The 57,671-nt window shown below is 31.3% G+C and carries 55 protein-coding genes and 1 pseudogene (1 of these 56 running past the window's edge); 15 read left to right on the top strand and 41 right to left on the bottom strand.

Features of this window, described 5'->3' with window-relative positions:
- From IEW41_RS09150 to IEW41_RS09130, 5 genes are all read right to left on the bottom strand, one after another.
- Positions 1-170, bottom strand: the 5' portion of a protein-coding gene (locus IEW41_RS09150; RefSeq protein WP_188606055.1) for a mechanosensitive ion channel family protein. 718 nt of this gene lie to the left of the window's left edge; 170 of the gene's 888 nt are visible here — the first part of the coding sequence; it begins with the start codon at positions 168-170; its stop codon lies off the left edge, out of view.
- Between the two features lie 9 nt (positions 171-179).
- Positions 180-1,493, bottom strand: coding sequence for an ABC transporter permease (locus IEW41_RS09145; RefSeq protein ID WP_188606054.1), 1,314 nt, complete (start codon positions 1,491-1,493; stop codon positions 180-182).
- Position 1,494: 1 nt separating this feature from the next.
- Positions 1,495-2,427 carry an ABC transporter ATP-binding protein gene (locus IEW41_RS09140; protein WP_188606053.1) on the bottom strand — a complete coding sequence of 311 codons (933 nt, stop codon included), beginning with the start codon at positions 2,425-2,427 and terminating at the stop codon, positions 1,495-1,497.
- Positions 2,428-2,664: 237 nt separating this feature from the next.
- On the bottom strand, positions 2,665-3,792 hold the full coding sequence (dnaJ, locus tag IEW41_RS09135; protein WP_188606052.1) for a molecular chaperone DnaJ: 1,128 nt from the start codon (positions 3,790-3,792) through the stop codon (positions 2,665-2,667).
- A 139-nt stretch (positions 3,793-3,931) separates the two neighbouring features.
- Entirely contained in the window at positions 3,932-4,468 is a 537-nt protein-coding gene (locus IEW41_RS09130; RefSeq protein ID WP_188606051.1) for a nucleotide exchange factor GrpE, read from the bottom strand.
- A 208-nt stretch (positions 4,469-4,676) separates the two neighbouring features.
- Between IEW41_RS09130 and IEW41_RS09125 the strand changes: the two genes are divergently transcribed.
- Positions 4,677-5,585, top strand: coding sequence for a restriction endonuclease (locus tag IEW41_RS09125; protein WP_188606050.1), 909 nt, complete (start codon positions 4,677-4,679; stop codon positions 5,583-5,585).
- 144 nt (positions 5,586-5,729) lie between these two features.
- Here IEW41_RS09125 and IEW41_RS09120 read toward each other — a convergent pair whose 3' ends face one another.
- From IEW41_RS09120 to IEW41_RS09110, 3 genes are all read right to left on the bottom strand, one after another.
- Positions 5,730-6,635, bottom strand: a complete 906-nt coding sequence (locus IEW41_RS09120; RefSeq protein ID WP_188606049.1) for a TIGR01777 family oxidoreductase — start codon at positions 6,633-6,635, stop codon at positions 5,730-5,732.
- 234 nt (positions 6,636-6,869) lie between these two features.
- Positions 6,870-7,547: a tRNA (5-methylaminomethyl-2-thiouridine)(34)-methyltransferase MnmC2 gene (mnmC2, locus tag IEW41_RS09115; RefSeq protein WP_188606048.1), complete on the bottom strand. Its 678-nt coding sequence runs from the start codon at positions 7,545-7,547 to the stop codon at positions 6,870-6,872.
- Positions 7,548-7,549: 2 nt separating this feature from the next.
- On the bottom strand, positions 7,550-8,053 hold the full coding sequence (locus IEW41_RS09110) for a DUF4920 domain-containing protein (protein ID WP_188606047.1): 504 nt from the start codon (positions 8,051-8,053) through the stop codon (positions 7,550-7,552).
- Positions 8,054-8,168: 115 nt separating this feature from the next.
- On the opposite strand from IEW41_RS09110, the gene IEW41_RS09105 reads away from it, so the two are divergent.
- Complete coding sequence (locus tag IEW41_RS09105; RefSeq protein WP_188606046.1) at positions 8,169-9,236, top strand: branched-chain amino acid aminotransferase; 1,068 nt, start codon at positions 8,169-8,171, stop codon at positions 9,234-9,236.
- A 41-nt stretch (positions 9,237-9,277) separates the two neighbouring features.
- On the opposite strand, the gene IEW41_RS09100 is transcribed toward IEW41_RS09105, so the two are convergent.
- Positions 9,278-9,664: a pyrophosphohydrolase domain-containing protein gene (locus IEW41_RS09100; protein WP_188606045.1), complete on the bottom strand. Its 387-nt coding sequence runs from the start codon at positions 9,662-9,664 to the stop codon at positions 9,278-9,280.
- 359 nt (positions 9,665-10,023) lie between these two features.
- Here IEW41_RS09100 and IEW41_RS09095 point away from each other — a divergent pair, with 359 nt between their 5' ends.
- Together IEW41_RS09095 and crcB are read left to right on the top strand one after the other, a co-directional pair.
- Entirely contained in the window at positions 10,024-11,070 is a 1,047-nt protein-coding gene (locus tag IEW41_RS09095) for an SRPBCC family protein (RefSeq protein WP_188606044.1), read from the top strand.
- On the top strand, positions 11,067-11,435 hold the full coding sequence (gene crcB, locus IEW41_RS09090) for a fluoride efflux transporter CrcB (protein WP_188606043.1): 369 nt from the start codon (positions 11,067-11,069) through the stop codon (positions 11,433-11,435). Before IEW41_RS09095 ends, crcB begins: the two co-directional genes overlap by 4 nt.
- Here the strand turns inward: crcB and IEW41_RS09085 are convergent.
- Complete coding sequence (locus tag IEW41_RS09085) at positions 11,432-12,034, bottom strand: DUF1684 domain-containing protein (protein ID WP_188606042.1); 603 nt, start codon at positions 12,032-12,034, stop codon at positions 11,432-11,434. The two genes, crcB and IEW41_RS09085, sit on opposite strands and share 4 nt — an antisense overlap.
- A 318-nt stretch (positions 12,035-12,352) precedes the next feature.
- Between IEW41_RS09085 and IEW41_RS09080 the strand changes: the two genes are divergently transcribed.
- Positions 12,353-13,585: an MFS transporter gene (locus IEW41_RS09080; RefSeq protein ID WP_188606041.1), complete on the top strand. Its 1,233-nt coding sequence runs from the start codon at positions 12,353-12,355 to the stop codon at positions 13,583-13,585.
- Between the two features lie 13 nt (positions 13,586-13,598).
- A complete protein-coding gene (locus tag IEW41_RS09075; protein WP_188606040.1) occupies positions 13,599-14,342 on the top strand; it encodes a DJ-1/PfpI family protein in 744 nt (247 codons plus the stop codon).
- Here IEW41_RS09075 and IEW41_RS09070 read toward each other — a convergent pair whose 3' ends face one another.
- A complete protein-coding gene (locus tag IEW41_RS09070; protein WP_188606039.1) occupies positions 14,343-14,786 on the bottom strand; it encodes an Lrp/AsnC family transcriptional regulator in 444 nt (147 codons plus the stop codon).
- Between the two features lie 116 nt (positions 14,787-14,902).
- Between IEW41_RS09070 and IEW41_RS09065 the strand changes: the two genes are divergently transcribed.
- The gene (locus tag IEW41_RS09065; RefSeq protein WP_188606038.1) at positions 14,903-15,298 is read left to right on the top strand and encodes a hypothetical protein; all 396 of its coding nucleotides are present in this window, start codon (positions 14,903-14,905) and stop codon (positions 15,296-15,298) included.
- Positions 15,299-15,303: 5 nt separating this feature from the next.
- Here IEW41_RS09065 and IEW41_RS09060 read toward each other — a convergent pair whose 3' ends face one another.
- The 3 genes from IEW41_RS09060 to IEW41_RS09050 form a co-directional block, all read right to left on the bottom strand.
- A complete protein-coding gene (locus tag IEW41_RS09060) occupies positions 15,304-15,450 on the bottom strand; it encodes a hypothetical protein (RefSeq protein WP_188606037.1) in 147 nt (48 codons plus the stop codon).
- A gap of 250 nt (positions 15,451-15,700) precedes the next feature.
- Entirely contained in the window at positions 15,701-19,111 is a 3,411-nt protein-coding gene (locus IEW41_RS09055; protein ID WP_188606036.1) for a methylmalonyl-CoA mutase family protein, read from the bottom strand.
- 83 nt (positions 19,112-19,194) lie between these two features.
- The gene (locus IEW41_RS09050; protein ID WP_188606035.1) at positions 19,195-20,148 is read right to left on the bottom strand and encodes an MBL fold metallo-hydrolase; all 954 of its coding nucleotides are present in this window, start codon (positions 20,146-20,148) and stop codon (positions 19,195-19,197) included.
- 41 nt (positions 20,149-20,189) lie between these two features.
- Here IEW41_RS09050 and IEW41_RS09045 point away from each other — a divergent pair, with 41 nt between their 5' ends.
- A complete protein-coding gene (locus IEW41_RS09045; protein WP_188606034.1) occupies positions 20,190-20,894 on the top strand; it encodes a DUF4197 domain-containing protein in 705 nt (234 codons plus the stop codon).
- A 1-nt stretch (position 20,895) separates the two neighbouring features.
- Here IEW41_RS09045 and IEW41_RS09040 read toward each other — a convergent pair whose 3' ends face one another.
- A complete protein-coding gene (locus tag IEW41_RS09040; RefSeq protein ID WP_188606033.1) occupies positions 20,896-21,396 on the bottom strand; it encodes a hypothetical protein in 501 nt (166 codons plus the stop codon).
- A 261-nt stretch (positions 21,397-21,657) separates the two neighbouring features.
- Between IEW41_RS09040 and IEW41_RS09035 the strand changes: the two genes are divergently transcribed.
- The gene (locus tag IEW41_RS09035; protein ID WP_188606032.1) at positions 21,658-21,861 is read left to right on the top strand and encodes a Lacal_2735 family protein; all 204 of its coding nucleotides are present in this window, start codon (positions 21,658-21,660) and stop codon (positions 21,859-21,861) included.
- A gap of 32 nt (positions 21,862-21,893) precedes the next feature.
- Here the strand turns inward: IEW41_RS09035 and IEW41_RS09030 are convergent, their stop codons facing one another.
- Genes IEW41_RS09030 through prfA form a run of 3 tightly spaced genes read right to left on the bottom strand, consistent with a single transcriptional unit; the run spans position 21,894 to position 24,655 of the window.
- A complete protein-coding gene (locus IEW41_RS09030) occupies positions 21,894-22,670 on the bottom strand; it encodes an ABC transporter substrate-binding protein (protein ID WP_188606031.1) in 777 nt (258 codons plus the stop codon).
- Positions 22,671-22,727: 57 nt separating this feature from the next.
- Entirely contained in the window at positions 22,728-23,543 is an 816-nt protein-coding gene (gene pyrF / locus IEW41_RS09025) for an orotidine-5'-phosphate decarboxylase (RefSeq protein ID WP_188606030.1), read from the bottom strand.
- Positions 23,544-23,578: 35 nt separating this feature from the next.
- Positions 23,579-24,655, bottom strand: coding sequence for a peptide chain release factor 1 (gene prfA / locus IEW41_RS09020; protein ID WP_188606029.1), 1,077 nt, complete (start codon positions 24,653-24,655; stop codon positions 23,579-23,581).
- Positions 24,656-25,078: 423 nt separating this feature from the next.
- Between prfA and IEW41_RS09015 the strand changes: the two genes are divergently transcribed.
- Positions 25,079-25,741, top strand: coding sequence for an ATP-binding cassette domain-containing protein (locus IEW41_RS09015; RefSeq protein WP_188606028.1), 663 nt, complete (start codon positions 25,079-25,081; stop codon positions 25,739-25,741).
- Here the strand turns inward: IEW41_RS09015 and IEW41_RS09010 are convergent.
- From IEW41_RS09010 to IEW41_RS08990, 5 genes are all read right to left on the bottom strand, one after another.
- Positions 25,738-26,916 carry an AIR synthase related protein gene (locus tag IEW41_RS09010; RefSeq protein WP_188606027.1) on the bottom strand — a complete coding sequence of 393 codons (1,179 nt, stop codon included), beginning with the start codon at positions 26,914-26,916 and terminating at the stop codon, positions 25,738-25,740. The genes IEW41_RS09015 and IEW41_RS09010 overlap by 4 nt on opposite strands.
- 36 nt (positions 26,917-26,952) lie before the next feature.
- The gene (locus tag IEW41_RS09005; RefSeq protein ID WP_188606026.1) at positions 26,953-27,630 is read right to left on the bottom strand and encodes an outer membrane protein; all 678 of its coding nucleotides are present in this window, start codon (positions 27,628-27,630) and stop codon (positions 26,953-26,955) included.
- 247 nt (positions 27,631-27,877) lie between these two features.
- Positions 27,878-28,018, bottom strand: coding sequence for a hypothetical protein (locus IEW41_RS09000; protein ID WP_188606025.1), 141 nt, complete (start codon positions 28,016-28,018; stop codon positions 27,878-27,880).
- Positions 28,019-28,225: 207 nt separating this feature from the next.
- The gene (locus tag IEW41_RS08995; RefSeq protein WP_188606024.1) at positions 28,226-30,412 is read right to left on the bottom strand and encodes a glutamine synthetase III family protein; all 2,187 of its coding nucleotides are present in this window, start codon (positions 30,410-30,412) and stop codon (positions 28,226-28,228) included.
- Between the two features lie 124 nt (positions 30,413-30,536).
- Positions 30,537-31,490 (bottom strand): calcium/sodium antiporter, encoded by a 954-nt coding sequence (locus tag IEW41_RS08990; RefSeq protein WP_188606023.1) that lies wholly within the window; start codon positions 31,488-31,490, stop codon positions 30,537-30,539.
- Between the two features lie 136 nt (positions 31,491-31,626).
- On the opposite strand from IEW41_RS08990, the gene IEW41_RS08985 reads away from it, so the two are divergent.
- Positions 31,627-31,986: a BlaI/MecI/CopY family transcriptional regulator gene (locus tag IEW41_RS08985; protein WP_188606022.1), complete on the top strand. Its 360-nt coding sequence runs from the start codon at positions 31,627-31,629 to the stop codon at positions 31,984-31,986.
- Between the two features lie 2 nt (positions 31,987-31,988).
- A complete protein-coding gene (locus IEW41_RS08980) occupies positions 31,989-33,746 on the top strand; it encodes a M56 family metallopeptidase (protein ID WP_188606021.1) in 1,758 nt (585 codons plus the stop codon).
- A 48-nt stretch (positions 33,747-33,794) separates the two neighbouring features.
- On the opposite strand, the gene IEW41_RS08975 is transcribed toward IEW41_RS08980, so the two are convergent.
- A complete protein-coding gene (locus IEW41_RS08975; protein WP_188606020.1) occupies positions 33,795-35,759 on the bottom strand; it encodes an endonuclease in 1,965 nt (654 codons plus the stop codon).
- 525 nt (positions 35,760-36,284) lie between these two features.
- Here IEW41_RS08975 and IEW41_RS08970 point away from each other — a divergent pair.
- Positions 36,285-36,437: an SsrA-binding protein gene (locus IEW41_RS08970; protein WP_188606019.1), complete on the top strand. Its 153-nt coding sequence runs from the start codon at positions 36,285-36,287 to the stop codon at positions 36,435-36,437.
- A 142-nt stretch (positions 36,438-36,579) separates the two neighbouring features.
- On the opposite strand, the gene IEW41_RS08965 is transcribed toward IEW41_RS08970, so the two are convergent.
- The 15 genes and pseudogenes from IEW41_RS08965 to IEW41_RS08900 form a co-directional block, all read right to left on the bottom strand.
- Positions 36,580-37,113 (bottom strand): LacI family DNA-binding transcriptional regulator, encoded by a 534-nt coding sequence (locus IEW41_RS08965; protein ID WP_188606018.1) that lies wholly within the window; start codon positions 37,111-37,113, stop codon positions 36,580-36,582.
- A complete protein-coding gene (locus IEW41_RS08960) occupies positions 37,113-37,787 on the bottom strand; it encodes a bifunctional 4-hydroxy-2-oxoglutarate aldolase/2-dehydro-3-deoxy-phosphogluconate aldolase (RefSeq protein WP_188606017.1) in 675 nt (224 codons plus the stop codon). Before IEW41_RS08960 ends, IEW41_RS08965 begins: the two co-directional genes overlap by 1 nt.
- Positions 37,788-37,796: 9 nt before the next feature.
- Complete coding sequence (locus IEW41_RS08955) at positions 37,797-38,819, bottom strand: sugar kinase (RefSeq protein WP_188606016.1); 1,023 nt, start codon at positions 38,817-38,819, stop codon at positions 37,797-37,799.
- A 143-nt stretch (positions 38,820-38,962) separates the two neighbouring features.
- Positions 38,963-39,727 carry an SDR family NAD(P)-dependent oxidoreductase gene (locus IEW41_RS08950; protein ID WP_188606015.1) on the bottom strand — a complete coding sequence of 255 codons (765 nt, stop codon included), beginning with the start codon at positions 39,725-39,727 and terminating at the stop codon, positions 38,963-38,965.
- Between the two features lie 28 nt (positions 39,728-39,755).
- Entirely contained in the window at positions 39,756-41,057 is a 1,302-nt protein-coding gene (locus IEW41_RS08945; RefSeq protein ID WP_188606014.1) for an MFS transporter, read from the bottom strand.
- Positions 41,058-41,247: 190 nt separating this feature from the next.
- Positions 41,248-41,949 (bottom strand): FadR/GntR family transcriptional regulator, encoded by a 702-nt coding sequence (locus tag IEW41_RS08940; protein ID WP_188606013.1) that lies wholly within the window; start codon positions 41,947-41,949, stop codon positions 41,248-41,250.
- Between the two features lie 132 nt (positions 41,950-42,081).
- The gene (locus IEW41_RS08935) at positions 42,082-42,939 is read right to left on the bottom strand and encodes a polysaccharide lyase family 7 protein (protein ID WP_188606012.1); all 858 of its coding nucleotides are present in this window, start codon (positions 42,937-42,939) and stop codon (positions 42,082-42,084) included.
- Positions 42,940-42,957: 18 nt separating this feature from the next.
- Positions 42,958-43,974 carry a PKD domain-containing protein gene (locus IEW41_RS08930; RefSeq protein ID WP_188606011.1) on the bottom strand — a complete coding sequence of 339 codons (1,017 nt, stop codon included), beginning with the start codon at positions 43,972-43,974 and terminating at the stop codon, positions 42,958-42,960.
- A 22-nt stretch (positions 43,975-43,996) separates the two neighbouring features.
- Positions 43,997-45,433 carry a RagB/SusD family nutrient uptake outer membrane protein gene (locus IEW41_RS08925; protein WP_188606010.1) on the bottom strand — a complete coding sequence of 479 codons (1,437 nt, stop codon included), beginning with the start codon at positions 45,431-45,433 and terminating at the stop codon, positions 43,997-43,999.
- A gap of 28 nt (positions 45,434-45,461) precedes the next feature.
- Entirely contained in the window at positions 45,462-48,539 is a 3,078-nt protein-coding gene (locus IEW41_RS08920) for a SusC/RagA family TonB-linked outer membrane protein (protein WP_188606009.1), read from the bottom strand.
- A 343-nt stretch (positions 48,540-48,882) separates the two neighbouring features.
- The gene (locus IEW41_RS08915) at positions 48,883-49,230 is read right to left on the bottom strand and encodes a cupin domain-containing protein (protein WP_188606008.1); all 348 of its coding nucleotides are present in this window, start codon (positions 49,228-49,230) and stop codon (positions 48,883-48,885) included.
- Between the two features lie 52 nt (positions 49,231-49,282).
- Positions 49,283-50,272, bottom strand: a complete 990-nt coding sequence (locus IEW41_RS14670; RefSeq protein ID WP_373282959.1) for a polysaccharide lyase family 7 protein — start codon at positions 50,270-50,272, stop codon at positions 49,283-49,285.
- Between the two features lie 633 nt (positions 50,273-50,905).
- Positions 50,906-51,337, bottom strand: a pseudogene (locus tag IEW41_RS14665) (polysaccharide lyase family 7 protein); the annotation flags it as partial.
- 166 nt (positions 51,338-51,503) lie between these two features.
- Positions 51,504-52,592, bottom strand: coding sequence for a T9SS type A sorting domain-containing protein (locus tag IEW41_RS08905; RefSeq protein WP_188606006.1), 1,089 nt, complete (start codon positions 52,590-52,592; stop codon positions 51,504-51,506).
- A 26-nt stretch (positions 52,593-52,618) separates the two neighbouring features.
- Positions 52,619-53,548 (bottom strand): polysaccharide lyase family 7 protein, encoded by a 930-nt coding sequence (locus IEW41_RS08900; protein WP_229660201.1) that lies wholly within the window; start codon positions 53,546-53,548, stop codon positions 52,619-52,621.
- A gap of 85 nt (positions 53,549-53,633) precedes the next feature.
- Between IEW41_RS08900 and IEW41_RS08895 the strand changes: the two genes are divergently transcribed.
- Both IEW41_RS08895 and IEW41_RS08890 read left to right on the top strand, forming a co-directional pair.
- On the top strand, positions 53,634-54,350 hold the full coding sequence (locus IEW41_RS08895; RefSeq protein ID WP_188606005.1) for a ribonuclease activity regulator RraA: 717 nt from the start codon (positions 53,634-53,636) through the stop codon (positions 54,348-54,350).
- Positions 54,351-54,746: 396 nt separating this feature from the next.
- On the top strand, positions 54,747-56,036 hold the full coding sequence (locus IEW41_RS08890) for a tyrosine-type recombinase/integrase (protein ID WP_188606004.1): 1,290 nt from the start codon (positions 54,747-54,749) through the stop codon (positions 56,034-56,036).
- Positions 56,037-56,051: 15 nt separating this feature from the next.
- Here IEW41_RS08890 and IEW41_RS08885 read toward each other — a convergent pair whose 3' ends face one another.
- The gene (locus IEW41_RS08885; RefSeq protein ID WP_188606003.1) at positions 56,052-56,390 is read right to left on the bottom strand and encodes a hypothetical protein; all 339 of its coding nucleotides are present in this window, start codon (positions 56,388-56,390) and stop codon (positions 56,052-56,054) included.
- 16 nt (positions 56,391-56,406) lie between these two features.
- Positions 56,407-56,604, bottom strand: a complete 198-nt coding sequence (locus IEW41_RS14660) for a helix-turn-helix domain-containing protein (protein WP_188606002.1) — start codon at positions 56,602-56,604, stop codon at positions 56,407-56,409.
- Positions 56,605-57,671 lie beyond the last annotated feature (1,067 nt).

Below are 57,671 nucleotides of genomic sequence, written 5' to 3'. Positions count from 1 at the left end.
TTCTTCTTATCGTCATAAGGCAAATTTCTACTAATAAGCTTTCTTAAAACAGTTAGAAATACTGAAGCTATAATAAGTACTGCAGCTAATATTAATCCATCTTTAACACTTATAACTACATCTTCAGAGAATTGGAAGGATAAGTTTAAAAAATCATTTAACTCTTTCATCTTTTATTTTTAATATTTTAACCACTTATACAATTCTTTATAACTTGGTTTTTTGCCATACATTAAAATACCTACTCTATAAATTTTTGCTGCAAACCAAACAGCAAACATAAAGGTACCTATTAATAACAATAATGACACTACTTGTTGCCATATAGGAACTCCAAACGGAATTCGCATGAGCATTACCACTGGAGAGGTAAATGGTATAAATGAAAATATGGTAGAAATAGTACCATGAGGATCTTCAATTACTGTAAACACACCAACATAAACGGCTAAAATTAAAGGCATTAAAATTGGCAACATAAATTGTTGTGTATCTGTCTCGTTATCTACTGCTGCTCCAATAGCTGCATATAGTGAACTATACAATAAATAGCCACCAATAAAGAAAAACATAAACGCTATAACAAGGTTTAAAATTGGTAACTTGAAAAAGGCTACCATAACATTTTGCATCTCGTTTTGTAATTCAGGAGATTGCATTGCCTGTTGCATCATTTCTTGTTGTGGTGTTTGCATTTGAGCCATATCAATTCCAAAAATTGCAGATAGCACAAAAACCATAATACCTCCTAAAATCATCCAGATAACAAACTGTGTAATTCCTGCTAATGAGGTTCCAATAATTTTTCCCATCATTAACTGTATTGGTTTTACTGACGAAATAATTACCTCTATAATTCGGCTTGTTTTCTCTTCAATAACACTACGCATAATCATGTTACCATAAATTATGATAAACATAAATAATAGATATCCTGCTGCTCCACCAAAGGCAAGTTTTAATATGTTATCTACTTTTGATGTTTTTTCTCCTGTAAAACTCTCTTGAGCAATATCAATTCTGGTTTTAGAGGCAGCTATTTTCTCAATATCTACACCATCTTGTTGCAGTTTTAAATCTGATAGCTTTTTTTCTAGTTTGTTTTCTAAACTCGATATAATAGTTAACGAAGGTGAGTCTTCAGAATAAAACTTAATTGCGTTTGTTATTTGTGCTGTATCACTACTTTTTCCAATATAAAGCAATCCGTATTCTTCTTTAACTTTTACTTGTTTTTTGGCTTCGTCAAGTGATATATTACTTAATATAGAATAGGTTGTATTCTCAGTGTTTTTAAACACATCACTAACCAATCCTGTTTCGTCTAAAATTGAAATTGTACGCGCTTTATTATTGTTTATTTGCGACAAATATGCAACAACTGCAATAAGCGCAATCATAATCATCGGACTCAAAAACGTCATTACAATGAACGACTTATTCTTCACTTTTGTAAGATATTCTCTTTTTATGATAAGTGGTAAATGGTTCATGTTAGTTATTTTTTACAGTTTGAATAAATATATCGTTAGCACTTGGTATAACTTCAACAAAGTGATGCACTTCGGCTTTTGAAGTTAAAAAAGACAGCAAATCGTTTGATGTTTCATTAGCTGCAAGCTTAATGTTTAATTTAAGATCGTCGTTTAAGTTTTTAAACGTTGCAGGTTTTACTTCAAATTTTTCACTTATTGCTTTTAAAATGGCTTGTGCATTTTCTCTTTGTGGTTGCATACCAACTTCAAACGTATTGGTTTTATACTGACGCTTAATATCTGTTAGCTTACCATCTAAAACTTTGTTAGATTTATGTATTAACGCAATATGGTCGCATAACTCTTCAACAGATTCCATACGATGTGTAGAAAAAATAACCGTTGCGCCTTCATCGCGTAACTGTAATATTTCGTCTTTAATAAGTGAAGCGTTTATAGGGTCGAAACCAGAAAAAGGCTCATCAAATATTAATAGTTTTGGTCTGTGTAACACAGTAACAATAAATTGTATTTTTTGCGCCTGACCTTTACTTAGCTCTTGTATTTTTTTGTTCCACCAATCACCAATATCGAGTTTATCAAACCAATATTTTAAGCGTTCTTTAGCTTCTTGTTTAGATAAACCTTTTAATTGTGCTAAGTATAATGCTTGCTCACCAACTTTCATCGATTTATACAAACCACGCTCTTCTGGTAAATATCCAATATCAGATATATGCGAAGGTTTTAATGGTGAACCATCAAGTAACACTTTACCTTCGTCTGGCATTGTAATTTGATTGATAATTCTAATTAGTGTAGTTTTTCCTGCTCCATTAGGACCAAGTAATCCAAAAATACTGCCTTTAGGAACAGAAATGGATACATTGTTTAGTGCTTTAAAATCTCCAAAACTTTTAGAAACGGAGTTAGCGACTAATAAATCATTCATAAATTAGTGTTTGTGAGGGTTACAAAATATTTGTGTTGTAAATATATTAAATGTTACAGTTAAGGTAAACTTATAAGCTCATTAATTTACCTAAAAAGCACCAGAAATAGCATAAAAAACAAAACCCACCCTTAAATAAATTAAGGATGGGAAAAAATTGCTATGAAAAAGAAAAATACCACTAAAGTTAATTAGTGATAATTCAAATATAGTGTTTTTTATCAAATTAACACTTGATTAAGAAAACATATCTTTCACTTTTTCAAAAAATGACTTGTCGCTACTTTCAGGTTTTGGCTGAAAATGCTCATCGTTTTTCATGCTTTCAAAAAATTCTTTTTGCTCTTTACTAAGTGTTTTTGGTGTCCAAACATTAACATGAACAAGCAAGTCTCCTCCACCATATCCATTAATACTTGGTATACCTTTGCCTCGTAAACGTAATATTTTACCAGACTGAACACCTTGTTCTATCTTAATTCTTACTTTTCCTGTAACTGTATCAATTTCAGTAGATGTTCCTAAAACTGCATCTGGTAAACTTACATACAAATCGTAATGTAAATTATCACCTTCACGTTTTAGTGTTGGGTGCTCTTCTTCTTCAATAACCACAAGCAAATCACCTGCTATACCATTTCCTGGCGCATCGTTACCTTTTCCTGTTACTTTTAGTTGCATACCATCAACAACACCTGCTGGTATTTTTACAGATACTGTTTCTTCAACAACTTTTAGTCCTTGAGCATCTGCATCAGATGGTTTTTTATCTATCATTTGTCCAGCACCTCCACAAGTTGGGCAAGCTGATGACGTTTGCATACGTCCTAAAATTGTATTTGTAACTCTGGTAACCTGACCATGACCATTACACGTGCTACAAGTTTTGTAAGTAGTGCCTGGAGCTTGTACTTTACGTTTTACTTTTAGTTTTTTCTCAACACCATTTGCAATATCTTCAAGATTTAAAGTTACTCTAATACGTAAATTGCTTCCTTTAACACGACGCTGACCTCCACCAAAGCCGCCACCAAAACCAGAGAAACCACCTCCTCCACCAAAGGCACCACCAAAAATATCACCAAACTGGCTGAATATGTCATCCATATTCATTCCGCCACCACCACCAAAACCACCAGCACCTTCAAATGCTTGGTGACCAAACTGGTCGTAACGTGCCTTTTTATCTGGATCGCTTAACACCTCATAAGCTTCGGCTGCTTTTTTAAACTTTTCTTCAGCAGACTTATCATCAGGGTTTTTATCTGGATGATATTTTAAAGCTTTTTTTCTGTAAGCCTTTTTTATTTCATCTGGTGTTGCGCTTTTTGAAACTCCTAGTATGTCGTAAAAATCTTCTTTCATGTGCTTATTTATATTGTTTTTTAATGGTCACATGTAACATCTTTTAATCATTTTTATAATTGATATAATAAGAATTACAAATGTTTCATTAAAATATATTTTTCGTTTCCGATAGTTCGGTAATCTTAATAATAACTATTTAAAATCCTGTAACCACTTTAGGGAAACGAATTACTTTATCGCCTAATTTATAACCTTTTTCAACCACATCAACAATTTTACCTTTTAGGTCGTCGGTTGGTGCAGCAATTTGGGTAATAGCTTCGTGCTCGTCTGCATTAAACGCATCACCAGCTTTTACCTCAACTTTAGTTAATCCTTTTTGCTCTAACGTAGATAGGAGCTTTTGATAAATAAGCAATACGCCTTTACGTAAATCTTCAGCTTCTTTATCGTCTTCAATATGTGTCAGTGCACGTTCAAAATCGTCTAAAACTGGCAGAATAGATTTCATTAAATCTTCGCTAGCTGTTTTAAATAACTCAATACGCTCTTTGCTTGTTCGTTTTTTATAGTTTTCAAACTCAGCAAACAACCTCATAAACTTGTCTTTTTCTTTGGCAAGGTCTTCTTTTAACTGGTCTTCAACACTAAGTTCTTCTACTTGTGTAGCGTTGTTTACCTCTTCATTAACCTGGCTATCGTTTGCTTTTTCTTTGTTCTCTTTTTTGCTCATAGTTTAAAACACATTTGTATCTCTGATGTGAGTTTGCAAAAGTACTGCCATTATTACTAAAATGTCAAAATGTCACTAACTTTTTTTTATGTAAAAATTACGTAGAACTACGTATAGATTTTTAAGTTTAAAAATGCTAACTTCGTTTAACTATCGATATAGACAATTAAAACAATCTATATCGTTGCATTGTACTTAATTATACGAATTGAAAGATAAACCAGGAATAAAATTTGAAAGACTTGCAGAATCCATTTTCAAGAAACTGGTAAGAAATCCAAATTTTGAAAAAGTTCAGCATAATGTTATGCTTGAAGGAATTGATGGAAAACGGCAAATAGATGTTTTAGTTTCAAGTTCTAGTTTTGGGTTTAATTATATAACTGTAATTGAATGTAAAGATTACAAAAGAAGAGTTTCTATTTCGGATTTTGATGGTTTTCATTCTAAGCTTCAAGATGTGAAAGCCAATAAAGGAGTCTTTATTTCGCGCAAAGGTTTTTCTACAAAAGTAATTTCAAAAGCAAAAAGACTTGGAATTACTCTCTGTATTGCAGATCAAACTGAATCTGATGATTGGGAATCAATAATTGATCTTCCAATCTTATTAGAGGAAATAATACTAACAGACTTTGATGTTAATATTAGACATAGTCCAATTTATAATGAAAGAATTGATAGTAGTGTGATTTCTGAAATTAATGGTTTCGACTTTCTGAAATTATTTAAATCTAAATGGGGAAAGGATGAATTTAATTTAAGCAGTAAAGGTGGAATTCAAGAAATAAGTTTTGATGAAATATCACACCCAATAATGACAAAAACAAAAGATGGTGAAAAATTTGAGCTTTTTAAATTTCAGGTATTAGCTAAAGTAATTGTGAAAAACTATAGAACTTCAACATCAAAATTAAAAAATACTCAAATTTTAGATAATATAACAGAAGGTAAAAAATCAGTATTTATAGATGTAAATTCTTTAAAGGAATTAGATTATAACTTATTCCAAGTCTCAAAAAAAGATATTTCCAATCAAACGGAATTTCCTTGCAGAGTTAGAATATTTCCAAAATTTGATCTTGAAATTTCAAGCTTTAAGATTAACCAAAATAACTAAGTACAACAACGTGTATAACTAATTGCTAGTCTGTGCGTACTCGGAAAATCCTGCGGATTTTCCTCGGGTTCGTTTTTGTTTACTAAATTAGTAACTTAACCACGCAACTATCCTTACACAAACACTTTAAACGAATCTTCAAATTTACTGCAATAAATCTTCGATTGCTGGTTGTAAATGGTGGTAGTTAAAACCAAAGCCTTTATTTTCTATTTTTTTAGCGCTTACGCGTTGGCTTTCAAATAATAATATATGCATATCGCCTAATACAAGTTTCATAACTGTTTTTGGTATGTTTGGTAACCACAATGGCCTGTACATTGTTTTGGCTATTACTTTGGTAAGTTCTGCATTGGTTACTGGGTTTGGTGCTGCAGCATTGTAAACACCTTCTAAATTATACTTTAGTACATACACAAAAAACCTCGCTAAATCTGTAATATGTATCCACGATTGCCATTGGTCGCCAGAGCCAAAAGCAGCTCCCATACCAAAACCAATTGGTTTTACAATTTGTGGTAAAGCGCCTTCGGTTTCATCTAAAACTAGCCCAATTCGTACTTTGGCTACGTTTATATTTAGGCTTGTAAATGCGTTGGCTGCAGCTTCCCATTGGCTAACCACTTGCCCTAAAAATGTTGAGGATACTTCTGTACTATTCTCATCGTAATAATTAGTTAGCGAGTCTGGATAAATACCTATTGCACTTGCCGAAATAAGTTGTTTTACGCTATGATTTTGCTTGCCAAGTGCTTCTTTTAATACGTTTAACGATTGTAGTCTGCTATTAAGAATGGCTTTTTTATAGCTTGGAGTCCAACGTTTTGAGATGGTTGCTCCTGCTAAATTGATAATGGCATCGACACCTTCAAAACAACCAGTATCAATTTTATTCTCACTCGGATTCCAATAAAACCCTTTATAATTTTCTTGTGTGGTAAGCTTGCTTTTTGACGTTGTTAAATAATGAACAGCGATATCTTTTTTGTGGCATTGTTTTACAATGGCTTTCCCTACCAATCCTGTCGCTCCTGTTATTAAAACCCTCATGTTTTCTTTTTATGTAAAGTTACTAAATGCTAATGCCATTGATTGTGACTTTAATGCGGATTTAACAGATTTAACTAAACTTTAAAGGTTTTGTTTCTTTCTAGCACGAAGCATTTGGCTCTCAAGTTCGCCGAATGCTACATGCCTTTTTTCAAAAAAACATTTGGTTCTCAAGTTCGCCGAATGCTAAATGCCTTTTCTCAAAAAACATTTGGCTCTCAAGTTCGCCGAATGCTACGTGCCTTTTCTAGCACGAAGCATTTCTCTCTTACCAGGAGGTCCAGGTAGTTTTTCGACCAAAAAGCCAACTGCTATCATAGCTCGCCTTACGCTTCCTTTTGCTGAATAGGTTACTAAAACGCCATCTGGTTTTAAGGCATTGTACATAATTTTAAAGATGTCTTCTGTCCATAATTCTGGTTGCACTTTAGCTCCAAAAGCATCAAAATAAATAAGATTATAAGTGTTTTTATCTTCAATATCATTAAAGAATTTTTTCTGCTTTGTAAGTGTAAACTCAGGTGTAATATTATGGTTTTCTTCCCAAGTACATTCGTGAAGTTTATTAAAAGTATCGTCTTTTTTATTGACCAATAATTGCTCACTATAATTAAGTGCTTCGATTTCTTGATTTGTAATAGGATATGCTTCAACACCTACATAATCTACAGTCACATTAAGTTGTTTGGCATTAAGTAAGGTTAGTAAAGCATTTAAACCTGTACCAAAACCAATTTCGAAAATTTTAATTGGTTGCTGTGTAAATTGTTCAACAAAAAAAAGCAAACCATGCTTTATAAACACATGGTTTGCTTCTTGTATTGCGCCATGAATAGAATGATAATGTTCATCCCACTCTTGTATATGTATAGTTTTTGAACCGTCTGCGGTTGTTATAATGTTGCGTTGCAAACCTATTGTTTAATCAACACACCATCTGCTTCAAACGAAAATGTTTTTTTAGGTGCTGTAATTGCTGCTATTTCTTCAGGAGTTGCTCCACCATCTTCAGCATAATGACGTTGCTCATCAACAGGAACTTCGTTAACAAAAGCTTTTCCGTTAAGTACTACTTCTTTACCTGCTAAATCTTTAGGCATAAAAAAAGCATAATCCTTAAACTTAACCATTACTTGCTCGCCATTTTCTAAATCAACTTTCATCCAGCAACCTTTAGATTGACAAACCTCTTCAACTTTACCAATCATTTTAGAGTTTACAGTATCACCAACTTTCATTGCTTTGTAGTGTTCTGCCATACGAGCTGCAGGAAGTGCGTCTGCGTCATTAATTTCCATACCAACTGATGTATAATTTACTTCTTGCTTTTCAATTTCTTGAGTTTCAGGTTTTTTATCGTTGTCTTTACAAGACACTAATGCTAATGTAATTGCTAATATGCTTACTATTTTCTTCATGATTGTGTTAAATTATTTAAAATTATGTAACTACAAATATACATTTTTTTAAAAACTGTTTTAGGTTTTTTATCCAGCTTAATTTACCTAAATTTGCTGCTGAAAAACAAAAACGATGACAAAAATATCAACCAACGAAATCGATATCGTAAAGTCAGAGAAATCACGAATTAACGATGTAGATTTTGACAACTTAGTTTTTGGAAGAACATTCACTGACCACATGTTTTATTGTGATTATGTAGATGGTGAATGGCAACAACCAAAAATAGTACCATATCAACCTATAACTATTGAACCTTCTGCTAGAGTTTTCCATTACGGACAAGCTGTCTTTGAAGGTATGAAAGGTTATAAAGACGACAATGGAGATGCTTGGCTATTTAGACCAAACGACAATTTTGAGCGTATTAATAAATCGGCCGCAAGGTTAGCAATTCCTGAATTTCCTAAAGAATACTTTTTTGAAGGATTAACCACACTTTTAAACATGGATAAAGCGTGGATAAAAAAAGGAAAAGGAAACTCTTTATACATACGTCCGTTTGTATTTGCTACAGAGCCTGCAATATCGGCTTCACCAGCAAACAACTATAGATTTATGATTATTTGCTCTCCTGCAAAAGCTTATTATACAGCTAAATTGCGTGTTTTATTTGCCGAAAAATACAGTAGATCTGCCAATGGAGGTGTTGGTTTTGCTAAAGCTGCTGGTAACTATGCTGCGCAGTTTTATCCTACTAATTTGGCTAACAAAAAAGGATATCAGCAAATTATATGGACAGATGCTAATACACATGAGTATCTTGAAGAAGCAGGTACTATGAATATTTTCTTTAGAGTAAATGATACTTTAATAACTGCTCCTACGTCTGATAGAATTTTAGATGGTATTACTCGTAAAAGCGTGATACAAGTTGCTGAAGACCATAATTTAAAAGTTGAAGTACGACCTGTAAGCGTTAAAGAAATAAAAGAAGCTGCTGCCAATGGAAGCTTAAAAGAAATTTTTGGTGCTGGTACTGCTGCTGTAATTAGTCCTATTGCTGCTTTTGAGCATGGAGGCGATGTGTTTGAATTACCTGAATTAGATAATTCTTATGCACTACAAATAAAAGACCACATTTTAAATATACAACACAACTTATCGGAAGATAAACACGGTTGGAGATTTAAAGTATAAATTATAAGTCATAAAAAAAGAAGCCAATTGGCTTCTTTTTTTTATTTGTTTAGTATCTCTGCAATGTTAGGTTTAAAGTAATTAGGACCTTTTAAAACCTTACCATCTTCTCTGTAAATTGGTTCGCCATTTTCACCTAGTTTACTCATATTGCTACGTTGTATTTCGTCAAAAACTTCTTCAATTTTGTGTTGTAAGCCATGTTCTATAATTGTACCACAAAGTATGTAAAGCATATCGCCTAAAGCATCAGCAACTTCAACTAAATCGTCGTTGTTTGCCGCTTCAAGATATTCCTCATTTTCCTCACGCATTAGCTTATAACGAAGTGTGTTTTTTTCTAATCCTAAACTAGCTTTTGGAGTTTCTCTGTGACCTATTTTAAATGCTGTATGAAATGCTTTAACAGCTTCTATTTTGTTCTTCATTTTAATTGACTTAATTTAGCGTAAAAATAGCTATATGTTTACAAAAGGTCAATGGGTTTTCGGTATTTTATTTGCAGTTGCTTTTATAACAACATTAATTTACACTTACCGAAAAGATCTTAAACTTCATAAAAAGTACTATAAAGGCAGTGTTTGGGTGCTTGTTGTATTTATTTCGTTTATTTTATTTATTCTTTTTATAAAATCTGTTTTTAAGTAATCCTTTTCTTTCAGATTAAACCATCTAATTATCAGTTATTTAATTATCAATTTTATTGATAACTGTTGGTATTTGTAGGCTTTCGCTAGATAATCATAAATTGATTATCTTTGGGTAATTCTCCAACCCATCTAAGAAAATGAAAGCATTTAAGTACATCCTATTTTTAATTCTAGTTTTAATTATCGGTTTTTCAATTTATGTTGCAGTGCAACCAAACACTTTTACTGTTGAAAGAACTCGAACTATAAAAGCACCTTCTTCTGTGATTTATAATAATGTTATTGATTTTAAAAATTGGGAAAGTTGGTCGTCTTGGGTTGAAATGGATCCTGATTTAAAAATTACGTATCCAGAACAAACTAAAGGTGTAGGTGGCTCATATACTTGGGAAGATAAAGATGGTGTTGGCGTTATGAAAACAATACATGCTAATGAACCGCAAAATATTGAACAAACTATGCAGTTTGCTGATTTTCCTGCTTCAGATGTTTCATGGACTTTTAAACCTAATGGTCATGGAGCGACAGATGTAACATGGAAAATTTCTGGTAAAGATTTGCCTTTTGGCTTTAAAGCCTTTGCCATAATTATGGGTGGAATGGAAAAACAAATCGGACCACATTATGAGCGTAGTTTAGAAAAACTAGATAGTGTTGTTGTAAAAAGTATGAGCGAGTATACTGTAAAAGTAGATGGTATTACAGAATATGGTGGAGGATTTTATATGTTTAAAACCACATCAGCAACATCTAGCAATATTAGCAATACTATGGCTAAACAATATGCTGAAATTATGAATTATATGGGAGAGCATAATATTCCTCAAAGCGGAATGCCTTTTACTATTTACAATGAAATGAGTATTGGAAATGGAAATGTAATTATGAGTAATGCAATTCCTGTAAGAGACAAAGTGATTGTTGCTGATGATAGTAATGTATTATGTGGCTACATGAATAAAACCAGAGTGCTTAAAACGACACTAAAAGGCAATTATACAAACCTTGGTAAAGCTTGGGAAATTGCAATGAAACACTTAAAAGATAATAATTTAGAAGCATCAGAAATGAAGCCTTTTGAAATTTATACTAACGATCCTGGCAGTTATCCTAATCCTTCTGATTGGGTTACTGAAATATATATACCTATTAAAGAACAAGTAACCGAAACAGAGCAGAATTGAAACAACTCCTATTAGTTTTTATTGGTGGTGGATTTGGCAGTGTACTTAGGTTTATAATTGCCAAATACCTCAACAGTTCGGAAAACGGAATTCCGTATGGTACGTTTGCTGCCAATATAATTGGTAGTTTACTTATAGGAATTATTTTAGGTTTGGCTGCAAAAAACAATACTCTAACTGAAAATCAGACTCTTTTACTAGCAACAGGATTTTGTGGTGGTTTTACAACGTTTTCAACCTTTGCTTATGAAAATCATGTGTTTTTAAAAACTGGCGACTTAACAAGTTTTGCGCTTTATACAATAGCTAGTTTTGTAATTGGATTTTTAGCTGTTTTCTTAGGAATGTATTTGGTGAAAGCTTAATGCTTTTTAAAAGCCTTTACTCCTGCTCTTACTTCAGTATCTAAATAGTTTTCTCTTGGTACAATTGGGCAAGAATACTTTTCGTTATAGGCACAATATGGATTATATGCAGAATTAAAATCAACAATTATTGTATCTCCATCAGGAATTCGCATATCTATATAGCGTCCTCCACCATAACTTTCTTCTCCATTTGTATTATCTAAAAAAGGCAAAAACAAGTAGTCTTCAAAGCCTTCTTTTTTAATTAAATCTTGGTTTTGATAGATATTTAATTTGAATGGTTTTCCCTTCAAATCAAAAATCAATTCTCCGTATTTTACATATTCAGGAAGTCTATCAGTAGTTGTCTTCATTTTAAAAGGTTGCTCATCGACAGTCCTCACAAATTTGGCAGTAACCACATAAACAGAATCAAATTTAAAAAAATCTAATCCTTTAAACTTCTCTCTATCCTTTTCCTTTAATGGCGATTTAGAAGCATCTTTATATTCTGAATTTATTTCACGTTGAAATTCAGTTTCACCCAAAATAGGCTGCTTACTTTGTCCGCAACTTAAGGCTGAAATAAATAATAAGAGAATTATAATTTGTTTCATCTGTTAATATTTATTGTTTTTTATGGTCAGATGGAACATCCATATTATCATTTACTATGCATAAAAAAATAGTTATGGATGTTTCATTTTTATTTTTTTTCAATTCAAAAATACAACTTCCAATTATTTTATTTAGCTTTGAGTTTCAAAATACAAAAAACAATGTGTAACAACGTCAGAATTAATAAGGTACAATATACCTCTTACACTAAGAGTTGGACACATTATATATTATGACGATGTAAATATTTAATAATACTATATATAAAAGTCCAACATTGATGTTGGACTTTTTATTTTTATACTAATAAATCAAAAATGAAACTTTTTAATTATTTATACTACAATTTAGGTCATGGCTACATAAATACATTTAGAGGATTATCTAAAGAAGTTTGGTGGCTTGCACTTGTAACACTTATTAACAGAGCTGGCACAATGGTTATCCCATTTTTGTCTCCGTATTTAACTACAAATCTAGAGTTCTCTTTAGATGATGTTGCTTGGATTATGACTGCTTTTGGATTAGGCTCTATAGCAGGCTCATGGATTGGCGGTAAGCTTACAGACATGATTGGCTATTATAAAGTAATGATTTTTAGCCTTTTATTAAGTGGACTTTTATTTATTGGCTTTCAGTTTTTAAACACTTTTACAAGTATTTGTATTGGTATTTTTATACTTATGACAGTTGCAGACATGTTTAGACCTGCTATGTTTGTTGCATTAAGTGCTTATAGTAAACACGAAAATAAAACTCGAAGTGTGACCTTAATTCGTTTAGCTATAAACCTAGGTTTTTCTGCTGGTCCTGCTATTGGAGGATTAATTATTACAACTATGAGTTATGGAGGCCTATTTTGGGTAGATGGCATTACTTGTATGATTGCAGCTATTGTATTGCTTAATGTTTTGCATCCTAAAAAGGTAAAAATATTAGATATGGAGATTAATCCTAATCCTAAATCTGCATATAAAGACAAACCATTTTTGATATTTTTCTTTGCCATGGTAATTTTTGGCGTTGTCTTCTTACAATTTCTATCAACACTTCCTTACTTTTATAAAGAGGGCGTTGGTTTATCAGAATTTGAAATCGGATTATTAATGGCCTTAAATGGTATTCTAATTTTTGTATTTGAGATGCCACTCATAAAGTGGCTGGAACAGAAAGGATATACAAAAGTTGGTTTAATGATTTTTGGTTTATTATTAACTACTGTGAGCTACTTGTTTTTAATGTATAACACATTAATTGTTTTAATAGTAGTTAGTATGATAATTGTCACTTTTGGTGAGATGATTGTATTTCCATTTTCAAATGCATTTTCTTTAAAGCGATCTAAACGAGGGCTTCAAGGAGAATACATGGCCTTATATAGTATTGCATTTTCAATTTCTCATGTATTTGCACATAATCTCGGTTTTCAAATGATTGATAGTCTTGGTTTTGATAATACATGGATTTTAATGGTTATTTTAGGGTGTATTGGATTAGTTTTATTAATCCTTCTTAAAAAATTCATGAAATCTAATAGTGAGGCTCAATAATTAAAAAATGATTATGAAAAATATAATATATATACTATATGCTTTGTTATTTATAAGCTGTAATTCTTTTGAAAAGAAAGACGAAAAAATTGTTGAGTTAAAAACAGAAAAGGTATTGCCAAAGCTAGAACCTAATCGTTATAATGTTGCATTTTTAATTATGGATGGCACATACAACACAGAGTTAACAGCGCCTTTCGATATTTTTCAACATACTATTTTTAGAGATAGTATTAAACCAATGAATGTGTTTACAGTTGCTAATACAGATAATGCAATTACAACTTTTGAAGGTATGCGAATCATTCCAGATTTTAATTATGTAAATGATTCGCTGCCAAAAATTGATATCTTGGTTGTACCAAGTGCCAAACATCATTTAGATACTGATTTAAAAGATGATATAATGCTAAATTTTATTAAAAAAGTAGATAAAGAAGCTCTATTTGTAACTTCGCATTGTGATGGTGCTTTTGTATTAGCTAAAGCTGGTTTACTTAATGATGCAGTATCTACAACTTTTCCAAGTGATATAGATGCTATGCGAGAAATGTTTCCAGATTTAGACATTAGAAAAGATGTTCTTTTTGTACATGATGGAAAATATATTACTTCAGCTGGTGGAGCAAAAAGCTTTGAAGCCGCTTTGTATTTATGTGAATATCTTTATGGGAAAGACATTGCTAAAAGTTTAGCTAGTGGATTGGTTATTGATTGGAACCTTGATAAAGTTAAGCATCTGGTTATAGTAAAGTAATTACTTTACTGGTTTAACTTCATTATACTTTATAACATGAGACAATACAATTTGCGTTTTGGTCTCGCCATAAATAATAAGTTGGTCAATAAAGTTTTCAAGGTGTTTTTGGTTTTTTAAAACTACTTCCATCACAATGTTTTCATTTCCTGTAATACGATAACAGTTTAAAACCTCATCATAGGTTTTAACTTTTTCTAAAAATGGTTTAAGCATACCCATAAAAGCACGCAAAGTAATAAGCGCTTTTAATTGATAACCAGCATCTAAAGGCGATATTGAAGTTTTATATCCTTGAATAATACCAGCATCTTCCATTCTTTTAATACGTTCGGAAACTGCAGGTGAACTTATACCAACTTGCCTTCCAATTTCCGCATTAGATTGCCTAGCATTTTGCTGTAAGCATTTTAAAATCTTCCAATTAAGAGAATCTATATTCATTTTAAACTAAAACTAATCAAAAAACTTAATATTTAAAGCAAATATAACGTTTTACTTTAAAATCAATTGCCTAAAATCATTACTTGTCACTAATTTTGATGAAATTGCTATTAAAAATGTACTACAATATCCCATCTCATCTTTCTGAACTGCCTATATATCAAAAGGCTATGGAAATTATTATATTATCCAGAAGCATCTCCACTTACCTTAATCAAGATTTAGCGTATTTGAGACCAGATGGCACAGAAGATGATAATATTTACTTTTCAGGAGATATCGTACAGCAATCTGTTAATTTAGCACCAGAAATTGTTAATGCTGAATTAGAACGCTACTCAGACAAAAAGCATAAGCATGTGGAAACATTAGAGCGTTTAACTAATATGCTTTATAAAAACTGTAAACGTTTAGAACGCAGTAATAGTAATGGTAGAGATTATTTACCAATTTTACGTAGTGAGTTGAAAAAATTTAAAAAATTGCAACATTCTTGGATGTTGACTTTGTAATAAGTTTAAAGACTCAATTTTAAACCATAACTATCTGAGGTCACAATCTGACTTTGAGCTTCAAAATATTTTTCAGATTTAATTGTGTACAGTAGCCAATCGAAATAATTTTTTGATCTTCTTTGAAAACGATAATTTAAAGTAGCTTCCATATCTATATAATTTTGATTAAACTTCAGTTTGTAAATTGAGGGTAACACAAATTTACGAGCACTTTAAGTCTTCTGCACAACTATTTAGATAAGCGGTAAATTTCAATCTTTAAAAGACAATACAGTACAAAAATTAACGACCAATAGCCTGGCTTTTAACAACAAAAATCCCAACCATATAACACAGTTGGGATTTTTTATAATTTATAAAGTTACCTCATCGCACTTGTGATAAGCAACTTAAGTAAGTTTACATATTTCTTCGATACTGACCTCCAACTTCAAATAAAGCTGATGTAATTTCGCCAAGTGAACATACTTTACAAACATCCATTAGTGCTTCAAAAATGTTTTCGTTATGAATAGCTTTTGTTTGAAGGTTTTTTAATAATGCTTTTGTATCGTTTGCTTTATGAAGATTCTCTAAAGTTTTTATTTGGAAAAGTTTTTCTTCTTCAGTGGCTCTAATAACTTCTTTTGGCTGGATTGTTGGTGAGCCTGAGCTACTTAAAAACGTGTTAACACCTATTATTGGAAATTCACCATTATGCTTTAAAGTTTCATAATACAAGCTTTCTTCTTGTATTTTACTACGTTGATACATAGTTTCCATAGCACCAAGAACACCTCCTCTTTCGGTAATTCTATCAAACTCTGCCAAAACAGCTTCTTCAACTAAATCGGTTAATTCTTCTATAATAAATGACCCTTGAATTGGGTTTTCGTTTTTAGCTAAACCTAATTCTTTATTTATAATTAACTGAATTGCCATTGCTCTTCTAACACTTTCTTCAGTTGGTGTTGTTATAGCTTCGTCATACGCATTGGTATGTAGTGAATTACAGTTATCATAAATTGCATACAAAGCCTGTAGTGTTGTACGAATATCGTTAAAATCAATCTCTTGAGCATGTAAGCTTCTACCTGAAGTTTGAATATGGTATTTTAACATTTGCGCTCTTGCATCTGCTCCATATTTATTCTTCATGGCTTTTGCCCAAATTTTACGAGCTACACGACCAATAACTGCATATTCTGGATCGATACCATTTGAGAAAAAGAACGATAAGTTTGGTCCAAAATCGTTGATATTCATTCCTCTACTTAAGTAGTATTCTACATAAGTAAATCCATTAGATAAAGTTAAGGCAAGTTGTGTAATTGGATTTGCTCCAGCTTCAGCAATATGATATCCAGAGATAGACACACTATAAAAGTTTCTAACATTATTTTCGATAAAATACTCTTGAACATCTCCCATTAAACGCAATGCGAACTCTGTAGAGAAAATACATGTGTTTTGAGCTTGATCTTCTTTTAATATATCAGCTTGAACCGTTCCTCTAACTTGAGCAATGGTATTCTTTTTAATTTCGGCATAAACATTAGCAGGTAATACTTGATCTCCTGTAACACCTAAAAGCATTAGTCCTAATCCGTCGTTACCTTCTGGTAAATCGCCATTATAAGATGGACGTGTTTTTCCCTTATAAATCTTAGTAATTTTAGCTTCTACTTCTTTTTCTAATCCGTTTTCTTTAATGTAGATTTCACATTGCTGATCGATGGCAGCATTCATAAAGAAACCTAATAACATTGGTGCAGGACCATTAATTGTCATACTAACAGAGGTCATAACATCTGCTAAATTAAATCCTGAATACAATTTTTTGGCATCATCCAAGCAACAAATACTAACACCAGCATTTCCTATTTTTCCATAGATGTCTGGCCTGTAGTCTGGATCGTTACCATAAAGTGTAACACTATCAAAAGCAGTTGACAAACGTTTTGCTGGCAATCCAGCACTCACATAATGAAAACGACGGTTTGTGCGTTCTGGCCCACCTTCTCCTGCAAACATACGTGCTGGATCTTCACCTGTACGTTTAAAAGGATATAATCCTGACGTATAAGGGAATTCTCCTGGTACATTTTCTTGTAATGTCCAACGTAAAATATCTCCCCAAGCTTGATACTTAGGCAAAGCTACTTTAGGAATTTGCGTGTGAGATAGTGATTCTGTATGTGTTTCTATTTTAATTTCTTTCCCTCTTACTTTAAATGAATAAATAGGGTTTTTATATTTATTAACTTTATCATTCCAACCTGTAATAACTTCCCAATTGTAAGGGTCTAAATTAAGTTTTACTCTGTCGAATTCTCCAACTAAAAGTTTTATAAAATCTTTATTTTCTTTAGATTCAATAGAATTAGAATCGATTCCTGCTTTATCTAATTCTGGAGTTTTACCAATTACAGATTCTACAGTTTTATAAATTCCGTATAATCGTTGAGCAACTTCTACTTGTTCGTTAGCTGTTTTATCATAAGCTCTATTATTTTCAGCAATTTCAGATAAGTAACGCGTTCTTGAAGGTGGAATCACAAAAATCTTTTCGCTCATTTCTTTAGAAATCTCAAACTTAGATTTTAATTCGCTATCTGCCTTTTCAACCAACTTATCCATTACAGCTTTATAAAGCGTATTCATTCCTGGATCATTAAATTGCGATGCAATGGTTCCGAATACTGGCAACTCATCTTGAGGCGTATCCCAAAGATTATTATTACGCATGTACTGTTTTTTCACATCACGAAGTGCATCTAACGAACCTCGTTTATCGAATTTATTAATTGCTACTAAATCAGCAAAATCAAGCATATCAATTTTTTCCAACTGCGTTGCAGCACCAAATTCTGGCGTCATCACATAAAGAGATACATCGCTATGCTCAATAATTTCGGTATCAGATTGACCAATACCTGAAGTTTCTAAAATAATTAAATCGTACTCAGCAGCTTTTAAAACTTCAATAGCTTCATGAACATATTTTGAAAGCGCTAAGTTAGATTGTCGTGTTGCTAAACTACGCATATACACACGAGAATTGTTAATAGCATTCATACGAATACGATCACCTAAAAGTGCGCCTCCTGTTTTACGTTTCGAAGGATCTACAGAGATTAAACCAATTGTTTTTTCAGGAAAATCGATTAAAAAACGACGAACCAACTCATCAACTAAAGAGGACTTACCAGCTCCTCCAGTCCCTGTGATTCCTAAAACTGGTGTTTTAGATGTTTTATTTTTAGCATGAATTTTATTAAGTGTTTCTTTTGCTACTTCAGGGAAGTTCTCAGCTGAAGAAATAACTCTTGCAATTGCTTTTGGATTCTTTTTCACCAATGCATCTATTTCTCCATTTAATGAGTCGCCTACAGCAAAATCAGATTGTTTAACCAAATCATTAATCATGCCTTGCAATCCCATTTCACGACCATCATCTGGTGAATAAATACGAGCGATACCATAATCCATCAATTCTTTTATTTCTGAAGGAAGGATTACTCCTCCACCTCCACCAAATATCTTGATGTGCTCTGCTCCTTTTTCTTTAAGTAAATCGTACATATACTTAAAGTATTCGTTATGACCACCTTGATAAGAGGTTAAACAAATTGCATTGGCATCTTCTTGTATAGCAGTATTAACAACTTCTTCAACACTTCTATCGTGTCCTAAATGGATGACTTCTACTCCTGTTGCTTGTATTATACGACGCATAATATTAATTGATGCGTCATGACCATCAAATAATGATGCGGCTGTGACAATACGTACTTTATATTTTGGGTTATAAGGCGCTACTTGCTTCATTGATAATTATATCTAGTTAGAATGCTGCAAATTTAAGGATTATTCAAAGATTTAGAAGCATTTTAGAGAATAAACTAAATATTTTAAAGTTGAAAATTTGTTCCTTCTTTAGCAAATTTGAATCCTAAGTTTTGAATACTATCTTTTAAAGCATGTGTCTGCAATAGTGCAGGATTAGTATGGTTAAAATGAATAAAAACAACTTTAGCTTTTGTTTCTTTTGATTCGTTTTCGAATAATTTAATTGTCTCTTCAATAAATGGATGTGGAACCTCGCTCATGGGTCTGTTAATTTCTCCTTCTTTAAAAAAAGTGGCATCAATAAAAGCATAATCTACTTTTTTAACTTCATCTACAATATTCTTTTTCCAAAGTTTCCATTTATTAATATCTGGAATGAACAAAGCTGACTTGTTTTTGCCTTCAATTTTATAGCCAACAGTTTCTGAATATTCATCACGATGTGGCACTAAAAAAGGAGTAACTTTTAAATGATTATTTAATACAATTGTTGAATCGTTTTGCAATGCTCTTAACTCAATATTGTTTAAACTTACAAGCTGGCTCCATGGTCCGTTTTGCTCTAAAAAAGATTTCATTTTTGGCATTACATACACAGGAATATTATTACCTCCTAATGCTTCTCTTCCAAATTGCATTAAACCAGTATAATGCCCAATATGAGCATGTGTTAAGAAAACACCATCAATAATTTTATCGCTTACAAGATGTTTAGACTTTAATATTTCCGTTTGTGCTGTTATATCTGGAGTAGCATCAAATATATACTTCTTCCCTACAATTTTATCAACCAATCCAAGGCAAGACACTAGCTTTTTAAGTTCTTTTCCTTCATGAAATCGTTTACAACATTCTTTATTACAGTCTATTTGTGGATAACCAGCATCTTGAGCAACTCCAAGAACCGTAATGTATTGACCTTGGTTATCTGGTACTAAATTCTTAGGTTCGGATTTACAATTAAATAAAAAAGTGGCAAAAATTAATATTAGGAATGGTATTTGAAATGGTTTCATATGTATAACTTATCTTTGTTAAAGATAAAAAACCGAGACCTATGATTCGTAAATTTTTAGCATTCATTTTATTTTTTAACCTTACAGCGTGTAGCGAATTACAAAATGTAGTAAACCAATTACCTCAAGGTAGTGTATTAAGTAATGCCGATATTGCTGCAGGTTTGCGCGAAGCTCTTGATTTTGGAATTGAAAAGCAAGTAAGTAAATTAACTCAAAAAGATGGCTTTTATAAGAATGAGTTAGTAAAAATATTATTACCAGAAGAACTGCAAAAAGTAGATAAAGGTTTGCGTGATATTGGTTTAAGTAGCCTTGCTGATGAAGGCTTAAAGGTTTTAAACAGAGCTGCCGAAGATGCTGTTAAAGAAGCAACACCAATTTTTGTTAATGCTGTAAAAGATATTACTTTTTCTGATGCTAAAAATATTCTTTTAGGTCAAGATGATGCAGCAACTCAGTACTTAACTAGTAAAACCCAAACAGCTTTATATGACAAATTTCATCCTGTAATAAATAATTCTTTTTCTAAAGTTGGAGCAGATCAAATTTGGGCTAATCTTATTAATAAGTATAACGCTATACCATTTACAACAGATGTAAATCCTGATTTAACAAATTATGTTACCACTGAAGCATTAAAGGGTGTTTATACTATGATTGCTGTTGAAGAAAAGGAAATTCGTGACAAGGTATCATCAAGAAGTACAGATTTACTAAAAAAAGTTTTTGCTTTACAAGATTAACTTATTCTTTTTTATATAATCCATCAAAAGCAACAGTTACCTCTTTACTATTTGTAATTGTTTCCCATAACTGACGAACTGTACCATCACTATTTTTTGTCCAAGTAACACGATGAAAAAAAGGAATACCATCTTTATTAAGTTCTTCATCTGTTTTTAAAATCATTTGGTTACCTATTCTATTTCCTTTAAGGTGCAAACTCTGACCTTGGTTATCAACCCAGATTTGCTCCCATTGTTTAGTTTTAAAATTATAAAAATTATTACTCGTACCTGTAAAATTCCCATTAGCACTTGTCCAATTCTCTCTTAAAACACAATTATCTTGAACCTTTTCTATTGTGTTTTTTCCTGCAGTTGTTCCATCTGGATTAGTTACAGACCAATTTCCAATCCAAAAATCAAACTCAGTATGTTTATCTGTACAACAATTGCATGTATTAATTTGAGCATGCATTGTTAATCCTAAAGAAAGCGATAAAAAAAGTAGTATTAGTTTCATGATTATTTATTTGTATTGTTTTAAAGTTAATAATTGAGAGTTAATCTAATACTAATATTAACATAACATTAGATTATAAACAGAATATCATCTTTGTACCTCAAAACGAAGAATATCATATTTGTCTTTAATTTTGAATTAGTTAGTTGGTTATAAATCGAGGTATACACATATCTCGATTTTTTTTCAACATAGCACAACTTTAACTTGTTGAATAATAAATTTTTAGATATATTTAAGGTTCACAAAAGTTGTAGCATCATGAAATCACATTCTGAAATAAAGACCCATCAACTTATACTGCAGCAAAAATATAAGCAGTTAATAGAACAAGCCTACAATTTTCGTCAAACTGACTCTGCATTAAGTGATTTTTCTGAATACAAAGCAATAAAACTATTAAACAAGCTTAACAGACTTAAATACTTAAACAGAGAAACACTATTGACAACTACTTCTAATTAGAGATTTAATATCTATTAAGAGCAATTGCATTGTTATCTTGAAAGATTTAAACTTTTAAAATAATCGAATGCTTTTAAAAGTCTTGAACCATACCAAGAAAATGATTCTCCATCAACAATTACAATTTTTGCATTAGGGAAAAATTTTGAAATTTCTGTTTTATGTTTTTCTTTAAATGGAAACGGTTCACTAGAAAGCAATACTAAATTGACAGAAGAATATGTTTTAAGTTCAATTTCTGGGTAGCGTTCAAAATTACCAAAGTGGTTTTCAAATTTATTTAACTGCAACATTTCATCAATAAATGTTTGTTTAGCAGCTACCATCCAAGGATTTTTCCAAATAAAATAAGCTACATTCATTTTTGGTTTATCTTTTATAAACTCTTTAAAATCAGTCTCTTTTATGCTTATCTCTTTAATAATTTGTGTAGCCTTATTTTCCTTTAAAAACAGCTCACCATACATTTTTATTAATTGCAAACAGTCCTTAATAGTATAAATATCACTTATATGTACAGGAGCAATTTTTTCTAATTCCAGAATCATTTCTTTTGTGTTTTCTTCCTTATTACACAAAATTATATCTGGTTGAAGTGCATTAATTTTTTCAAAATTAACCTCCTTTGTACCACCAACAATAATTTTACTTTTTTTGAAATGATTAGGATGAATACAAAATTTGGTAATCCCAACTATTGAAGATTCCAGCCCTAAATCGTAAAGTAACTCGGTTTGCGAAGGCACCAATGAAACGATACGTTTTGGCGTACCTTGTAATTGAAGTTTACGATTAAGTTGGTCTTTCATAAAAATAGTTATCAGTCACAGTTGCAGTTTACAGCCTTACTTCAGATAGAAACCCAACTACTTACTCAAAATAATTTCCATTTCTTGTTGAAGTTCTTTTGCTTTAGTAGCAGCAGCCTCTGCAAAATCATTATTATTTGAAGCATAAATAATTCCGCGAGAAGAATTTATTAGCAATCCTATATTACTATTCATACCATATTTACAAACATCTTGAAGATTACCACCTTGGGCACCAACTCCTGGAACTAGTAAAAAGCTATCAGGAATTATACGTCTTATTTCAGCAAAATATTCTGCTTTTGTAGCACCAACAACATACATTAAGTTTTCTGAGTTTTTCCAAGTTTTAGAGGTTTCAAGAACTTGTTTATATAATTCTTTTCCGTCAACATTTTTGGTCTGAAAATCGAAAGCTCCTTCATTAGATGTTAATGCTAAAAGTATAGTGTGCTTATTTTTAAAAGCAAGAAAAGGCTCAACAGAATCTTTTCCCATGTAAGGCGCTACAGTTACACTGTCGAAAGCTAAATCTTCAAGAAAAGCTTTGGCATACATACTACTGGTGTTACCAATATCACCACGTTTAGCATCAGCAATTGTAAAAATTTCTGGATGGTTTTGATTGATGTAATTGATTGTTTTTTCTAAAGCTTTCCATCCTTTTAATCCGTAAGCTTCATAAAAAGCTGTGTTTGGTTTATAAGCAACACACAAATGATGAGTAGCATCGATAATTGCTTTGTTAAACTCAAAAATAGGATCTTCAGTTTGTAGTAGATGCTTCGGAATTTTATTTAAATCGACATCTAATCCTATGCAGAGAAAGGATTTCTTTTTGTGTATTTGACTTATAAGTTGTTGTGTTGTCATAGCATAAAAAAAGCCTCAAAAAAGAGGCTGGTTATTTAAATTACATCTGTATTAGCTTTTAACTTCTCAGTGTTTTCAGCTAGTTGAAGCTCATCAATAATACGTTGTATATCTCCATTAACAATATTACCTAAATCGTATAATGTTAGTCCGATTCTGTGATCTGTAACACGTCCTTGAGGATAGTTATATGTTCTAATTTTTGCACTTCTATCTCCAGATGACACCATTGAGCCACGTTTTGCAGCATCTTCTTCCATTTTCTTTGCCAACTCCATATCATATAAACGAGAACGTAATACTTTAAATGCTTTCTCTTTATTTTTATGTTGCGATTTTTGATCTTGACATTGTGCTACTAATCCTGTTGGAATGTGTGTTAATCGTACTGCAGAATAAGTTGTATTTACAGATTGACCTCCAGGTCCTGACGAACAGAAAAAATCGATACGTACATCTTTTGGATTGATTTCTATATCAAACTCTTCAGCTTCAGGAAACACCATAACTGTTGCAGCACTTGTATGTACACGTCCTTGAGTTTCTGTTTGTGGCACACGTTGTACACGATGTACACCTGCTTCAAACTTTAAAGTTCCATAAACATCTTCACCAACAACTTCAAACTGAATTTCTTTAAATCCACCATTAGTTCCTTCACTATAATCTACTACATCAACCTTCCAACCTTTGCTTTCGCAATATTTAGTGTACATTCTAAATAAGTCACCTGCAAAAATACTAGCTTCATCTCCACCAGTTCCAGCACGAAGTTCCATTACGGCATTTTTAGTATCCTCAGGATCTTTAGGAATTAACATAAAACGAATATCGTCTTCTAACTTAGGGATTCCTTCTTTAGCTTCTTCGTATTGCATTTTAGCCATTTCTAACATTTCTGGATCTTTTCCAGTTGCCAAAATTTCTTCCGCTTCCTGCAAATTATTGGTAAGCTCTAAATATTCATCACGTTTATTCATTAATAGACGTAAATCTTTATACTCTTTATTGAGCTCTATATATCGCTTTTGATCTGTCATTATATCAGGCTGAATGATTAAATCACTAACCTCATCAAATCGTTGCTTTACTATTTGTAATTTCTCTAACATTTATCGTTTAAATTGTGCTGCAAAAATACGATAATTTATCAAATAGAATCAAGACCATTTTGCATTTAGAAGCAAGAATATATACTGCTGATTGGAAATTTTAAAAATATATCTAACTTATATACGTTCTAATCCTATGATGCAACGATTTGAAGCTATACTTTTATTTTATAGACCTTTATTTATTTGGTCCTTTGCAGTTAATGTATTAATTATAATTGTTAATCCACATATATTTACTACTGTAATTACTAAATTATTACTTACTATTTTTGTTTGGTATCTCATTAACGAAACCAATAGAGAAAGAAAACTTATTTTTTACAAAAACTTGGGTATTTCAACCTTTAAACTATTTTCTGCTATATTTTTAATTGATGTTTTTATTACCATTGGCTTTTTACTCATTATGCAAGAATTTATATGATTTTAGAAATAGATAGTATTGAACTTTATTTTTCTAGCAAGCGAATTCTCAATGGTGTTTATTTAAAAGCTGAAACAGGAAAAGTCACTGGGATTCTTGGAAGCAATGGTAGTGGCAAAAGCTGTTTAATGAATATTATTTTTGGTTCTTTACAACCAAAGTATAAATTAATCAGAATAGATAATGAGCCTATTTTGAAACCACTTTACACAATCAATTGTGTTGGTTTTTTACCTCAACATGCATTAACTCCAAATAACATAAAGGTTAAAACTGTATTTAAATTATTTCGTTTAGATTGGTTAGAATTTATTACTGTTTTTGAAAGTTTTTCTTTGTTTAAAAATTCAAAAATAAATAGTCTTTCTGGAGGTGAGCGTCGTGTTTTGGAAACTTATTTGATTTTAAAGAGTAAAAATGAAATTGTTATACTAGATGAACCTTTTTCCCATATCGCACCTTTGTACATTGAAAAATTTAAACGCTTAATTGCTATTGAAAAGCAAACTAAAGCCATTATAATTACCGATCATTATTTTAGAGATGTTATTGACACTTCAGATGAACTATACTTACTAAAAAATGGATGCACAAAACTTATTAATAACCTTGAAGAACTTGAAGATTATAAATATTTAAGTATTGGGAGTTTAGACTAATACTCAAAAACTCCAAACTCGCTTTTTATAGTTAATTTCTTTTCTGATGATGCTTCAACTCTACCAACAATTTGAGCATCGACATTAAATGATTTAGAAATAGAAATTAAATCTTCAGCTACTTCTGGAGCTACATACAACTCCATACGATGCCCACAATTAAATACTTGATACATTTCTTTCCAATCTGTTTTTGATTGTTCTTGTATTAGTTTAAAAAGTGGTGGAATTGAAAATAAATTATCTTTTATAATATGTAGATTGTTTATAAAATGAAGAATTTTGGTTTGGGCTCCTCCACTACAATGCACCATTCCATGAATGTCTTTCGAATTGTATTTTGATAGTATTTTTTTAATGATTGGCGCATAGGTTCTTGTTGGCGATAATACTAATTTACCAGCATCAATTGGGGAGTTTTCTACTTTATCGGTTAATTTTACCTGTCCAGAATACACTAAATTTTTAGGTACTGAAGCATCAAAACTTTCAGGAAATTTTTCAGCTAAATAGTTATGAAACACATCATGACGTGCAGATGTTAATCCATTACTTCCCATTCCTCCATTATATGTTTTCTCGTAAGTAGCTTGACCTGACGATGACAAGCCAACTATAACATCGCCTGCTTTTATATTTGCATTATCAATAACATCACTACGCTTCATACGCGCTGTTACAGTAGAATCAACAATTATTGTGCGAACTAAATCTCCAACATCAGCAGTTTCGCCTCCTGTTGAATGAATTGTAACTCCAAACGATTTTAATTCAGAAATTAATTCTTCTGTACCATTGATGATTGCCGAAATAACTTCTCCTGTTATTAAATTCTTATTTCTACCAATGGTTGATGATAACATAATATTATCTGTAGCTCCTACGCATAACAAGTCGTCAATATTCATAATCAAGGCATCTTGAGCGATACCTTTCCAAACTGAAATATCTCCAGTTTCTTTCCAATACATATAAGCAAGTGATGATTTTGTACCTGCACCATCTGCATGCATAATAAGGCAATACTCATTATCATTTGTTAAATAATCTGGTACAATTTTGCAAAATGCTTGTGGAAATAATCCTTTATCGATGTTTTTAATAGCGTTATGCACATCTTCTTTAGATGCAGAAACACCTCTTTGCGCATATCGTTTACTTATGTCTTGACTCATAACTTTGTTTGGATATGCAAAAATAAGGATTGTAATTTAGTTTTTATCAATAATTGGGTTTGATTTAATAATAGATTTTTCACCCTTTTTTAATTTGGTTTTGCTTGAATTTGCTCCAAAATAATAATTAATACCAAAACCTATTCTAAAATATGTATCGTCAGAATTTCCTGCAATTAACCCATCTAACTCATCACTTAAAACATAATTATAATCAGTATAAAGTTTTAGACCAAAACCATCAGTAACAATATATTCTATTCCTCCTCCTCCTTGAAATTTAGTAGCAGTTTGCTTAAAATAATTTGATGCATTATATCCTCCTCCTGCAAAAACAAACGGAGAAAATCTTTGATGTGGAAGCAATAAACACTCAACATTTAAATCGAAAGACATAAAGCCTTCATTAAACTGATCTTTATAGGCTAGGTTAAATTTATTATATCCGAAATTAATGTTCAAATGTGGTGTTAAATGCCTTTTATAGCCAATGTGCGTAAAAATTTCGAACATTGGGTCAACAAAATCTCCATTAATAACTGAAGTTCCTAAAGCAATATCTATTGCATTATTTGCCCTAAACTCTTTAAAGTTTTCGTTTCGGAATAAACTATCATTTTCGGTTTGCACTAAATCTTGTGAAAATAGTGTAGTATGAAATAAACTTATTATAAAAAAAGCGATTGCTTTAATATAAAGCTGTTTTGCTATCATCAATTTTAATATTAATTAGACATCGGTTAATTAAAACAAAAGAGACTGCAAGTTCCTATCTAGAAAGGGGAGCGCAATATAACAATTTAACAATCAAATTGTTACATTTTTACAAGTCAAATATATAGTATAAAAAAAGACAAACAAATTAAGTTACTAATTGGTTTGTCTTTTTTGGTTTACAAAACATAATTACATTAATAAAATATGAATTGTAAAACCAGGCTTTGTAATTGTTAAAAATTATTTAAGAAGCAGTTTTAATACTGCCCTCAACCTTAACAACTGCATCTTTAGAAGCATTATCTTTATTGTCTTTAGAATCGTCTTGAGAGAACAATAAAGTTGCAAAAGCCAAAGCCGCTAAGCTTAATAATAACTTTTTCATCTTTACAAATATTGATTAATAGCGTTACAAATTTAAGAAAATAACCCTCTGATTATAAAGCCTTAACAACATTTTCGATTATTAGTAAAATTATGCGTTGAAATACATTTTTTCTTACTTATCACATACGTAGAAATACGTATAAAGTAGGCTATTAAATAACAAAAGCCTCGATGAACGAGGCTTTGCAAACTTATGTTTTACTAATTATTTTGTAAATAACAACTCTCTGTATTTAGTTAATGGCCATAATTCATCATCAACTAAAAGCTCTAATTTATCACAATGGTAGCGAATATCATCAAAGATTGGTTTTACTTTATGACAATAGTCTAATGCTTTCTTTTCAATATCACTAATTGTATTAGCAGTTTTACGTGCATTTATTAATTTAGTAACGTTAGAGTTTATTGACTCGATATGCTCAGAAATTTCTTCAATTAATACCATTTGCTCTTTTGCGTGTTTTTTAAAACCAGTACCATAAATTTCTTTAAGACCTTTTACGTTTTCAATTAAAACATTTTGGTACTTTACAGCTGTAGGTACAATATGATTACGAGCTATATCTCCTAACACACGTCCTTCAATCTGAATACGTAATACGTACTCTTCCATTTCAATTTCATAACGCGCTTCAGACTCTATTTTATTCATTATGCCTAAATCTTCAAAAAGACTAATTGCTTTTTTAGAAACTTTAGCTTTTAATGCTTCTGGTGTTGTTTTATTATTACTTAAGCCACGCTTTTTGGCTTCTTTATGCCAAGCATCACCATAACCATTCCCTTCGAATAAAATATTTTTAGATTTTTTGATATACTCTCTTAAAACATTAAAGACAGCATCATCTTTTTTCATGTCTTTTTTCTCAATAAGCATATCTACTTCAGCTTTAAAATCGATTAATTGTTTTGCAACAATTGCATTTAAAACAGTCATCGCACTAGCACAATTAGCTTTAGAACCTACTGCTCTAAACTCAAATTTATTACCTGTAAAAGCAAATGGTGAAGTTCTGTTTCTATCAGTATTATCTAATAATACATCAGGAATTTTACCAACTACATTTAGTTTTAAATCAGTTTTTTCTTCTGGAGATAGTTTTCCAGTAGTTACATTTTCTAATTCATTTAAAACACTAGTTAATTGCGATCCAATAAATACAGAAATAATTGCTGGTGGTGCTTCATTAGCTCCTAACCTATGATCATTACTTGCTGATGCAATTGCAGCTCTCAACAACTCTTCATTATCATTAACTGCCTTAATTGTGTTAATAAAGAAAGTTAAAAATTGAAGATTGCTCATTGGAGTTTTCCCAGGACCTAAAAGATTTACTCCTGTATCTGTACTTAAACTCCAGTTATTATGTTTACCTGAACCATTAACTCCTGCGAATGGTTTTTCATGAAATAATACTTTAAAATTATGACGATCGGCAACTTTATCCATAACATCCATTAATAAAGAGTTATGGTCTACCGCAAGATTAGCTTCGTCATAAATAGGTGCTAACTCAAATTGGTTAGGTGCAACCTCGTTATGTCTTGTTTTTACTGGAATACCTAATAACATACATTCGGTCTCTAAATCTCTCATATATGCTAAAGCTCTACTTGGTATTGAACCAAAATAGTGATCATCTAATTGCTGACCTTTTGCTGGTGAGTGACCAAGCATTGTACGTCCTGTTAAAACTATATCTGGTCTTGATGCTGCTAAAGCGCTATCAATTAAAAAGTATTCTTGTTCCCATCCTAAAGAAGCATTAACCTTCTTTACATTTTTATCAAAATATTTACAAACTGCAACAGCAGCATTATCAACAGCTTGTAACGCTCTTAATAATGGTGTTTTGTAATCAAGAGCCTCACCTGTATAAGCAACAAAAACTGTAGGAATACAAAGCGTTGTACCATAAATAAATGCTGGCGATGTAGGATCCCAAGCTGTATAACCACGAGCTTCGAATGTATTTCTAATTCCTCCATTTGGGAAACTAGATGCATCAGGTTCTTGTTGTACTAATTGGTCTCCACCAAACTTTTCAATTGCCAATCCATCTCCTATAGTTTCAAAAAAAGCATCATGCTTTTCGGCTGTTGCACCTGTTAAAGGCTGAAACCAATGCGTATAATGTGTTGCTCCTTTAGAAATTGCCCACTCTTTCATTCCTGTAGAAATGTGATCTGCGACAACTCTTTCTATTTTGGTGCCATTCTGTATAGCATCCATAACACTTTTGTAAGCCACCTTGGTCAAATACTGACGCATAGTTGCTTCATTAAACACATTAGAACCGAAAATTGCTGAACGACGCTCATTCTCTTCAATATGAAGAGGCTTGCGATTAAGCGTCTCTTTGATGGCGTGAAAACGTAATGTTGACATAATTATTAAGTTTGATTTAATTTTGATAGGGCAAATCTATCAAAAAATCAATTCAAAATAAAATATACCCTAAAAAAAATAGGGTTAGTTGTCAACAATTCGATAAAATGCTTGTTTATACCCTTTATTTTTCTCCTGTAAAAGCTAAAAAAATAAAAATTGCATAAGCAACTAGAAGAATAAGCCCTTTATATCTACCTATTTCAAACCTTTTTGGGATAAATACTAACGGAATTAAAACAGCAGAAAAAGCCATCATCCAAAAAATATCACTAGACAATATTTGAGGGTTATCAACAGAAATTGGCTGAATCATTGCCGTTAAACCTAAAACCGATGCAATATTAAAAATATTAGAACCTATTAAATTTCCTAAAGAAATTGCCTTTTCTTTTTTTAATGCCGCTATTACAGATGCTGCTAATTCTGGAACACTTGTACCAATGGCGACCATAGTTACAGATATAACACGCTCACTAACTCCTAACGACAATGCCATTTCTTTTGCTCCAAAAACTAGCCATTCACTCCCAAAATATAATGCCGCTCCACCAATTATTAACCAAAGGACAACTTTAAAGTTTGACGTTTCCATTAATGCATCATCAATATCTTCAACAACTTCTGTTGCTTCACTTTTTGATTTTTTTATAAGTATATATAAGAATATAACTAAAGAAATAAATAAAGCTAAACCTTCTTTAAAATCGAGCACATTTCCGCTACTAAGCATAAAATACAAAACAACAGAGATAAGCATCATCATAGGCCAATTGAGCTTATAAAAACTCTTATCTATAGCTAATGGTGAAATTATAGCTGTAATACCTAACACTAAACCAATGTTTGCTATATTAGAACCAATTACATTTCCTAAAGCTATATCTGAAGAGCCATCTAATGCAGCCTGCAAACTCACGAGTAACTCTGGAGCTGATGTGGCAAACGAAACCACTGTCATACCAATGACTAGCTTAGAAATATTAAATTTAAAAGATAATGCAACTGAAGAACGAACTAAAAACTCACCTCCTATAACTAATAAAATCAGTCCTAAAATAACCCAAAGTAAACTCATGAAAAATAATTTTCAGCGAAGATACTATTTCCATTCATTTTATAATAAAAACTAAAAATTTCGTTAAATAACTACACTCATAGTTGTATAACTATAAAAATAGTTATATGTTTGAATTATTAAATAAAACACATCAATGCAAAAACTCACTAATAAAGAAGAAGAAATCATGCACATTCTATGGAAGCTCGAAAATGCTTTTGTAAAAGACGTGCTTGCAGAAATAACAGATGACAAACCACATTATAATACGCTTTCTACTATAATAAGAAATCTGGAAGAAAAAGGTTATGTAAGTTATAATGCTTACGGAAAAACACACCAATACTTCCCTATTATAAGTAAAGAGGCATATAAAAAGCGTTTTATGAATACTGCTATTGAAAATTATTTTAACAGTTCGTACAAAAACGTTGTGTCATTTTTTGCTAAAGAAGAAAAAATAAGTGTGGATGAGCTAAAAGAGATAATTGCATTAATCGAAAACAAAAAGTAATTATGGACTATCTATTAAAAGCAAGTGCTATTGTTGTTATATTTTACGTATGCTATAAGTTATTATTACAACGTGAGACATTTTTCGCAACTAATCGTTGGTTTTTATTACTCGGATTAGTTGTTGCATCAATTATCCCAACAATAGTTATTCCAATATACATAGAATATTCGCCTCAAACTTTCGAAGGCATTATTATGACAGACTCTATTGTAGCACAAACTATAGAGAATCCCTTTGATTGGTTCCAGCTATTATTATGGACTTATTACGCTGGTGTTATTTTCTTTTTTGGACGACTATTCATTCAATTTTTCTCTTTACTTCAATTAGTTAGTTCGCATGAAAAATACACAAGTGGAAAATACATATTTGTTGAAACACATAAAGATATACCTCCTTTTTCATTTTTTAATTGGATTGTTTACAACCCTAATCAATTTAGCGATGAAGAGTTAACACTTATCATTAAGCACGAGCAAGTACATGCAAATCAGTTTCATAGTATTGATATGTTACTTTCACATATAGCAACTACTCTGTTTTGGTTTAACCCATTTGTATGGTTGTATAAAAAGGAGCTTCAACAAAATTTAGAATTTATAGCAGATCAAACTGCTCAAAACCAATCAGATTGCGAAAAAAGCTATCAAAAACTACTCCTTAAAGCTAGTATTCCGCATCATCAATTGATGCTTACAAATAATTTCTATAATTCATTAATCAAAAAACGAATCGTTATGTTACACAAATCAAAATCTAAAAAATTTAATGCATGGAAGTATACTTTAATTCTTCCTGCTATTGCGCTATTTATGATGAGCTTTAATACTAAAGAAGTACTTGTTAAAAAAAATCTTTCAGAAAATAATCCTTCTACAGAACATTTAAATTTTAAATCTAATTCTTCATTACTCAAAGACTTAGTTATTACTAAAGATTTTACTGATGCTGATATTGACAATCTAAAAAATGAACTTAAAAGCAAAGGTTTTGAATCTAAATTTAAAGGTATTAAGCGTAATGATAAAGGTGAAATTACTTCAATAAAAATTGAAATAAGTTCAGATGAGACTAACACCAATTTTCAAATTTCAACAGATAATCCTATAAAGCCAATAAGCATAATAATTGATGAAGAAAATAATAATGTCTCAATTAATACAATTGGCTTAAATAATGTAAAAGGCTATGTTTTTACAACAGAAGATGGAAACCATAAAATACAATCTTCAGGTAATGGCAGTAATGTTTTTGTGTTTTCTAGCGATGATAATGATGAAGGCGAAATTATTGAAGAAAAAATAATTATTATGAAAGATGGCAAAGAAGAGAAAAAACACAAGATAAAAAAGCTTCATTTTACTTCTGATGACGACAAAGAAACTATTATTGAGTTAGATGATAATGACAAAAAAGATATTATTTTTATCAAGAAAGATAAAGATGGCAAGCAAAGTAAAGATACTATTTGGCTAAAAAAAGAAAAGAATAAAGTGAATTGGACAAGTGATAAGGATGAAGATGTTGAAGTTATATTTGTTGAAAAAAAGGACAAAAAAGTTCAAGTGTTTACTGGTAAAGACGAAAGTCCATTAATCCTCCTAAACGGAAAGGAAATAACGAAAGAAGAAATGGATGCCATTAATCCAGATACTATTGAAAGTGTTAATGTTTTAAAAGGCACACAAGCAATAGAAAAACATGGCAAAAAAGCAAAAGATGGTGTTATAATAATAACTACCAAAAAGAAAAATTAGAACTCTTTTATATAAAAAAAGCCCAGTTTAAAAAACTGGGCTTTTTTTTTATTGTACTACAATCTTTTTAGTAATTGTTTTTCCTTCAGAAAACATCTTCAGTAAATATATTCCGTTATTGAGATTAAAGGTTAAAGATGTATCAGAGTTTATTACAACTTCAGATAGTTTGCGACCATCGACCGAAAAAACTTCAACAAGAGTTTCATTTGCAATTCCAGAAATATATAATTTATCTTTTACAGGATTAGGATATAATCGAATATTTAAATCTGAAACCTCATTAATACTTAATGATGGATCCCAAGCATTACCTACTTGATTTCCCCAAATATATTCAACCAAATCTGGATAGTCAATAAAAGGGTTTCTATTAAACTGCCAAGTATAAACTATATTGTTTCTATTCATTTCAAAATCATCTGGAGGATCATTTCTATGCCAATCTAAAAGAGTTGCTAAATCACCTAATTCTCCAACAGTACTCACAGGAAAACCATTAACTATAGCAAGATTATTATATCTAATAGCCATATAAAAAACACTTCTAGCTACATCACCTTTAAATTTACCTAAAGTACCACTTGGTCCATTATATTGTCCATAATGCTGATTACCTCTACTGCTATTTTCTGGACCATCAGCAGCTCGTAAAGCATGGGCATCTGAGTTTCCATGTCGTAAAGAATCTGCAGTGGTATTCCAAAACACATTTTTACCATCTGCTATATCATCTAAATCTATACTATTAAAACCACCTCTAGAACGCGGATAAGTATGTTCTCTATTCCATTTACCAATACTATTTGAAGTAGTTTGATAATCTAATTTTGCACGTCCAATTTCTTTATAAACTAACCAAACTTGGTTGCTATTTGCTGGATTTTGGTCTGCTTCTTTTAAAATATCAATAATATCTGTATACGTTTGCGCTCTTACAACACCTTCTTCTGCAATAATATCTTGCATCGCTTGTTTTAAATTACTTCCAGATAATCCATTTAAAGGATCATAATATCCATTTGGTTGCGTACTTGCCACAACTCCATAGGTAGGACTTATTGGTGTACCAAAAGCAGCCACTTGAAAATCGTTATCTACTGCTCTAATTCGTAAATTATTATTAAGAGACACAAAGCTTGGAGGTAATCCTGATAATTTAATAATCATTTCTTCATCTCCTTCATCAAGAATATCATCGGTTAAAGTTATAGTAGTAGACGTTGTGTTTTGACCATTTGGAATGGTTAAAGACGTATTACCTGTATAATCTGAAGTATTAAAAGTTCCGTTATTTAAGTTTAGTGAAAAATTAAGATCTGCTGTAACGTTTTGCTCAGTAGTAAAAACTATATTAAATGATTCTCCTTCATTATACATTGTTTGAGCTACACTAATTAAAACTCCATTTAGCACTACTCCACTACCATCGTTAAGCTGTCTTGGTGTAGGCACACCAGTAAAGTAAGTGCCATCATTATTTCTTTGAATAGAGTTCGTATTATTTCCTGGGCCTTCATTCTCAATTTGAATACCTGAATCGAATGCAGAAAAAATTGCAACTAATCCTAATCCATCTGAATCATTAGTTTGATACAACAATACATCTACAAGACTTGCGTCTACGTAAGCTAAAGTTCCATCAGGAAAATCTAAATCATCAGCTTGATAAATAGCAACTGCGTCAGCTCCATTTTGAATGAGATTTGGTGCAATTACATATTGCGGAAACGGATTAACCGTTGTACTTCCTATTAACAAAAGCCCATTAATATCAGTTTCATAACCATCTAAATCTAAAGCCAAATAACTTGTATCTCCTCCTGAAGCTGAGCCATTAAAAAAAACAACTACATATCCATCTAAAGGAAAATTAGGTGTATCAGATCTTAGTTCAACAAACTCTTTATCATCAATTCCAGGAGTATCACAATCAATCTCATTAATAACTAATTGACTCATCATAGAAGATGATATAGAAAAGAAAAACAGAAGTGTAATTATTTTTTTCATAAATACAATTTTACACAAAGGTAAGCATCTACAAATTCAATAGATAAAAAACGTACAAACAAATCGATTATTTAACATTAATGTAATTAAATAGAAATTACGATTAGCAGCAACAGGAAAAGATGAAGTTTATAAAAATGGTCGTTTTATTAATGAATATTGTCTTGGTAATTAAAAAACACACTGAAAACGCCCTACATATATTACATTTTAACATATATAATCAATTTTATATATAAAATTGAAACTTATTTGAAGACCATATATATTTTATTAAAATACTTATCATCTTTTTAGTTATAAATGTAAATTCAATTACATTAATTTTTATTGAATTTCTTGGAGGTAAGATTACTAAAAATATATATTGAAAACTCAATCAAAAAAAATTAACCTATTAATCATTAAAACTTAAAATTATGATGACAATTGCTAAACTACTAATCGATATAATTTTTTCGATTAATTAAACAGAATCAAAAATGTAGAACTTAGTTCTAGAATAAGTTTTATTATTTTTGTGAAATGAAAAAGCAATTATTCAAAATTTTAGCTAAAGTTAATAAGGTTATCTTACCAAGTTTATCTAAACAACAAGTAGATTTAGCAAAAGCCACAAAACTACAAATGGCTCTTATTGGTTGGCGTTGGTATGTAACCAAAAATGCCCTAGATTAAACATTACAGCTTTACAACTAAAATATTTTTTTTGAATAACCTGTTATTTATAAGCCAAACTGCTATAGAGAAGTTATATTAGAAGGCAGTATTAACTTATGTTAGAATTAAATTTAGGTGTTATAAAAAATTAAAATTGATCTTAAAGTACTTTTATAAGCAACTCATTAAAATAGTGCTTTGCTAAACTCTTAACATTACCTTCTTCAAGTTGGATTTTTTCTGCCTCTAAAAAAATAGTTGGAATAGTATTCTCATTCTGAAGTTTTTCCATTAAGCACGTATTACTTGAACTTGATAGTACTAATGCTCCATCAACACTTCCGTCGTTAATTAGTTTAAAACATTCTTTTTCTTTTTTATGTGAAGTAAATGACTGAAAAACTAACAATCGATAGCCCATGTCAAAAGTGTAGCTTTGAATCTCTGACAATAATCTTCCATAAAGATTGTCGAAAATTTGTGGAATAATTATAGCAAAGGTTTTGTTCTGCTGTTTTCTTAAAGAGATTGCATAATAATTAGGCACATAATTATGCTTTTTTGCAATACTTAAAATGGTTTCTCTAGTTTCTAAACTTATATCTTGTTTGTCATTTAATGCTTTAGATACTGTAGAAACCGAATAGCCCGAAAGCACTGATATTTTTTTAAGGGTCATTGCAGACTGATACATTATTTCTTGCTTTTAATTTTTTTAATATGAGCTATTGCAGCTTTTGTTAGTGATTCTATTTTTGAATAATCAAAAACTCCCTTACTATCTTTAGCAATAAGTTTTGATCCTATACCAACACAGGTAACACCTGCATTAAACCACGACTCCAAACTTTCTTTTGTAGGTTCTACTCCTCCTGTTGGCATAATACTTGTCCATTGACAAGGTCCTTTTATGGCTTTCACAAAATTTGGACTGTACGCATCACCAGGAAACAATTTCACTATTTCGCAACCTAGTTCTTCAGCTTTTGCTATTTCTGTAAGTGTAGCACAACCTGCCGACCATAATACTTTTCGACGATTACAAACTATTGCAATATCTTCACGCAAAACAGGCGTAACAATAAAGTTAGCTCCTAACTGCATATATAATGAAGCTGCTGCTGCATCAGTAACCGACCCAACTCCTAAAGCCATTCCTGGTAGTTCTGCGATTGCATATTTATTAAGTTCTGCAAACACTTCAAAAGCAAAATCACCTCGGCTTGTAAACTCTAAAAGGCGAGCGCCTCCATCATAGCAAGCTTTTAATACTTTTTTACTTACTTCAATATCATGATGATAAAACAAAGGCACTAGTCCTGTTGTACTCATCAGTGTAGCAATTTCAATTCTTGTAAATTGTGCCATAATTTTATTTTATCTTGAGACTTTTCCTGAAAAATCTCCACTTATTAATTTTTCGATTTCATCTAAGGTTATTAAGTTATAATCGCCCGAAATCGTGTGTTTTAAACAACAAGCAGCCACTGCAATATCAAGCGCTCTTTGCTTATTGTTTTTATCATTTACCAAACCATAAACCAATCCACCCATAAATGCATCACCACTACCAACTCTATCTACAACTGGTGTAACTTCTTTAACATCGGCATTAAATATTTTTTTTTCGTCATATAAAATTCCTCCTATACGCTGATGTGAAGCACTTACCGAATAACGAAGTGTTGTTGCTACAATTTCAAGGTTTGGACATTCTTTAAACAGCCTGTCATAAAGCACAGGTAGCGACTTTAAGTCTTGATAATTAGGTTCTACTTTATCTTTACCTAGCATAAAATATGCTGTATCAATATCACCAAGTATAATATTGCTATAGTGAAGCAATTGTGGCATAACTTCACTTGGAGCTTTACCATATTGCCACAATTTTGATCTGTAATTTAAATCACAAGAAATTGTTATTCCTAATTGATGCGCTGCCTTAACAGCTTCCATACATTCATCAGAAGCCGATTTTGATATAGCTGGTGTAATACCACTCCAATGAAACCATGTGGCATCTTTTAAAACATTTTTCCAATCTATTGACCCTTTTTCAATCGTCGCCATAGAACTGTTTGCTCTATCATAAACCACATTACTTCCTCTTGTGCCAGCTCCTGTTTCAAGAAAGTAAATACCTAATCGGTCACCACCATAAATAACATTTTGATTTTGCACATTAAACTTTCGCATTTCTTTTAATGCACAAGCACCAATTTCGTTTTTTGGAAGTCTCGTAACAAATTCAACTGGAATGCCATAATTGGCCAATGAAACTGCTACATTAAACTCACCTCCACCATAAGAAGCTGCAAACATCTTTGCTTGAGAAAACCTTAAATGGCGTTCGGTTGAAAGGCGTAACATAATTTCGCCAAAAGTGACTACTTTGCTCATTTTTTGAATTTTATTACTAATCTTAATTTCTTAAAAACCAAATAGTTTTATTATTTAATGACTCTTCTAAATTAATTAAACTTAAAGGTTTAAAAAAGAATCTATTTAAAAATAAAACTATTTGAATTACTAAATTTTTAATTTTAAATTCCTAAAGCTTGTCCTCCACCAATTTGAATAGTTTCAGCTGTTATAAAAGATGCATCTTTACTTGCTAAAAATGATATAACTGAGGCTACATCTTCTGGTTGACCTAGTCTTCCTAATAATATATTATCCTTCCATGAAGCAAAAACCTCAGGTTTTGTTGATTTTATTTGAGCATGAAAAGGTGTATCGATAGTACCTGGTGATACGGCATTTACTCTGATTCCATATTCAGCAAGGTCTTTTGCTAATGCTCTAGTTATCGAGTGAACACCTGCTTTAGATGTTCCATAAACACCTGCTCCTGGTCCACCTGCAGTCCATGCTGCATTTGACGTAAAGTTAATAATAGAAGCATTATCTCCCTTTTTCAAGAAAGGTATTGCAGCTCTTGAAGCAAAAAAGACAGAATCTAAATTAAGTGCCATAACAAATCTGTAAAAATCAGTAGTCATGTCTTCAAATCTAGATCTTCCACCTAGTCCACCTGCATTATTAACAAGTACATCAATTCTACCATATTTTTTTCCAATGCTATTGATGTTTGTAGTTACTTGTTTTTCGTCAGTAACATCAAAACCATAATATTCTGCATTAATTCCAAGTTTCTCTAGCTCTTTTACTCTTTCAGCACCTGCTTGATCTTCAATACCATTTAAAACAACAGTATAACCATCTTTACCCAATCTTTTTGCTACTTCAAAACCAATTCCTCCTGTAGCTCCTGTAATTACAGCTACTTTCCTGTTTAAATCACTCATACTTAATCTATTTATTTAATATTTTATATTAATTTTTTGCTTTTAATGGTTCAATTTTTGGACATAAAAACCAAACACTAGCCATTACAATAAAAGCTAAAGCTGCTCCTACAATAAATGCTGGAGTATAATTTCCTCCTGATGTCAAAAAAGGAACTAACATAGTTAAACCCACTCCTGCAAATTTTGCTGACATACCTGCAAACCCTGATAATGTCCCAACTGTATTTTTTCCAAATAAATCACTTGGCAATGTTTGTATGTTTCCTATTGCTGTTTGAAATCCAAATAAAACTACTGCCATTATAATTACAGCATTAATTGGTTCACCTGGATTAGCTAACATTAATAATGCAGGTAGCATTATTAAACATCCTAATGTAATTACCATTTTTCTGGTTTTATTAATAGACCATCCTGCCTTTATTCTGTTTTGGGCTAACAAACCTCCAAAAAAGGCTCCAAGCATAGCACCTACATAAGGCACCCAACCGTAAATACCTATTTCTTGAACATTAAATCCATAAACATCATTTAGGTAAATTGGAATCCAAAAAACAAAAAGCCACCAAATTGGATCTATAGCTGCAGAAGCAATAATTACTCCCCAACTTTCCTTATGAGATAACATTTTTCCAGTTGATGGATTATATTCTTCTTCTAAAGGTTCTACATTTTTTGTTTCTTGCTTTTTTTGTCCAGACAAAATATAAGCTCTTTCTTCTTCAGTAAGCCAAGGATGCTTATTTGGTGGTGCCTTCATGAATATTACCCATGGGATTAACCATAATAATCCTATCAATCCTACTACAACAAAAATCATTTGCCAACTTAAATAAATTGTAAGAAAAGCGATTACTGGTATTGAAACAATACCTCCAATGGCTGCGCCAGAATTAAAAATACCTTGGGCAAATGCTCTTTCTTTTGATGGAAACCATTCTGCGTTTGCTTTTGCTGCTCCAGGCCAATTACCTGCTTCAGACACACCTAGAATGGATCTAAAAATTGAAAAACTCATAACACTATTAGCAAATGCATGTAAAGCTGTAGCAATAGACCAAAACCCAATGGATAAAACGAACCCTATACGAGATCCAACTTTATCAAATATTTTTCCGAAAATAAGTTGACCAAAAGCATATGAAAATAAAAACACTGAAGAAATCCATCCATATATTGCTTTCCTTTCATCCATTGATTTATCAGGATATAATTCAGCAGATATATCTGGCCAAAGCACGTTTAATGATTGTCTATCTATGTAATTAATGACTGTTGCAAGTGCAATTAGAGCAATAACCCACCATCTTAATCCTTTTACTTTCATTTTTTATATTTTTTAAAACAACAGAATAATCTCATATACATGAGAACTCTTATCGGTTTTATGATTAAAAGTAAATTGATTAATTTTCAGTTAGCTGATTGTTAACTGAATAATTTACTTTCCCTCCATTATTATTTTTTTTAAAAAGTAAATTGTGCACTTTACTTTTTATTATTTTATTGATTTAGCTTTAAATGTTGTAACAATACTTATACAACTCTTTAAAATGATCTTTCATTTTTTGCTTAGCTTCTTCAGTATCTTGCTTTTTTATAGCCTCATAAATTGCCTCATGCTCTTTAATACCAATAACTGGTTGATTTTTATCACATACATGATATTTTTCAAAGTTGGTAATAATCTCTGGTGTAATTATTAGCATGAAAGTATTCATTGTGCTATTGCCACATGCTTTAGCAATTGCTAAATGAAATAATAAATCTTCTTGAACTGCATTTTCGCCATTTAGTACTTTTGCTGTGTAAGCATCTAAAGCCTCTCTCATTTGAACAAGATCTTCATTAGTTCTTCTTAAAGCCGCTAGTCTTGCTGTTTTAAGCTCTAACAAAATTCTTGTCTCAACTAAAGATTTAAAATCTGGTTCTTCTAAACGCAAAATATCTTCAATCATACCATTCATAGCTATAACACCAATATTTGCTACAAACGTGCCACTTTGTGGCATTGATTTTAAAAGACCATAATGTTCTAATTTTTGAATAGCATCTCTAACGTTACTTCTAGTTACACCAAACTTTTCTGAAAGACTTCTTTCTGAAGGCAACTTATCGCCAGGTTCAAGATTTTTTAAATTTATTAAGTCTCTAATCTTTGAGATTATATCTTTCTGTATGTACTCGCTTTCATTTTTAGTAAGTATTTCTAATTTCATAATCTATAATTGGTTAACCAGGTTTAATGTTAAATTTATAAAAAAAACTTTAACAATTTTCTTGAATTTTACTGATCCGCTTTAGACCAGTAAAACTCAAAAAAGGCATAAATTTAAACTAATCAAATAAACTTAATGTGTTACTTCTAAACTATAATAGTTGACTCTTGCAAATGCTCCTTCATCTCTTGATTGAAAATAATTCCCTGCTTTAAAGTAATTTTCAAAAATTCCCCATTTTCTCATATGCACATTTTCATACACTTTATATTCACTGTTATTCAATATAACAACCATTTTTCCTTCAGAAACCTGAACCTCTAGTGTGAATTTTTTAAAACCAACTTCTTGCTCAAAATTAAACCCTTCATCATCGTCCCACATTTCTTCATGAAGTAAGTCATTACCTGTTGCATTCAAGTCTTTTAAAATTTTTGTTTTTACTCTTATTTTTCCATTTTGCCAATATATTTTCAAAATTGGAGGCGCATTGTTATCTTTTTGACCAATTAAATCACGTTGTTCATTAGTTAACCTACCATGTATTTGCATGATTATGACTTTGTGATATTTCCCATCTGCTCCTCTACTTACTTCATCCATTTGAAGTTTCCCTTTCATATTAGCTCCTTGGGCAAAGGTCCAATTGGTGTTATTATCACCTGGAACCATTTGTTCTCTCAATTCTGATCTTGAATATTTTGTATTTGCCGTAGTTGCTTCACTTGGGTATGCATAGAAAACCAGAGCTCCTTTAATTGAATCGTTATACATATATGGCTTTAAATCTTCATTTGTGCCATATTCCATAATAGCAGGAGGTTCAACACTTATTGGTTTACCATTCTTACCTACAGCTGGAGTTGTTACCGACCAATGAGATAAATCTATTTCTGGCAACTTATATTTGTTTCTCTTTTTATTTTGACAACTTGCGTTGATTGAAATACTAAAAGCAATCAATAAAATTAAAGCCTTAAATGCATTCATAAACTAAATTATTCCTTTTTAATTGTTTGCAGTAATGGTTACAGAATCCATTCTTATTTCCTCATCACCACTATTATATCCAAAATTACCACCAGCACCACCAGTAGCAGGTCCACCTATACCTCTTACAAATAGAGCAACGCTATCATTAGCCCCTGAATTAAAAATAAAGGTATAAGCATTATAACTTGTATTGTTAGGATGAACAATTGTTTCATTTAAAAGATTATTTGCAGCCATTTCAACCTGTGAAATTGAAGTATAACCCCAATCTTCTTGTGGGAAGTCTACTGTATTAGTATAATATGTTGGCATATAACTATTTATGTATCCAGAACCCGCTAAAACTCTTAACTCTAGTGAGCTAGGATATGATCCTCCTATCGAACCCTGAAAGGCTACAACTACTGTCATTGTGTAAAATGAATTTGGTGTAACTTCAAATTCTTGATATATATGATCTGGTTCATTATTGTCGAATTTAATAACGTTATTAGAACCACCATTACCAGAACTAGACTCACCTTGGTCTCCAATATCTTTGTTAATCCATCCAGCGCATGAACAATCTGAACCTGAAGATTTAGGTAGTAAATCAAAGTCAGCATTGATTATAATTGGATCAGGAACTGCTACCGCTTCTGGCTCAACCACTTCAATAATTTCAGAATAGGTACTAGTAACACCTAATGCATCAGAAGCAGTTAAAGTAACTGTATAAGTTCCTTCTCCTGGATAAGTATTAACTCCATCTATAGCTGTTGAAGTGTTTCCGTCTCCAAAATCCCAAGCATAAGTTGTTGCGCTTGTAGAAAAATTTGCAAAATTATACATTCTCCAGTCTATTGTGCTTTGAGTAGCAGAAAAATTAGCTGCTGGAGGTGTAGCATCTGCAATAGTCCCTTCATCAGGTAAATCGAACTCTAAAGCACTTAAAGAAGGATCACATGACACTAAGGCTATTGACGCTATCATCAAAAAAACTAAACTCAAATAAAGTTTATGTTTTTTTCTTGTTTGTTTTATTAGTTTCATAATATTGTTTTTATTTATCTTATTAGTAACCAGGATTTTGTTGCATCATACCTCTACTCAAGTTAATTTCACGTTGAGGTATTGGTAGTAAAATATCTGTAGAATTAAAACTATAACCATTTGCAGCTGAAAATGCCGAAAGCACATCTTGAGCAGCGCCTAAACGAATTAAATCGAATAGACGATGATTTTCGAAAGCCAACTCCACACGTCTTTCATCTAATAACTCTTGTTTAGTAATAGTACCATCATCATCTCCTAATAAACCAGCACGTAAACGAACAAGCTCAAAAGAATCTAATGCAGCTTGTACTGAAGTTGAATTGTTTCCAGCCATAATAGCTTCTACGTGCATTAATAAAACATCGGCATAACGTATTACAATCCAATCATTACCTGCTGCTCTAGGGTTACTAGTAAAAACTACTCCTGTTGGGCCTCCGTTTTCACCATTTGGAAAATATTTAGCTACTTGTCTTTGAGTAGGTTGAGCAGGATCTAAACGGTAAGAAAAAGGAGCTCTTGTGCCTCCAAGTGCATCAAGTGCTGCTGCCGCTTCAGTTGTAACATAATTTACTCCACTTGATCTACCAACAGAGTTTAACCACTCTGCAGAGAAACTTTGACTATCTGTTGCTGGGTTAGAAACAAAACCAATAGCAAAAATAATTTCATTTGTGTTCTCTGTATAAAACACATCGTTAAAATTAGGTTGTAAACCAAAGCCGCTTCCCATAATTGCCTCACATAATTGTTGCGCTTGAACATAGTTAGTACCAAGTGTTAAATATACCTTTGCTAATAATGCTTGGGCTGCTGCTAATGAGGCTCTATTTTTATATGTGTTATCTAATGATGCAATAGCTGTTGTAAGGTCGCTAACAATAAGCTCATACACTTGGGCTTTTGGCACTCTTGTAAATTGTATTTCAGTATCAGCAATACCAATAACTCTATCAGCTAAAGGGATGTCTCCAAATAATCTTACTAAATTAAAATGTGCATAAGCTCTAACGAATTTAGCCTCAGCTTCAATTTTTGGAGCGTTAGCTTCTGATGCAACACCTAAATTAGCTAATACTATATTTGCTCTATTAAGAACATCGTAAAAACTGCGATAGTAATCATACACAATACCATTTGTTGGTCTTAATGTATAGTTTTCAAACTGAGCTGCCTCTCCCTCACTACTTTTAGTTCTAGTATTATCACTTCGCATTTCGGTTACATAAAATTCAATTTGAATAGCGTGATTTAATCTTGAATCTGAATTATCAAGAGCATTTACTCCTTGTATTCCGTCATACATATTAATTACACCATTGAGTAATTCTGTTTCATTAGCGTAAAATGTATCAGCAGCAATTGCAGATGTTGGTACAGGACTCAAAAAATCATCCTCGCAAGCAAAAAATGCTAGTGCTAATATTAAGAAATAAGGTTTTTTAAATAGTTTCATAATATATGTTTTTACTTATATTTATTTTTTAAAATTCTATATTAAGACCAAGTGATATGGTTCTGTATATTGGTGAACCTGCTCTTTGGTATCCATACGTTGTTGGACTTGTATTATCAATAGATTCAGGATTAAATCCAGTATAATTATCAGCAGTAAAATATAAAAGGTTTTGACCTGCTGCATAAAATCTTGCTTTACTTAATCCTAACTTATTTGCAAAATCTTTTGAAAAGCTATAACCAATATTAACATTACGAAGTGAGATGTATGATGCATCTTGAATGATGTCATTAGTAAAAATTTTCTCTCTAATAAATCCTTGATTTGGAGTTGTTGCTGTATTAAAATCTTGAGAACTATTAAAATGATTAAATAAATATTGGTCTCCCATATTTCTCACTTCAGCACCATGACTTCCTTGAAACATAAAGCTTACATCTACATTTCCAATCTCAAATTCATTAGTAAAACTCCATATTAAATCTGGATAAGGATCGCCAAGAATTGTTTTATCATCGTCATCAATTAATCCATCTCCATTTAAATCTTTAACATAAACATCTTGAGCTTGAGCGCCAATTGGGAAATACGGATTAATAATATATTCTAATGGAATGTCTCGATCAACAACCCATCCATAAAAAGATGATATTGGGTTTCCTATTAAGTTAATCCATTCTGCTGCTCTTTTGTCATCAACATTTTGAATAAGACCATTTGAATCACCAAAACTTACTAATTCATTTTTGTTTACTGATGCTAATACAGTAGAAGTCCATTTAAAGTTTTCATTTGAAACATTTCTTGTTCTTAGTTCAAGTTCAAAACCTCTATTTTCTACTTCACCTAAATTTACAATAGCTTCTGTGAACCCTGTTGTAGCAGATATAGGGTTGTTTAGTAATAATTGGTCACTATTTCTTTTATAAAATTCAAATGAACCAGAAACCACATTATTAAACAAACCAAAATCAACTCCTGGATTAATTTCAATAGATCTTTCCCATTGTAAAAATGGATTTGCAATATTAATTGGATCAAAACCAGTAACTAAATTATTATCTACAACTGCAGTTGAAGCAATTAATAAAGCCATATAAGGGTAATTATCAATTAAATCGTCTCCTGTATCTAAATTTAGGTTTCCAGTAACACCATAACTAAATCTGAACTTTAAGTTATTAATTACCTCGCTATCTCTCATAAAGTTTTCTTTAGAAATCACCCAACCAAGAGATGCTGCAGGGAAATTACCATACTTATTATTTGGACCAAATACAGAACCTCCATCTCGTCTAAAGCTTAATGAAGCAAGATATTTATCTTCATAAGCATAATTTAATCTTCCAAATAATGACAATAATCGTCTCTGATAGTCTAATGATATTTTTTCATTAATTAAAGTTGCTGCTGAAAGTGTTTGAATATATTCGTTTTCATATCCTGCACCAGTAATACTCTTATAAGATGTATCCCATTTTTCTGCCGCAAAACCAGCAACAGCACTTACATCATGACCTCCAAACGTTTTGTTATAAGATAAATAGTCCTCAGTAACTATATGTATTACGTTTTCATCTGCTAATGTTAACTCAATTGCTGATGGACCAATATTATTAGATTTTTCTCCTATAAACCTTCTATTGTTTGTGTTTTGAAAATCTCCACCTATTGACCCTCTAAAAGTTAGATCATCAGTAATGTTATATTGTGCATAGAAATTTCCGAATAATTTAAACTTCAGATCACGACGATCTCTTTCTAATACTTTTGCAGCTGGATTAGTGTTAGATGTATCACTAATATCTGTTCCACCAGAAGCAACAGGCATCATTGAATTTAAATCGAAGTCATCAAACATTCTCTGTTCTGCATAATCACCTATTTGTGCATTTGCCCATCTTCCATTCTCTCTTAAGCGGTTTACAAATTGAATAGAATGTTCATCTAAATAAAGAGGCAACCAAGGTGATTGTCTTAATATATCATGTGTTGATCCATCAAAGCGTATTCTATTTGTATAAGATGGAGAAAAAGTACCTCCAATAGTAAATTTGTCGCTTAATTTTGAATCAATACTAATTCTTCCATTATATTTTTTGTAATCATCTATAATTAAAACACCTTCATCTTGAGAATAGCCTAGAGAAACACTAAATTTTGTTCGTTCACTTCCTCCTCTTGCACTAAATGCAAAATTGTTAATAGTTCCACCATTAAAAATAATGTTTTGCCAATCATTATCAATCCCTAATAATTGTATGTATTGAGCTCTACTAGAAAGTGTACCTGTATCGGCTAGCTCTCTTGCTACCTCATCTTTAACTGAAAAATAATAAGCCTCACTTTGCCTGGCTTCTTTACGCCCTGTAAATGTATTGAATGAGAATTTTGTTTTTCCTTCCTTACCTTTTTTAGTTGTAATCATAATGACTCCATTTGCACCTCGAGAACCGTAAATAGCTGATGATGCTGCATCTTTTAGCACTTCAAACGAATCAACATCATTCATATCTAAAGATCCTAAAAAATCTTCATCTACTGCTAAACCATCTACTACAATTAATGGAGAAGAGCTTCCTGCTAGTGAACCCGTTCCTCTAATTCTAATAGTTGGAGCAGATCCTGCATCACCTTCGGTAGTTTGTATATTAACACCTGAAACTTGACCAACAAGAGCATCATCTACTCTCGCCGTTGCAATCTGGTCTAATCCTTCATTAACTACTTTAGAAATTGAACCCGTTAAATGGCTTTTCTTTTGAGTACCATATCCAACAATAACAACTTCATCAAGTTTATTTAAGTCTTCAACTAATGAAATGTTAAGCTCTTTTTGATTATTAATAATTACAACTTGAGTAGCAAAACCTATATAAGAAAAAAGAAGCACGTCTCCTTTTTTTACTTCAATTTCGTAGTTACCATCAAAATCAGTTGTAGTTCCCTTTGTAGAGTTTTGTATAATAACATTTACTCCAGGAATAGGTTGCGTATCTTTTATTGAAACGACTTGACCTTTTAACAAGTACTCGCCTTGCGCAAACAATGAGACATTAAATACCATTATAATAATTAATGCCAACTTAAATTTTAAATTCATAATTGGTTGTTTTTGTTAAAGTGCTTTTTTAGATTATTATCACGTTAATTATCCACTTTATCACAACTCATGTTAAACATAAATAAAATTGTTTTGTATTTTTGCTTAATATGTTATGTGACAAACACGACATGTATAGATTTACTTCCCTCCAAAGAAGTAATTACCTTAAAAGGATAGGTGTGCACCTGTCCTTTTTTTATGGTTAAAAATCCAATTAATAAATTGGTTAACCAATCTGGTTTACCAAATATATGTAAATTTTTGTTAAATACAACGTTTTCGTAAAAAAAATTGGAAATTTTAAGATTTTCGTAAAAAAATTGTTGTTAAAATGAGAAAACTATTTTATAAAGTCTTCACGGATTGGGCTAAAGACATCTATTAAGATCCCTTCTTCTTTACAAATAGCTCCATGCAACACATGTGGTGGTATATATACAGTGTCTCCTCCTTTTACAGTTTTAGTTTCCTCGCCAATTGAAAATTCAAAGGCACCACTTTCAACATAAGTCACCTGGCTATGGTAATGTTCATGTTTATAACCAATTCCTCCTTTTTTAAAATGTACTTTTACAAGCATGATTTTGTCATCATAACCCATTATTTTTCTTTTTACACCTTCACCAACTTCTTCCCACTCTAAATCTTGGTCTAAAATAAATTCTTTACTTGCTCCAAATGTTTTCATACTATATATTTCTTATTATATTAATTCAATTCTTGCTGCCTAGCTCTTACATCTATTTTTGAGGTGTACCAGGTCCTACAGTTGCTTCTCTAAACCATACCTCAGTGTAACAGCCATTTTCATATTGCTTAGCTATATCACCACCATAAGTCTCGGCACCTGCACACCAAACCATATTAGTTTCAGGGCTTTTCCCGTTGGTTTGGTTATATGCGCCTTGTTTAAAATAACCTAATTCACCCTTATAAGCGGTAGCTCTTTCGGTACCATCTTGACCAATTGGCACAAATAATTTCTTAACTTGAGCTGGCAGGTCTGACGTATTTACGTATTCAGATTCAATTAAATTTTTAGTAAACGTTTTGGTTTCATGCCCTTCACTTGTAAACGTTAAATACATTATGCCTTCATAAACATTTACTTCATAACTAAACTCTTCTCCTAATTCAATCCCATTTTCAGGTTCAGCAGGATAGTCGTCTTTACTTGTTCCAATTACAGACATATCATGTCCCCAAACTGCACTAGAATAATCCCATCTTCCAGAATTATCATCACCTTCAGTATTAATTTCATAATTCCAAAAAACAGAACCTTTACTATGTCCAGGGAATTTCTTATAAAATATTTTTAGTGGTTCGTTTTCATGCCCTTCGCCACTATGAATCTGCCCTACAACCACTGAGTAAGAGGCAGCAACTCTGGCATCACCAGAAGTAGAAACCTGCATAACCTTGCATGTACCTGTGAGCTTACCTCCTTCTTCAGGTGTCCATTCTCTTTTTTCATGCAACTCTGTTCTTGTGTTACTTGAGTTTTTTGAAGTAACACCAGAATTAGGTGTTTTATATACTACCCAACGTCTAGTGCCATCAATTACTGTATAGAAAAAATCTTTATGTTCAAAATCAACCAAATTGTCAACATTCGTTCCATCACCCATTAGCATTTTAAATTTATCCATAAATGGGATTACTTCACTTGGATAAACTGTTTTTGTACTTAAACCATCATTAGCTTGAAAATACCCTTCATTAGAAATAGCATCATCACTAATGGTGATATTTGCTGATTTAAACCAAACCTCGGCGTAATTACCATCTGCATATTGTTTTTGGACATCTCCACCATGTGTTTCAGCACCTGAGCACCATACTTTATTCACTTTAGGATCTTTACCATTTGTTTGATTATAACAACCTAGTTTAAAAAAGAGCCCTTCACCTGTGTAAGCTTCTTTACGTTCCACTCCATCTTGACCTATTGGTACAAATAAGTTTTTAACTTGAGTAGGCATGTTTTTACGTTCTGCATATTCAGACGAAATAAGGTTTTTGGTAAATGTTTTTGTTTCATGCCCTTCGCTAGTAAATGTGAGATACATAACACCATCTTTAACTTCTACTTCATAACTTAATTCTTCACCTAAAGCAATTCCATCTTCTGGTTCTGGTGGATATTTATTTTTATCTGTCCCAACAACAGAAAAGTCATAACCCCAAATTGGGTATGAATAATCCCATCTGCCTGAATTATCATCACCTTCAGTATTGATTTCATAATTCCAAAAAACAGAACCTTTGGTATGACCAGGAAATTTTTTATAAAATAATTTGAATGGTTCATTTTCATGTCCATCTGCACTATGAATTTGTCCAATTACCACAGAAAATGTTGATGCAACTCGTGCATCTCCTGTAGTTGAAACATTCATTACTTTCACTGTTGCACTTAATTTAGCTTCATCCATTGGCGACCACTTTTTTAATTGAGCTAGTTCAGTCCTTGTATTGTTTGAAGTACCATGAGTATTACCAGCATTAGGTGTTTTGAATACTACCCAATCGCCACTATTATCTTTGCTAGTGTAAAAGAAGTTTTTGTTTTCATAGTTTGTTGCCTGACCCACATTAGATCCATCACCTAAAATTAAATTCCAATGTTGGAAAAATGGTATTATGTCATTTGCATTGCTCCCTATTTCTACCTTTTTATTATGGTTAACATAATTTTTATTTTTGTTTCCAGAACAGCCACTAAACAACAAAATAACACTTATAATTATTGAATAATGTGTGAAAATTAATTTAAAAGTTTTGAAGTTCATGTTATAGGATATTTCGGTTATATTAAAAGTAATAAATATGATTTTTATGTTTTACTATTAATAAAATTACTCAATTATATTTTTTTATACTCTGATTTTAGTTGTAACCATACTAAATATAAGAAAGCCTTTTGTAAAAGGCTTTCTTAATTGTTTTTTGATATAATTACTCTTTAATAATTTTTCTCGTTAATGTTTTTCCGTCAGCATTAATTTTCATTATATAAATACCATTAGTTAGGTTAGATATATCTATTTGGTTATTATTTAACCCATTTTGTTGAAATACTCTTTTTCCTAAAACATCATGAATTTCTACTGAAGAAACTTCAAAAGAATTAGATTCAATATTTAGAATGTTTTTAGTTGGGTTAGGATAAACTTTAACATTAGAATAATCAAAAGTATTCACAGATAAAGTGTTTTGAGAAGGGTTTGGTGATCCAATATGATTTAATTGTGACCCTTCAAAACTTTCAGGATATGCTCTAATTTGTCCAGCTGTTGATGTTGAACCCATATACCAATTTGGTAAATTTCCGCTAGGCAAATCTCCTCCTACCCAATCAGAAGTAGTTTCATCGTTAGTTAATGCAGAACCTGTTGAGTTTCCAATTCTTGCAACATAATCAAATTGTGTACCTCCTGTAGAAACAACTAATACTCCACTAGATGGAAATACAGTTGGTGGTGTTTGTGCTAAATCATTTTCTAAAAATCCAATACTAGAATAGCAGTATGCTTGTGCAGAGCTATCATTATCTTTTAGAAGCGAAATTGCGTCTAAAATAGTCCACGTATTGTACGGACTTCCATCTGGTATACCATCATTATCACTATCAATATCATCACTGTCTGATGGAGGTGTTGTAGTTTGAATTAAAAGAAATGTGTGTGATTGACTTTCTAAATCTGCAGGTTTAATATCTAATGCTACGTTAGCTGCAGGGTTTACTAGTGATGCAGCTTGATATGCATTACCTGTAGTTAAAAGTACTAAATACCCATTAGAACCTATAGTTTGCCCTGTTAAATCAATAACTTCATTAACATCACCAGGATCATTACCATCTCCTTCAATGGTTAAAAGGTAAACATTTGTTAAAGGCGCATTAGCTGTTCCTCTAATCTCAATATACTCGTTAGGAGCATCGGTTCCTGGAGGATCAACCATAATTTCGCTTAAATAAAATTGTGCATTAGCCAATTGACATGTCATCAATAGCATTAATAGTAATTGTAGTTTTGTTTTCATAATTTGTATTATTATTTTGTTAGTAGTTAATGTGTTACATTTAAATTGTAATACTTTATATAAGAAAAAGCTGTAGGCTCAGTTGTTACCAAATAGTTACCTGCTTTAAAGTAGTTTTCAAAAGGCCATTTTGATAAACTAACATCTTGATATATAAAAGGCGGATTATTGTTTAATTGTAATTCTAATTTACCTTGAGTAGCAATAATTTTAAAAGTAAAAGGCTCAAAACCAACATATCCAAAATTGTGCTTTATATCGTACCATGTACTTGAAGACACATCAAGAAGATCATCCCCTTCAGTGGATTCATCTAAAAGTGATTTTTTGTGAGCCCATAAATAGCCATCTTTCCAATACATTTTTAGCAATGGAGGTCCATTATTAGATGAAAAATTGTGTGTATTCATATCCTCTTGTGAAATAATACCATGTATTTGCATAACTATAACATTATGATAAGTACTACTACTTTGCGAGTTTTCTGAAATAGACTGAACCTTTAACTTTCCAGTCATTACACCTCCTTCAGCTAAAGTCCAATTATCTTTAGAATTAGAAGGATTTATTAGTTCTCTTAATTCGGTTCTTGAATAAGAACTATTAGCAGTTGAAACAGCTGGATATGTATAAAACACTATTGAAGCATCTGTTGTGTCATCATACATAAATGGTTTAACTTGGGTTAATGTTCGGTAGCCGTTATTCACTAGTTGTGATGGTTGATATTCGTCTGGGCTACCATTATTATTAGCGTCAATTGGAAGTGTTATTTTCCAATTTGAAAAATTAATATCAGCATAAATTGCTACTTCCTCATTATTTCCATTTGGGTCTATAGTTTCTTCGTCACTAATATTTTCAGTCGAAGAACAGTTAACAACCAAGAAAAAAAGACTTGCAATAGCTATAAAACTTATTAAAACAGCCCTTAATTTATTTAGTATAGTCATCATAAAAAATAATTGGTTTACCAGATTGGTTTACCAAATATATGTATATTTGTTTAAGAAACAAATCTTTATATCATATATTTACTTAATGGAGACATTATCAAAACAAACTAGAGAAAAATTACTTAGCATAAGTACAGCTACTATTGCTACATGTTTATATAAAAAAGGGTTTAAAAATCAATTTATACAAAATGTAGTTCCGTTAAAAAAAATGGAAACAAATATGGTAGGTGAAGCTTTCACTTTACGCTACATTCCTTCACGAGAAGATTTAAATCCAATTTCTGTTTTTAAAGATAAAACTCATCCGCAGCGTGTTGCTATTGAACAGTGCCCTAAAGGTAGTATATTAGTTATTGATAGTCGTAAAGATGCTAGAGCAGCATCTGCAGGATCAATTCTTATTACAAGGCTTATGGTTAGAGGTGCTAAAGGAATTGTTACTGATGGTGGCTTCAGAGATTGTGCAGAGATTTCAAAATTAAATTTTCACTCATATCATCAAAAACCATCTGCACCAACAAATTTAACTTTACATCAAGCTATTGATATTAATGTTCCTATTGGATGTGGTGATGTTGCTGTATTTCCTGGAGATATTCTAGTTGGAGATGATGATGGTATCATGGTAATTCCTGCTCATATAGTAGACGAGGTAGCTAATGAATGTACAGAAATGTCTTTATTTGAAAACTATATTATTGAAAAAGTAAATGAAGGACAGTCAATTATTGGTCTTTACCCAGCAACAGACAATAAAATTATTGAAGACTATAAGAAATGGTTAGAATTAAAAAAATAAAAACCTTATAATCAATAGTAGGTTAAAAATTGTAACACTCCTACGCCAAAATGGTAATTAATTCAATAACAGATATTTAAATTACTTTAAATCACAGTTTTTATACCAAAAAAAGGCATTTAAAAATTAAATATAATCACATTAGAAAATAAAAAATCCTAACTAATTGATTAACCAATTGTTAGGATTTTTTCCGTGACCTCGACAGAATGGTTTTTAAAACCATTTTGTGCCAAAATTGCCGTTTTATAAACGTTTTTAATGAAATTTTATAGAAAAATTTCTCTAAAACGGACATAAATAGACATAAGTAGTCACAAAAATGGTCACAAATTTAAAGCCATTTGAAACCATCATTTATCTTAAAATACAATTTAAGAACTAATAAATGAGGTTATGAATTTTCAATTTAAAATTAGAAACGGTAAAAAAAACGCAACCATTCTTTGTGAACTTAGATTTGGCAAAAACATTAGAATACGTAAGTCAACATCTTTTGCAATTCCAATGCAATCTATAAAATATTGGGATTCTAATAAACAGTTATTAAAACTTCCTAATGATATTCTGAATGGAGATCACATAAATAATAGGTTAAATGAACTTAGAACAAAAGTGTATTCTGAACTTTCATCTTTTAGCCAAGATACTACTCATATAGATAAAAAATTACTTCTAGAAAAACTAAATTCTATCCTCACACCTTTAGAAATTGTTGAAGAAAAGCTAGAAGAACCTACTAAACCAAAATTAGTAATGGATTATTTTCAATGGTATATTGATTTCTATTCCGAGCATATATCTCCAAATACTGGAAGCGTTCTTGGTAAAGGAACGCTGTCAACTTACAAAAATGCGTTAAGATTTTTAAGAGATTATCTTGAATCAAATAATATTAAAGACTTTAAATTTAATGATATCAACAAAGCATTTTATTATGACTTTATTGATTATGGTCAATACCAAGGATATTCCAAAAACTATATTGGTTCAATTATACAAAAAACCAAAACAATCATCCGATCAGCCTTTGATGAAGATATTCATTCCAATAGTGAATTCAGAAAGCGTTATTTCAAAAAGTTCAGTGAAGAAGTTAATCATCCTTATCTTACGGAAGATGAAATCTTATCTCTTTATAATCTTAAAATTAAAAATAAGTATCTTGATAACATAAGGGATATATTTATCATAGCTTGCTATACTGGACTCAGAATTGGAGACCTTATGGGTTTTCTTAAAAATCCAAAAGTTGAAGAGTTTAATGGTAGAAAACATATTCATATTATTCAGAACAAAACCAAAAGGCCCGTTTTTATTCCATTAAAGCAAATTGTTCTAGATATTTTAGGCAAAAGAAAAGGAAGCTTCCCTCCTTTTATTCATCAAAATTTAATCAATAAAGAAATTAAGCTTCTACTGAAAAAATGTGGCGTAATTGAACCTTATGAAGTAGAAAAAACGATAGGCGGAAAATCTGTTTTCATTTCAGAGCCTAAATATAAATTTATTGGTTGCCACAGTGCGAGAAGAAGCTTCTGTACCAATGCCTATAACTCTGGTATGCCTCTTCAAGATATTATGGTGTTTTCGGGTCATAGTTCAGAAAGAATGGTATTGCTTTACATTAAAGCTTCAGCTAGAGAAAAAGCCAAAAAAGTTTCTGATCATGTGTTTTTTAATTAACTCTTAAAACTATTATTAAAAAGGGATTGATTCCTTCAATTTTTTTAGTTGCTTTAAATCTTGACTAAGTATTATTTTTTTAAATAGTCCATCCCAATAATCCTCTGACTCATGTTCAGCCTCATTCATTTTCTTTGTAGCTGTATCCAAATTAGCAGTAATTGACTTTATTTCATCATCAATATATTTGACTATTGATTCCTTGTATTTTAGAAAAAACTGATATACACGATTTCTTAAACCATTTTCATTATTATAATAATAACGACAGTAATCATTACAAAAAATTTTATCACTTCTACCATCTATAATTGAATCCCCACAATTTTTACAACTTTTTAATTCATTTTCCATATCGCATAATTTATAATTAATCTTCAAAATTTATAAACTTAGGTATGGGAGATTTTAAATTCTCCTCTGTCAAGGAATCTGCATATATTAAAACACGTCTTCCTCCATAAGGCTTAAATGCCTTAATCCTACCCTCAGATACATAACGATCAACTTGTCTTATACTAATTGATAAAAATTTGCTTGCCTCTTTTCTTGATAAATATATCCACATAGCTTGTGATTTTTAATTAATAATTAAAATTCGCAAGGAATTCTTTAATGACAAAGAAAAGTGTGAACTATAAAAACGATTTTAAAGCTTAGTTTCCTTTAACGCTATATTTTAACATTTTTAAAGTCTAAAGGACAATTTTTAGAAAAGTGAGCATAAAATAATGAATCATTTTATCTTTCCATAATGGATTCTATTTAGACGTAGAAATTTAGAAAAATCGAGATGACTGATTTATGTTTCGTGTAATTAAATCAAAGGCATGTACTACATCTCAAACTACCAATAGGTGTATCACTCGTGTACTAGCTGTTTTACTCAATTATTAAGTAAATTACTCGGCTAATTAAGCATATTACTCCCTTATATAAGCTTATAGTTTATATAACCACCTTAATAATCTTTTTCTTTTAATGCTTTTGTTTTCAGTTGATTATTTTGACTTATACTTTTCATTTTACTTACAATTCTTCCGATAATTCAAGAGTACCATTTAGCAACTAGTATAATCCTTTTTGAAGTTGAAGATAATAAGACTGTATGCATTAGAAGTATAAGATTCCCAATTACTATAAGAACTACCTGTGTTTGTGTTTCTTCTTTCTTGCTTTGCGGAAACGATAAACGATATGACTGTTTATCACCGATAGAGTTATATAAGAATCAATTCTTTTAATATTATTATACATATATAATAAACATTAAAATCAGCAATTTAAAAATAAGTGTATTTAAAGGATATTATTATAATTTTAATAGCATTTACAATATTTTTTATAGTCTAGAAACTATAAAGGTTCAATAATTCTAAATTTAAAGAAGTCCTTTTACTATATACTCTATTAATATTTACAGCCTAATTCCTATTATATAAAACAGAAAAGTGGAATCAATATTAATTCCACTTTTCTAAATAAAATATAAATCTTTTATTTACTGTTTAGTTAATCTGATAACAGATTGTGCAGGCGCATTACCACACATGCTTTCTGTATTCTCAGTGAAATTAATAGTTATAACCGTATCATTAGCCGGATCATATGTTGCATGAGTAGTAGCAGGTCCAA

The sequence above is a fragment of the Aquaticitalea lipolytica genome (assembly GCF_014641635.1).
GTDB classification, from domain to species: domain Bacteria; phylum Bacteroidota; class Bacteroidia; order Flavobacteriales; family Flavobacteriaceae; genus Aquaticitalea; species Aquaticitalea lipolytica.
This window is presented reverse-complemented; position numbering and strand designations above follow the sequence as displayed.

What these genes read in the sequence shown, in the direction of transcription:
- IEW41_RS09145 (WP_188606054.1), bottom strand. Translation starts at nt 1,493, where the DNA reads ATGAACCATTTACCACTTATCATAAAAAGAGAATATCTTACAAAAGTG.
- IEW41_RS09140 (WP_188606053.1), bottom strand. Translation starts at nt 2,427, where the DNA reads ATGAATGATTTATTAGTCGCTAACTCCGTTTCTAAAAGTTTTGGAGAT.
- dnaJ (WP_188606052.1), bottom strand. Translation starts at nt 3,792, where the DNA reads ATGAAAGAAGATTTTTACGACATACTAGGAGTTTCAAAAAGCGCAACA.
- IEW41_RS09130 (WP_188606051.1), bottom strand. Translation starts at nt 4,468, where the DNA reads ATGAGCAAAAAAGAGAACAAAGAAAAAGCAAACGATAGCCAGGTTAAT.
- IEW41_RS09120 (WP_188606049.1), bottom strand. Translation starts at nt 6,635, where the DNA reads ATGAGGGTTTTAATAACAGGAGCGACAGGATTGGTAGGGAAAGCCATT.
- IEW41_RS09110 (WP_188606047.1), bottom strand. Translation starts at nt 8,053, where the DNA reads ATGAAGAAAATAGTAAGCATATTAGCAATTACATTAGCATTAGTGTCT.
- IEW41_RS09105 (WP_188606046.1), top strand. Translation starts at nt 8,169, where the DNA reads ATGACAAAAATATCAACCAACGAAATCGATATCGTAAAGTCAGAGAAA.
- IEW41_RS09100 (WP_188606045.1), bottom strand. Translation starts at nt 9,664, where the DNA reads ATGAAGAACAAAATAGAAGCTGTTAAAGCATTTCATACAGCATTTAAA.
- IEW41_RS09095 (WP_188606044.1), top strand. Translation starts at nt 10,024, where the DNA reads ATGAAAGCATTTAAGTACATCCTATTTTTAATTCTAGTTTTAATTATC.
- IEW41_RS09085 (WP_188606042.1), bottom strand. Translation starts at nt 12,034, where the DNA reads ATGAAACAAATTATAATTCTCTTATTATTTATTTCAGCCTTAAGTTGC.
- IEW41_RS09080 (WP_188606041.1), top strand. Translation starts at nt 12,353, where the DNA reads ATGAAACTTTTTAATTATTTATACTACAATTTAGGTCATGGCTACATA.
- IEW41_RS09075 (WP_188606040.1), top strand. Translation starts at nt 13,599, where the DNA reads ATGAAAAATATAATATATATACTATATGCTTTGTTATTTATAAGCTGT.
- IEW41_RS09070 (WP_188606039.1), bottom strand. Translation starts at nt 14,786, where the DNA reads ATGAATATAGATTCTCTTAATTGGAAGATTTTAAAATGCTTACAGCAA.
- IEW41_RS09065 (WP_188606038.1), top strand. Translation starts at nt 14,903, where the DNA reads ATGTACTACAATATCCCATCTCATCTTTCTGAACTGCCTATATATCAA.
- IEW41_RS09060 (WP_188606037.1), bottom strand. Translation starts at nt 15,450, where the DNA reads ATGGAAGCTACTTTAAATTATCGTTTTCAAAGAAGATCAAAAAATTAT.
- IEW41_RS09055 (WP_188606036.1), bottom strand. Translation starts at nt 19,111, where the DNA reads ATGAAGCAAGTAGCGCCTTATAACCCAAAATATAAAGTACGTATTGTC.
- IEW41_RS09050 (WP_188606035.1), bottom strand. Translation starts at nt 20,148, where the DNA reads ATGAAACCATTTCAAATACCATTCCTAATATTAATTTTTGCCACTTTT.
- IEW41_RS09045 (WP_188606034.1), top strand. Translation starts at nt 20,190, where the DNA reads ATGATTCGTAAATTTTTAGCATTCATTTTATTTTTTAACCTTACAGCG.
- IEW41_RS09040 (WP_188606033.1), bottom strand. Translation starts at nt 21,396, where the DNA reads ATGAAACTAATACTACTTTTTTTATCGCTTTCTTTAGGATTAACAATG.
- IEW41_RS09035 (WP_188606032.1), top strand. Translation starts at nt 21,658, where the DNA reads ATGAAATCACATTCTGAAATAAAGACCCATCAACTTATACTGCAGCAA.
- IEW41_RS09030 (WP_188606031.1), bottom strand. Translation starts at nt 22,670, where the DNA reads ATGAAAGACCAACTTAATCGTAAACTTCAATTACAAGGTACGCCAAAA.
- pyrF (WP_188606030.1), bottom strand. Translation starts at nt 23,543, where the DNA reads ATGACAACACAACAACTTATAAGTCAAATACACAAAAAGAAATCCTTT.
- prfA (WP_188606029.1), bottom strand. Translation starts at nt 24,655, where the DNA reads ATGTTAGAGAAATTACAAATAGTAAAGCAACGATTTGATGAGGTTAGT.
- IEW41_RS09015 (WP_188606028.1), top strand. Translation starts at nt 25,079, where the DNA reads ATGATTTTAGAAATAGATAGTATTGAACTTTATTTTTCTAGCAAGCGA.
- IEW41_RS09010 (WP_188606027.1), bottom strand. Translation starts at nt 26,916, where the DNA reads ATGAGTCAAGACATAAGTAAACGATATGCGCAAAGAGGTGTTTCTGCA.
- IEW41_RS09005 (WP_188606026.1), bottom strand. Translation starts at nt 27,630, where the DNA reads ATGATAGCAAAACAGCTTTATATTAAAGCAATCGCTTTTTTTATAATA.
- IEW41_RS09000 (WP_188606025.1), bottom strand. Translation starts at nt 28,018, where the DNA reads ATGAAAAAGTTATTATTAAGCTTAGCGGCTTTGGCTTTTGCAACTTTA.
- IEW41_RS08995 (WP_188606024.1), bottom strand. Translation starts at nt 30,412, where the DNA reads ATGTCAACATTACGTTTTCACGCCATCAAAGAGACGCTTAATCGCAAG.
- IEW41_RS08990 (WP_188606023.1), bottom strand. Translation starts at nt 31,490, where the DNA reads ATGAGTTTACTTTGGGTTATTTTAGGACTGATTTTATTAGTTATAGGA.
- IEW41_RS08985 (WP_188606022.1), top strand. Translation starts at nt 31,627, where the DNA reads ATGCAAAAACTCACTAATAAAGAAGAAGAAATCATGCACATTCTATGG.
- IEW41_RS08980 (WP_188606021.1), top strand. Translation starts at nt 31,989, where the DNA reads ATGGACTATCTATTAAAAGCAAGTGCTATTGTTGTTATATTTTACGTA.
- IEW41_RS08975 (WP_188606020.1), bottom strand. Translation starts at nt 35,759, where the DNA reads ATGAAAAAAATAATTACACTTCTGTTTTTCTTTTCTATATCATCTTCT.
- IEW41_RS08970 (WP_188606019.1), top strand. Translation starts at nt 36,285, where the DNA reads ATGAAAAAGCAATTATTCAAAATTTTAGCTAAAGTTAATAAGGTTATC.
- IEW41_RS08965 (WP_188606018.1), bottom strand. Translation starts at nt 37,113, where the DNA reads ATGTATCAGTCTGCAATGACCCTTAAAAAAATATCAGTGCTTTCGGGC.
- IEW41_RS08960 (WP_188606017.1), bottom strand. Translation starts at nt 37,787, where the DNA reads ATGGCACAATTTACAAGAATTGAAATTGCTACACTGATGAGTACAACA.
- IEW41_RS08955 (WP_188606016.1), bottom strand. Translation starts at nt 38,819, where the DNA reads ATGAGCAAAGTAGTCACTTTTGGCGAAATTATGTTACGCCTTTCAACC.
- IEW41_RS08950 (WP_188606015.1), bottom strand. Translation starts at nt 39,727, where the DNA reads ATGAGTGATTTAAACAGGAAAGTAGCTGTAATTACAGGAGCTACAGGA.
- IEW41_RS08945 (WP_188606014.1), bottom strand. Translation starts at nt 41,057, where the DNA reads ATGAAAGTAAAAGGATTAAGATGGTGGGTTATTGCTCTAATTGCACTT.
- IEW41_RS08940 (WP_188606013.1), bottom strand. Translation starts at nt 41,949, where the DNA reads ATGAAATTAGAAATACTTACTAAAAATGAAAGCGAGTACATACAGAAA.
- IEW41_RS08935 (WP_188606012.1), bottom strand. Translation starts at nt 42,939, where the DNA reads ATGAATGCATTTAAGGCTTTAATTTTATTGATTGCTTTTAGTATTTCA.
- IEW41_RS08930 (WP_188606011.1), bottom strand. Translation starts at nt 43,974, where the DNA reads ATGAAACTAATAAAACAAACAAGAAAAAAACATAAACTTTATTTGAGT.
- IEW41_RS08925 (WP_188606010.1), bottom strand. Translation starts at nt 45,433, where the DNA reads ATGAAACTATTTAAAAAACCTTATTTCTTAATATTAGCACTAGCATTT.
- IEW41_RS08920 (WP_188606009.1), bottom strand. Translation starts at nt 48,539, where the DNA reads ATGAATTTAAAATTTAAGTTGGCATTAATTATTATAATGGTATTTAAT.
- IEW41_RS08915 (WP_188606008.1), bottom strand. Translation starts at nt 49,230, where the DNA reads ATGAAAACATTTGGAGCAAGTAAAGAATTTATTTTAGACCAAGATTTA.
- IEW41_RS08905 (WP_188606006.1), bottom strand. Translation starts at nt 52,592, where the DNA reads ATGAAAACAAAACTACAATTACTATTAATGCTATTGATGACATGTCAA.
- IEW41_RS08900 (WP_229660201.1), bottom strand. Translation starts at nt 53,548, where the DNA reads ATGATGACTATACTAAATAAATTAAGGGCTGTTTTAATAAGTTTTATA.
- IEW41_RS08895 (WP_188606005.1), top strand. Translation starts at nt 53,634, where the DNA reads ATGGAGACATTATCAAAACAAACTAGAGAAAAATTACTTAGCATAAGT.
- IEW41_RS08890 (WP_188606004.1), top strand. Translation starts at nt 54,747, where the DNA reads ATGAATTTTCAATTTAAAATTAGAAACGGTAAAAAAAACGCAACCATT.
- IEW41_RS08885 (WP_188606003.1), bottom strand. Translation starts at nt 56,390, where the DNA reads ATGGAAAATGAATTAAAAAGTTGTAAAAATTGTGGGGATTCAATTATA.
- IEW41_RS14660 (WP_188606002.1), bottom strand. Translation starts at nt 56,604, where the DNA reads ATGTGGATATATTTATCAAGAAAAGAGGCAAGCAAATTTTTATCAATT.